The organism is Sphingomonas hankookensis (genome assembly GCF_001619955.1).
In the GTDB taxonomy this organism is placed as follows: domain Bacteria; phylum Pseudomonadota; class Alphaproteobacteria; order Sphingomonadales; family Sphingomonadaceae; genus Sphingomonas; species Sphingomonas hankookensis_A.
The window spans coordinates 1-55,971 of the sequence record NZ_LQQO01000016.1 but is presented as its reverse complement, the minus strand read 5'-3'; the positions used below and the strand labels follow the sequence as shown (position 1 = coordinate 55,971).

Genomic DNA, 55,971 nt, shown 5'->3' with positions numbered 1-55,971 from the left:
ACAGGAACCGGCGATCCGTGCCGACCGTTGGATTCCATCATCATCGGCGCCGAGGCCACCCCCGTCGCCTGCGGGAGCAATCGGATGTTGCAGCGGCTGCGCGCGATCGTGCTGACCTTGGCGGCGGGGGCGGGCGTTTCCGCCTGTGCCTATGGCGATTTCGGCTATGGCGGGGTGGGGGTCGGCTATGGCTCGCCCGGCTATTATGGCGGCGGCTATGGCGGATATTATGACGGCTATGCCGGCGGATTCGGCGATCCCTATTGGGGGTGGTTCGGCGACTATTATTATCCGGGCACCGGCTACTACGTCTATGACCGCTATCGCCGGCCGTTCCGATGGAACGATCGCCAGCGCTATTACTGGCAGCAGCGGCGCGGGGCATGGCGCGGCGGCTGGGGCGACGGGCGTCCGCGTTGGGACGGCTGGGATCGGCCGGGCTGGAACGGGCAGCGGCCCGGCTTCGACAATCGTCCCGGCTTCCAGCATGTCCCGCGTGGCAGCAGCCAGTCGCCGATTCCCGGACGTCCGGATGGGTGGCGCGGCAACCGTCGGCCGGGGTTCGACGGGCGTCCGGGCTTCCAGAACGTGCCGCGCGGCAGCAGCCAGTCGCCGCTACCCGACCGGCCGGGCGGCTGGCGCGACCGGCCCGATGCCGGGCAGGATCGCCGGCCCGGCTTTGACGGTCGCCCCGGCTTTCGCAACGTACCGCGTGGCAGCAGCCAGTCGGCCTTTCCGGGCCGCGCGGAGCGACCCGCGGCGGGTGCGGTGCGCGGCTTCGATCGGCCCGAGGGCGTCCGGCCCGGCGGCGGACGCTTTCGCGGGCCCGAAGGTCGCGGACCGGGACGGCGTTCGCCCCGTCCGCAATAATCGGTCAGCCGGCAGATTGGGCGGCGCGCGTCGCGATCAGGGCCTGTGAGATGAACGTCATCACGACCTGATCGTCCTGGTTGCGCACCGTCACCCGGCTGGCGACGCTGCCCATCTCCGGGCGGCTGGAGGAGGGGCGGGTGGTCAGCACCTCGGTTTCGCAGCTGAGCGTGTCGCCGGGATAGACCGGGCGCCGCCAGCGCAGTTCGTCGATCCCGGCGGCACCCAGGCTGGCGACCGGATCGACCTTCCACTGTTCGACCAGCATCGCCATGGTCATGGCGCAGCTGTGCCAGCCGCTGGCGGCCAGTCGTCCGAAATGGGTCTGTGCCGCCGCTTCGTCGGAAAGGTGAAAGGGCTGCGGATCATATTGGCGGGCGAAGTCGATCACCGCCCCCCGCGTGACGGGGTAGGAACCGAAGCGGGCGGTATCGCCGACGGCGATGTCTTCGAAATAGCGCATGGCACCAGTTTCAACGCGAAACCAGTCGCCGGCAAGCCCCTACCGCAATGCCGCCGATCCGATTCCCGCATCACCATCGAGCGTCGGGTCGGGGGCGATGCCCAGCACCTGGCGCAGCAAAGGATGGATCGCGGTGTTGCGGAAGGGGGGCAGCTTGACGCCGGAGCGAAAGGCCGGGCCGCCGGCCACGAACAGGGCCTGCATATCGGGCGCGGCATCGTCATAGCCATGCGCGCCGCCCTTTACGGGACGCGTCGGGGTCGTCGGGGCGATCGTCCAGCCGATGTCGGCGAGGCACAGGAACGACGCGACACGGGGGTTGGTGCCGTAGCGCAGTCGCGCCGGAATCGCCGCCTTGGGCCAGCATTGCATATGCGGGTGCGGGTGCGACAGCGCGGTCGCCAGCGCGCCTTCCTGTCCGGGCAGCGGTTCGATCGCGGCATAGGGGCCAGTTTCGATCAGGCGATAGCTGCCGGCCGGTGCGATCCGGTCGAAGGGGATCACCCGGCTGGTATCGATCGCCGCCATGCCGTGATCGGCGACGACGATCAGGTTCGCCGGCTGGCCCAGCGCAGCCAGTTCGCGCTGCAGCCGGCCGATCTGCGCGTCGACGGCATGCATCGCCGCATCGGTTTCGGGCGCACCGGGGCCATGGTCGTGCCCGGCGACGTCGACATCGTCGAAATAGAGGGTGACGAAGCGCGGACGGGTTGCCGCCGGGCGGCGGAGCCAGTCGACCACCGCATCGACGCGCTGCCCGGCGTTGATCGCCGGATTGAACGCCTGCCAGTCCGAGGCGAAGGCGCCGCCGGCATAGACGCCATGATCGGGCTTGCCGCTGCCGCCCCACGCGACCTCGCTGCCCGGCCAGAACATCGTCGCGCTGCGGATGCCGGCCTGTTCCGCCGCGATCCAGATCGGCCTGGCGGCGTTCCACCAGAAGGGGTCGGTGGACTCCATGGTGAACTGCTCGCCCGGACGGCGGGGGTCTTCCATCTTGTTGCCGACGATTCCGCTCTTGTCGGGGCGGACGCCGGTGGCGATCGTCCAGAAATTGGGGAAGGTCTTGGTCGGGAAGGACGGCTGCATCGACGCCGACACGCCGCCTGCCGCCAGTGCCGACAAATTGGGCGCGATGGTCGGGGTCAGATAGTCGGGCCGCGCACCGTCGACGCCGATCAGGATCGTGACCGGCGTGCGGGCCTCCGCGACGGGAGCAGCAGGTGCGGCAGCGACCGGCGCGCGCGGGGTGGCGCACCCGCCCGACAGGGCGAGTGCGGCGAACAGGGTCGGGATACGCATCGCGACGACTGCTAACGCGTTAAGATGACGGCGCTATGAACGGTCAGACGTTGAAGCGGAACAGCATCACGTCGCCGTCCTGCACGACATATTCCTTGCCCTCCGCCCGCAGCTTGCCTGCGTCGCGCGCGCCGCTTTCACCCTTGCAGGCGACATAATCGGCATAGGCGATGGTTTCGGCCCGGATGAAGCCGCGTTCGAAATCGCTGTGGATCTCGCCCGCCGCCTGCGGGGCCTTGGCACCGACCGACACGGTCCAGGCGCGCGCTTCCTTGGGGCCGACGGTGAAGAAGGTCAGCAGCTGGAGCAGCGAATAGCCGGCGCGGATCACGCGGGCGAGGCCGGTTTCCTTGAGCCCCAGGTCGGACAGGAATTCGGCGCGGTCGGCCGGTTCCATCGTGGCGATCTCCGCCTCGATTGCCGCCGACACGACGACCGCCTGAGCGCCCTCTGCCTTCGCCTTTTCGAAGACCTTGGCCGACAGGTCGTTGCCCTCGGCGGCGTCCTCTTCGTTGACGTTGCAGACATAGAGGACCGGCTTGGCGGTCAGCAGCTGCGCCTGGGCGAAGAGGCGTTCCTCCTCCTCGTCCTTGATCTCGGTCAGGCGCGCGGGCTTGCCATCGCGCAGCAGGTCGAGCGCACGGCCGAGCACGGCGGCGGCGACCTTCGCTTCCTTGTCGCCCTGCTGCCCCTTCTTGGTCAGGTTGGGCACGCGCTTTTCGAGGCTTTCGAGGTCGGAGAGCATCAGCTCGGTCTCGACCGTGTCGGCGTCGGCGATCGGATCGACCCGGTCGTCGACATGCTGGATGTCGTCATTCTCGAAGCAGCGCAGGACGTGGACGATCGCGTCCACCTCGCGGATATTGCCGAGGAACTGGTTGCCGAGCCCTTCGCCCTTCGACGCGCCGCGCACCAGGCCGGCGATGTCGACAAAGGCGAGCTGCGTCTCGATCTTCTTGGCCGAACCGGCGATCTCGGCCAGCTGGTCGAGCCGGGGATCGGGGACCGCGACGTTACCGACATTCGGTTCGATCGTGCAGAAGGGATAGTTGGCCGCCTGTGCCGCCTGAGTCTGCGTCAGCGCGTTGAACAGGGTGGACTTGCCGACATTCGGCAGCCCGACGATACCGCAGCGAAAACCCACGTGATGCTATCCCGGAGACGATGGAAAGCCTGCGCCTTAGCGGGTGGCGACCAGCTTTGCAAAAGCTACCACCGATAGTTGAAGCTGACGCTGATCCGTTCGCCCTTGCCGGCGTGCGGCATGACCTCGTGCCGCAGCCAGCTTTCCCACAATAGCAGCGTGCCGGGTTCGGGCGCGACGGTTTCGAACGTGCCGGGGCGGGTGGGGGCGGCCATCAGCATGGGAAGGCGGGGGTCCTCGAACCGAATGCCGCCCGCGCCTTCGGGAACGGCGACATAGACGGTGCCCGACACGACGCTGTGCGGGTGGAGGTGGCCCGAATGGCCGCCGCCGGGCTTCAGCAGGTTCACCCACAGGCTGTCGAGCTTCAGCTTGCGGCCCGCCAGTTCCATGCCGCAGGCGGCGGCGAATTTGGCGACATGGCGGTCGAGCACGCGCTTCAGGTCGGCGAAGACCGGATCGCGGAGCGGCAGGTCGTTCAGGGAGGCGTAGGAGGTATAGCCGCGATAGCCATGCTCCTTCGACCAGCGGCGCCCGGCCATGTCCTCCTCCGCCAGCGCGCGGACCGAGGCGTCGAGATCGTCGACCAGCGCGGCGTCGGCGAGGCTGGCTTCGTAGAGATGGGTCGGGAAGAGGGTGCGGACGGTCATGGCGGCGGCTTGGCGGATCGGTGGCGTTTTGGGAAGGGTCAGCGGCGATGCTGCGACAGGAACGCCCAGAGCGCGTCGTTGTCGACGACCCAGCTATGCCCGCCGCCGACGGTGATGCGGCCGGCGACATCGGCACCGTCGCGGCAGCCGGTATAGCGTTCCTCATAGACTTTCGGCGCGACCCAGCGGGTGGTGGGGGCGGCGGTGCAGCCGTTGAGCGTCGCCCAGCGCATCTCGGCGGCGTGCATGGTGTAGGACCAATATTTGGCGCCGCCGCCCTGGATCGGGTTGGTGGTGTCGGCATCGCCGGCGAAGGCGATGACCGGCAGCGGGCGCGACGGGCGACAGGTCGCGGGATCGGGGTGGGTGGGATCGCTGGCCAGCGGATTGCCCGCGCGCAGGCCGACGACCGGGGCGATGGCGGCAAAGCGGTCGGCGGCGACGCAGCCGAGCCACGAGGTCATTCGCCCGCCCCCCGACAGGCCGGTGGCATAGACGCGGGCGGGATCGGCGCAGCCCGCCTTGGCCAGCTGGTCGATCAGCGCGCCGATGAACTTCACGTCGTCGGGGGCGTCGGGGCCGGGGATGGTGCCGGCGACGGTGGGAACGCCAGGAATGTTCCAGACGAAGCCCTGGTCATGGGGGATGCCGGCATCGGGCGCGGCGACGATGAAGCCGTGCTTGTCCGCTGCCTCGGCTAGGTTCGAGTCGCGCAGCATCGCCGCGCCGGTGCCGCCGCTGCCGTGGAGCAGGATGACGAGCGGTGCCGGCCGCGCCGGATCGAAGCCCGGCGGCAGGTGGAGCAGCACCGAGCGCATGCCGTCGTTGATCGTGATCCGTTGCGACTGGTTCGCAGGACCGGCGGTGCAGCGCGGCGCGGCCAGTGCGGCGGTGCCGGTCAGCAGCAGGAACAGGAAGGCGAGCAGTTGCAAGGGTTTGGCCATGGAATGCTTCCTATCGGGCAGGGGCGGCGCGGCGCAAGGCGTGGCCAAAGTTCACTAAGTTCACACTAGTGGCGTGTTCGCGGGGTCGTCGGTTCGGTAGTACGGATGGGGCAAAGTTCACTAAGTTCACACTCGCACGATAGTTTGCGTTGCGTTCGATCCGGTGCGTGGCGGTACGCGGGACATGGCTTGGACCGGGCGAGCATGACGATGGCGGAGGGCGTAGGAAAGCCAGTTTTCTTGCCCGCGAACATCTGAAGCATTCCCCTGTTACGTACCCCCGCGCAGGCGGGGGTCCAGGGCGACACACGCAACCCGTCGTTTTGCTTGGCTCTGGACCCCCGCCCGCGCGGGGTACGGCAGGCTTCTGTCGTCGACCGCGACTTTCAAAGAGGCATCCGCAAGCGGGAGTAGCTGTTCCCGCCTTTTTGGACCGCCTAGCGCAGCGGCAGGAACAGGTCGGTGATCGCATCATGCTCGGCGACTTCCGGGGCGAAGCGGACCCGCTGGCAGAAAAGGGGGAAGTCGCGGAGTTCCTCGCCGCTGATGGGGAGCCAGTCGCGATAGAGGTGGAGCGCGGGGGCTTCGAGGTCGTCGGCGCGGCCGGCGATGCGGATCACGGCGCAGCGACCGCCGGGGATCAGGCCGGTGGTAATGCCGTCTGCCATCGGAAACGCGCGTTCAGTGGCGACGCACAGGTCGATACGGACCGGGCCGGCGTGGGGGTCGTGCGGGTCGCCGTGGAAGACGTTGAAGGTCGCGGCGTCGGACGGCGGCAGGCGGTTCGCGCGGCGCCACGCGATGAAGCGGCGGATGCTGTCGCCGATGCTCGCCATGTCGCCCTCGTGCGACAGACAGGCGATCGGCGTGTCGGGAAAGTCGCGAATGGTGACGTCATAGGTCGGCATGGATCGGTTCCTCGCATGATCCAGCGGCAGAAGCGCCGCGCGCCACGGTGCCCAGTCAGGCACGGAACGGAAAGAGGACGGCGACTGGCCGAAATGCCGCCGAAAGGCGCGGGCAAAGGCATCGGGCGCGTCGTACCCCGCATCCAGCGCGACATCGGTCACGCGGTCGGCGTGGAACGCCAGCCGGTGGGACGCGCGCTGCAACCGGGCAAGCTGGACATAGCGATGGACCGGCAGTCCGAAGGTCGCAACGAACTGGCGATGGAAGTGATATTTGGAAAAGGCCGCGACCGCGCTGATGCTGGCGAGGTCGAGTTCGTCGTCCAGATGCCGGTCGATATGGTCGAGCGCGCGCTGCATCCGGTCGTGATAGGGGGTGGTCGGCGTCATGTCCGTGTCCTGTGTGGCACGGGTGGTATGCGCGGGGGAAGGGTGGCGGCGCTCGACCGATCTTGCGGTATTGCCGACCTCCAGCGTCACCCCAGCGCAGGCTGGGGTATCCCGGTTGGTTGGCGTTGTGTGTCTTCACGGGGAGACCCAGCCTGCGCTGGGGTGACGCTTGGGCGGGGACAGGGGAATGGGGAGGCCGGAAGGGGAGCTCTACCCCATCCGCCGCGCCACCTCGTTCATGAAGCGCACGTCGTCGTTCGCCGCCAGCCACGGCGCCTCCGCCGCGACGGCGCCGAGCAGGTCGGTCAGGTCGTCCAGCTCGGCCTTGGCGAAATTGCCGAGCACATAGGGCGTTACCCGGTCCTTGTGCCCCGGATGGCCGATGCCGAGGCGGATGCGGCGGAAGTCGGGGCCGATATGCGCGTCGGTCGAGCGCAGGCCATTATGGCCGGCATGGCCGCCGCCGATCTTTACCTTGAGCTTGAACGGGGCGAGGTCGAGTTCGTCGTGGAAGACGGTCACGTCCTGCGGCGTGAGCTTGTAGAAGCGCATCGCTTCGCCGACCGAACGGCCGCTTTCGTTCATCCAGGTGCCGGGTTTGAGCAGCAGGATCTTTTCCGATCCGATCCGCCCTTCCTGTATCCAGCCCTGGAACGCGCGTTTGGGCGCGGCGAAGCCATGGACCTCCGCGATCGCGTCGACCGCCATGAAGCCGATATTGTGGCGATGCATCGCATATTGCGGGCCGGGATTACCCAGGCCGGTCCAGAGCTGCATTGAGGGCGTCCTTTGGTGGCGGGTGGGTGCGGAACGCCTGTAGCCATAACCGTCATTCCCGCGAAGGCGGGAATCCATTGCCGCTGGCGTTTGCGATGGAGCTACAGGCGTTGCGTTTATGGGTTCCCGCCTGCGCGGGAACGACGATGGGGGGCCTTTGCTTCGCCACTATCGTCATTCCGGCGGAGGCCGGAATCCATTGTGTCGGGTGTTCGCGATCGAAGCGCGACGTGGCCGTGTCCATGGATCCCGGCCTTCGCCGGGATGACGTGTGGGCAGGAGGTGGGGGGCGCCGCTGGGATGACGTGTGGGCGGAAAAAACGCACCCCAAACGCAAAGGGAGCGGGACGGCATTGCCATCCCACTCCCCATCAGCAGCACAAAGGCGGGGCGGATCAGCCCTCGGCCTTGTCCTCGCCCTCGGCGTCTTCGCCTTCCGCAGCGGCTTCGGCCGACTGCGCTTCGGCAACTTCGGCGTCGAGCGCCTCGTCCTCGGCGGTCAGCGTGGTCGGCGGGGTGATCGTCGCGACGGTCACGGCGTCTTCCGATGCGGTCGCTTCGGCACCGTTCGGCAGGTCGATGTCCGACAGGTGGATCGAGTCACCGACTTCGCGGCCGGTCAGGTCGACGACGATCTCGGTCGGGATGTTCGACGCTTCGACGGTCAGTTCGATTTCATGGGTCACGACGTTCAGCACGCCGCCGTCCCGCTTGATGCCGGGGGCGTCGTCTTCGTTGGTGAAGGTCACCGGCACGGCGACGGTCACGGTCGCGTTCTTGGCGATGCGCAGGAAGTCGACATGGATCGGCTGGTCGGTGACGACGTCGAACGCGACGTCCTTGGCCAGGGTGCGAACCTTCTTGCCGCCGACATCGACCATGATGACCGAGTTCATGAAGTGGCCGGTCATCAGCGCCTTCATGAGTTCGCGGGCGTTCAGGTGAATGCCCTCCGGGTCCTGCTTGTTGCCATAGATCACGGCGGGGACGCGGCCATCGCGACGCAGGGCGCGGGAGGCTCCCTTGCCTACCCGATCGCGCGTCTCGGCCGACAGATTCAGCGTGTCGCTCATCATGTCTTCCTTGAGTACGTATTGATGTGTCTTGCGCGGCCGGGCCTCCAGGGATGACCCCGGCACGAACAAGCGCGGGCGCATAGGGGAGTTTGGGGGGAAAGGCAAGGTTGGGTGCCCCGTTTCCTCCACCCCCGTTTGCTTCGAGCGGAGGTTCGAGCCTGTCGAGAACCGTAGTCGAGAAGGGGGTGCCCCAAGCGGGGCGTTCTCGACGGACGCTTCTCGACAGGCTCGAAGCTGCTCGAACCGAACGGGGTGGGGTGCTATTGCACCCGCATCACTTCCAAACCCATCTTCCGCAACCGATCCTGCACGCTGCCCGGCCCGGTCAGATGCCCCGCGCCGACCGCGACGAAGCGCGTACCCGGCTGGCGCATCCACCTGGCGATGGTGCGCGCCCAGGCGGCGTTGCGCCGGTCGAGCAGCGCGGCGCGCACCGCCGGACCGGCTTGCGTCATATCCTCGCCCAGCAGCCGGTCGAGCGTCGCGACGTCGCCACGGCCCCAGGTGGCGACGACCCGGTCCATCGCCGGCACCGGATCGCGCTCGGCGAGGGTGCGCTCCAGCATCGTGCGCTGGGCGGCCTGCGGCAGGGCGGCGAAGAGGCCAAGTTGCTGGCCGAGCGTTTCGAATGCGGTGACCGGCTTGCCGGTTCGATCGGCGAGTTTCGTCAGCAGCGTCTCGGGGGCGGGCTCGCTGCGGTAGCCGGCCTGCGCCAGCGGTTGCGCGGCGAGGACCGTCGCGGCGAACCACGGGTCGGTCCTGTCGAAGGCATTGCGGGGGAAGCCCAGCTCGGCCGCCCGCGCGCGCAGGCTGCGGTCGAGGGCCGGGGGCAGCGGGGCGGGGCGGGGCGGCGTGACCTGTACTACCGCCGCGCTCATGTCGTCGGGCGTGGGTTCGGGGATTTCGAGGACCAGCGTGTCGCTGTCGGCAAAGGCGTCCGCCACCGCGCCGGTCAGCCACGGCGTTCCCGGCCGCAATTGATGCACCGTGCCGAACAGCCAGATCACCGTATCGGCATCGCGCGCGACCCAGAGCGCCGGCATGAGTATCGGCGGGGCCGCGACCGGGCTGGCGAGCGACAGCCAGCCGAACAGTGCGGCGACGATCCGCGCGATCATCCGCGCAGGTGCTGGACGATGCGGGTCGCGACCAGCGCGGCGATGGCGACGGCCCAGCCGATCATCGCCGGATTGGGCAGCGCCAGCGGTTTCGCCGCGAGCGACAGGACCGGCAGCGCGACCAGCGCGGCGATTCCTGTGACGGCCGCCGCCTCCGTCATCTGCCGCCGCTCGACCTCATCGGCATTGCGCCAGATCCGCAGGTTGAAGACGAGCGCGCCGAGCAGCGCGATGCCGATGGCGATATAGCCGGCATGGTCGCGGGTGCGGATCGCGCGCGCAGGGTCGGCGACCTCGCTATACCCCTCGACGATGCCCAGCACGAAGGTCGTGACCAGCGGTGCCAGCGCGACGACGGCGATGGCTGCCGCGACCCAGATCCATCGCCGCCGGCGGCGCTGTCGTTCGCGGGCGGCGCCCCAATCCTCAACCATCGACGTCATCCTCGAAAATCTGTTCGATCGGCAGGCCGAACAACCGGCTCATGCGGAAGGCGAGCGGGAGCGACGGGTCGTGCTTGCCGGTTTCGATCGCATTCACCGCCTGACGCGATACGTCGAGCCGCCCGGCCAGTTCGGCCTGGCTCCAGTCGCGTTCGGCGCGCAGAATCTTGAGCCGGTTCTTCACGAACCGCTCACCGCCACGATAGCGATACCGCCGCATCGCCGAGTTGGGCGGCGAAGGAAATGCCGCTGGTCGGCGCGGGGGGCGGTGTGGGCCGTTCGTTGCGGTCGGCGGCCATTGCGGCGACGGCTGCGCACAGCGCGACGACGAACAGCGTGTAGCCTTGGGTGTCGGGGCGGGGCATCGCAGTGACCTTCCATGTCAACGATCAGCGACAATGTGTCGTGTTTACCTGACTATGTATCCGCCGATTCGTGCTTTGTGTCAATGCTACCTGACACGATGTCGGTTTAACCTGACATGCGGTTCGCTTGACCGGCGATCGGCGATGCGGCTAGGCGCGGGGCATTCCTGCATTCAAAGGCGAAACCATGGCCGCCCCGCTCAGCTTCCAGAAAATGATCCTGACGCTCCACGATTACTGGAGCGACAAGGGCTGCGTCATCCTGCAACCCTATGACATGCGGATGGGGGCGGGGACGTTCCACCCGGCGACGACGCTGCGCGCGCTGGGGCCGGAGCCGTGGAACGCGGCGTTCGTCCAGCCGTCGCGCCGGCCGACCGACGGGCGCTATGGCGAGAACCCCAACCGGCTGCAGCATTATTACCAGTATCAGGTGATTTTGAAGCCGTCGCCGCCGAACCTGCAGGAGCTGTATCTGGGGTCGCTGGCGGCGATCGGGATCGACTTCACGCAGCACGACATCCGCTTCGTCGAGGACGATTGGGAATCGCCGACGCTGGGCGCATGGGGGCTGGGCTGGGAAGTATGGTGCGACGGGATGGAAGTCACCCAGTTCACCTATTTCCAACAGATGGGCGGGTTCGACTGCAAGCCGGTCGCGGGCGAGCTGACCTACGGCCTTGAACGGCTGGCGATGTACATCCAGGATAAGGACAGCGTGTACGACCTGGCGTTCAATGACGCTGCTGAGGGGAGGGGGGGCGTCACCTATGGCGACGTGTTCCTCGAAAACGAGCGCCAGATGTCGAAGTGGAATTTCGAGGTCGCCGATACCGATGGCCTGTTCGACCTGTTCAAAAAGGCGGCGGCCGAGTGCGAGAATGCACTGGCCAACGACGTGCCGATCGCGGCCTATGAACAGGCGATCGAGGCGAGCCATGTGTTCAACCTGCTGAACGCGCGCGGCGTGATCTCCGTCGCCGAGCGGCAGGCCTATATCGGCCGCGTGCGTGATCTGGCGAAGGCCAGCTGCGCGAAGTTCATCGAGACGCAGACGCCGACATGGCAGGCAAAGTATCCGGGGTGGGTGGCATGACCGATTTTCTGCTCGAACTGCGCAGCGAGGAAATCCCGGCGCGGATGCAGGCCAAGGCCCGTGAGGATCTGGCCAAGCTGTTCGTCGGGGAACTGGCGAAGGCCGGGATCGCCGCGCCGCGGATCACGACCTATGCCACGCCGCGTCGCTTGACGCTGATCGCGTATGACTTGCCCGAGGCTACCGAGCCGGTGCGCGAGGAAGTGAAGGGGCCGCGCGCCTCCGCCCCGCCGCAGGCGCTGGAAGGGTTTCTGCGCAAGACCGGGCTGACGCGCGAGGCGCTGACCGAGCGCGACGGCGTGTTGTTCGCGGTGACCGAAGTGCCAGGGCGCGAGACGGCGCAGGTGCTGGCGGCGGCGATCCCGGCGATCGTGCGTGGGTTCCCCTGGCCCAAGTCGATGCGCTGGGGCGCGGCGTCGCTCAGCCCGGAGTCCCCGCGTTGGGTGCGGCCGTTGCAGGGGATCGTCGCGCTGTTCGGTGGCGCGGTGGTGCCGTGCGAGGTCGCCGGTGTCACGAGCGGTGCGGAGACGATGGGGCATCGCTTCCATCACGGGGGGCCGGTGACGATCGCGTCGGCGGAGAGCTATGTCGAGACGCTGCGCGATGCCCATGTCATCGTCGACCAGAATGAGCGCGCGGCGATCATCGCGGTCGGCGCCAAGATGGCGGCGCAGGGTGCCGGGCTGACCTTGGTCGAGGATGAAGGGCTGCTGGCGGAGAATGCCGGGCTGACCGAATGGCCGGTGCCGTTGCTGGGGCGGTTCGACGAGGCGTTTCTCAGCGTTCCGCCCGAGGTCATCCAGCTGACCGCGCGGGTGAACCAGAAGTACTTCGTTTGCCGCGACGCGGAGGGCAAGCTGGCGAACGCGTTCGTCTGCACCGCCAATATCGATGCGGCGGACGGCGGCGAGCGGATCGTCGCGGGCAATGCTAAGGTGCTGGCGGCGCGGCTGTCGGATGCGAAATTCTTCTACGAAACCGATCTGAAGACGCGGCTGGAGGACCAGCTGCCCAAGCTCGAGAAGATCGTGTTTCATGAGAAGCTGGGCACGGTCGCCGACAAGGTCGAGCGGGTGGCGAAGCTGGCGCGGTGGCTGGTTGAAAGCGGCGTAGTAAAGCCCTCTCCCCTTCAGAGGAGAGGGTTGGGAGAGGGGGCTTCCACCGAAGCCTCGGCTCCTGCGGACAGCCCCCTCTCCCCGGCCAGTTCCGAGTCAACAGCGCCCCGCGCTGTTGAGGTTGTGCCGGGGGCACAACCGACCCGGAACTCCCCTGAAGGGGAGAGGGAGACGTTGGCCGATATGGCCGAACGCGCCGCGCGGCTGGCCAAGGCCGATCTGGTCACCGGCATGGTCGGCGAGTTCCCCGAATTGCAGGGGCTGATGGGCGGCTATTATGCCGCCGCGCAGGGCGAGCCGGCGGAAGTCGCCGAGGCGGTGCGCGATCACTACAAGCCGGTCGGGCAGGGGGATGACGTTCCGACCGCGCCGGTGACGGTTGCGGTGGCGCTAGCGGATAAGCTGGATACGATTGCCGGATTTTTCAGTCGTGGGATGAGGCCGAGTGGATCGAAAGATCCATTCGCTCTGCGCCGCTCCGGTATCGCAATTATCGCTTTGCTGACCCAAAACAAGCTGCGGGTGAATTTGAATGAGATACTCAATACAGCTTTAACTCAGTATATCATTGCTGGCGCCGTAAAGTCGGTTCCAGCCAACAGCGTTCGACTCAATGATGACGGTAAGATGATTCCGCCGGGACCTCTTGTCGGAAGCGAAGACGGTACCGCTGCGCAACTGTATCATGTTGGAGGGCGGTATATCGAGGTGGCGTTGAGTGCGTCAGACGCCAAAAAATTTAACGAGGATGTTGAAGTAGCTGGTCGACTTTTCGACAGCATTGATGAAATTATCGACTTCTTCGCCGACCGCCTGAAAGTCCAACAGCGCGAGGCGGGCGTCCGCCACGACCTGATCGACGCCGTCTTCGCGCTGGGCGGCGAGGACGATCTCGTCCGCCTGCTCGCCCGCGTCCATGCGTTGCAGGCGTTCGTCACGACCGAGGACGGGGCGAACCTGCTCGCGGGGTATAAGCGCGCGGCGAATATCCTGAAGAAGGAAGCGCCCGGCGCCAGCAAGCATATCCCCGAAACCGGCGAGGAAGATCCGCTTGCCATGGTCGAGGACCCCGACTTCGCGCCGGTCGTCGCCGAACTGGCGCGGACCGAGCGCGAGGCGCGCGACTATGATCGCGAGCCGGCCGAAGCGGCGCTGATCGCGGCGCTCGATGCAGCCGAGCCGCAGGCGGAAAAGGCGGTCGAGGCGGAGGATTTCGCCGGGGCGATGGCGGCGCTTGCGACGCTGCGCGCGCCGATCGACGCCTTCTTCACCGACGTCACGGTCAACGATGCCGACCCGCACAAGCGCACCGCGCGGTTGGCGCTGCTGGCACGGGTGCGCGATGCGGTGCACCGGGTCGCCGATTTTTCGAAAATCGAGGGCTGACCTATCGGTTTAACCCGTTTAACGGGGTGGGGAGCGGAGGGTGATTCGTCACACTCCGATGCTAACCCCGTGGCCGTCGGCCCGGATGGAAGGGAACGAGCATGACGCAGTATGTCTATCGGTTCGGCGGCGGGGTTTCGGACGGAGGGTCGGGCGACAAGACGCTGCTGGGCGGCAAGGGCGCGAACCTGGCGGAGATGGCGTCGATCGGGCTGCCGGTGCCGCCGGGCTTCACCATCGCGACGACGATGTGCACCCGCTATTACGAGGATGGCGAGACCTTCCCTGATTCGCTGCGTGACGAAGTCGCCACCGGCATCGCGCATATCGAGGGGATCACCGGCAAGCGCTTCGGCGACGAAGCCGACCCGCTGCTGGTGTCGGTCCGCTCAGGCGCGCGGGTGTCGATGCCGGGGATGATGGACACGGTGCTGAACCTGGGTCTCAACGACCGGACGGTCGAGGGGCTGGCGGCGGTGTCGGACGATGCGCGCTTCGCCTGGGACAGCTATCGCCGCTTCATCCAGATGTATTCGGACGTGGTGCTCGAACTCGACCATGGCCGGTTCGAGGAAGCGCTGGAGATCGCGAAGGAAGATCGCGGCTATTATCTCGACACCGACCTGACCGCCGACGACTGGCGTGCGTTGGTCGCCCAGTACAAGGACATCGTCGTCGAGCTGTGGGGCAAGCCGTTCCCGCAGGACGTGCACGACCAGTTGTGGGGCGCGATCGGCGCGGTGTTCGGATCGTGGCAGGCGGACCGCGCCAAGGTCTATCGCCGGTTGAACGACATTCCCGGCGACTGGGGCACGGCGGTCAACGTGCAGGCGATGGTGTTCGGCAATATGGGCGACACGTCGGCGACCGGCGTGGCCTTCACCCGCGATCCCTCGACCGGCGCCAACGCCTATTACGGCGAATTCCTGATCAACGCGCAGGGCGAGGACGTGGTCGCGGGTATCCGCACGCCGCAATATCTGACCACCGCGGCGCGGGCGGCGGCGAATGCCAAGCCGCTGTCGATGGAAGAGGCGATGCCCGACGCCTATGCCGAGCTGGCGGCGGTGTTCGACCGGCTGGAGCGGCATTACCGCGACATGCAGGACATCGAATTCACGGTGCAGCAGGGCAAATTGTGGATGCTGCAGACCCGGTCGGGCAAGCGCACTGCGAAGGCGGCGCTGAAGATCGCGGTCGACATGGCCGAGGAAGGGCTGATCAGCCGCGAGGAGGCGATCGCGCGGGTCGATCCGCAGGCATTGGACCAGCTGCTCCACCCGACGCTCGACCCGAAGGCGGCGCGCGACGTGCTGACCAAGGGGCTGCCCGCCTCGCCGGGGGCGGCGAGCGGCATCGCGGTGTTCGACAGCGACACCGCCGAGCGGCGCTCGAACGCCGGTGACGCGGTGATCCTGATCCGTACCGAGACCAGCCCGGAAGACATTCACGGCATGCATGCGGCGCGCGGCATCCTGACCGCACGCGGCGGCATGACCAGCCACGCCGCCGTCGTGGCGCGCGGCATGGGCCGTCCCTGCGTGTCGGGCGCAGGGTCGATCTCGATCGATGCCAAGGCAGGCGTGATGAAGGTCGGTTCGCGCGAAATCCGCGAGGGCGATATCGTCACCATCGACGGCGCGACCGGCGAGGTGATGGCAGGCGCGGTCGCGACGGTGCAGCCCGAACTGGCTGGCGATTTCGGCACGCTGATGGAATGGGCCGATGGCGTTCGTCGCCTCAAGGTGCGGACCAATGCCGAAACGCCGCTCGATTGCCGCACCGCGCGCGATTTCGGGGCGGAGGGGATTGGCCTCTGCCGCACCGAGCACATGTTCTTCGAACAGTCGCGGATCACCGCCGTGCGGCAGATGATTCTGGCCGAGGACGAGGCCGGGCGTCGCGTGGCGCTCGACAAGCTGCTGCCCGAACAGCGCAGCGACTTCGTCGAGATTTTCGAGGTGATGGTCGGCCTGCCGTGCACCATCCGCCTGCTCGACCCGCCGCTGCACGAATTCCTGCCGCATGAGGAAGCCGAGTTCGCCGAAGTGGCGCAGGCGGCGGGGATCGAGGTCGAACAGCTCAAGCGCCGCGCGGCCGAGCTGCACGAATTCAACCCGATGCTGGGCCATCGCGGTTGCCGGCTGGGCGTGACCTATCCGGAAATCTACGAGATGCAGGCGCGGGCGATCTTCGAAGCGGCGGTGATCGTCGCGGAGAAGTCGGGCGAGGCGCCGATCCCCGAGGTGATGATCCCGCTGGTCGGCACCAAGCGCGAGCTGGAGCTGATGAAGACGGTGATCGACAAGGCGGCGGAAGCCGTGTTCGCCGACAAGGGCCGCCGAATCGAGTATCTGGTCGGCACGATGATCGAACTGCCGCGCGCCGCGCTCAAGGCCGGGGAGATCGCCGAGGCCGGGCAGTTCTTCTCGTTCGGGACCAACGACCTGACGCAGACGACGCTGGGCGTCAGCCGCGACGATGCCAGCCGGTTCCTGGGCGCCTATGTCGAAAAGGGCATCTATGCCCGCGATCCGTTCGTCTCGATCGATGTCGAGGGCGTGGGCGAGCTGATCGAGCTGGCCGCCGAGCGGGGGCGCAAGACCCGGAGCGACATCAAGCTCGGCATCTGCGGCGAACATGGCGGCGATCCGGCGTCGATCGCCTTCTGCGAAAAGGTCGGGTTGGACTATGTGTCGGCCAGCCCCTATCGCGTGCCGATCGCCCGGTTGGCGGCGGCACAGGCCGCATTGAAGAAGTGAGAAGCGTGATGACGAACGATGCGGCACGGGTGACGAAGGACGGGTTCGACCGTGTCGGTCCGTTCCACCCGGCGTTCGTCTGGGGCGCGGTGATCGTGTTCGACCTGCTCGTCGTGCTCGCGCTGCTGCTGGCGGTCACCAAGATCGGCGACAAGGTCGAGGATGTGGTGTTCCCCGGCGGCCCGGAATGGGTGACGTTCTGATCGCTGCCCGCCCCGGCGCAAACCGGGGCGGGGTGCAGCCTCAATAGGCGGCGGTGAAGCGGGCGCGCGGGTGGCGATGCGCCTCCAGCTCGTCGACCATCGCGATGGCATAATCGGCGAAGCTGATCCGGCTGACCCCGGCATCGTCGGTGACCAGCGTATCGGTGCCGAGCCGATAGCGGCCGGTGCGCTCGCCCGGCTCGATCAGCGCGGCGGGCGAGAAGAAGGTCCAGTCGATATCCTCGACCGAGCGCAGCGCGTCGAGAAAGGCGATGCCACCCATCGCGAACTCGCGCCATTCGGCCGGGAAGTCGGGCGAATCGATCAGCCGCACGCCGGGCGCGACCTCCAGGCTGGCCGCGCCGCCGGTGACCAGCAGCCGTCCGACGCCCGCCTGGCGGAGCGCTGCGAGCAACGTGTCGGCGGTGACGTCGAAATGCAGTGCGCTGATGACCGCGTCGGCGCCGGCGATCAGCGGGCCGAGTACCACGGGATCATGCGCGTCGCCCGCCAGCCGGGTCACGCCGGGCAGGTCCGGGATCGCATCGGGCTTGCGGGCGATCGCGCGGACGCTGTGGCCGCGACGGGCCAGCTCCCGCGTGATCTCCGAACCGGCATTGCCGCTTGCGCCCAGTACCGCAACATCCATCGTCAGTCTCCTGTGGTATCCAATGGTGACCACGTGCTATGGGGAAACCGATGACGCAAGACGGCACTTTTCCGATACGAGGTAACCCGGTGGAAACCGCGTGGCTGAAGGGCGACGTGTTCGCCGCCGATTGCCCGACACGGCTGTTGCTCGACCGGATCGGCGACAAATGGAGCGTGCTGGTGCTGCTGTTGCTGGGCGAGGAGCCGTATCGCTTCAACGAACTGAAACGGCGGATCGCCGGTGTGTCGCAGAAGATGCTGAGCCAGACGCTGCGCATGCTGGAGCGCGACGGGCTGGTGACGCGGCATGTCGTCGCGACCAAGCCGGTCAGCGTCAGCTATGCGATCACGCCGCTGGGCGGCGAATTGATCGATGCGCTGCGGGCGTTGATGACGTGGTCGGAAGCGCGGATCGGGACGGTGCTGTCGGCGCAGCGAGCCTTTGATGCGCGGGAAGGTGCAGCGGGCTAGGCCGGATCGTCAAGGAAACGTCACCCCGCGACAAGCCCGGAGTGACCATAGCCCGATCAGCCCCAGCGGCTGCGATGGTCGTCGTCGCGGCCTTCGCGCAGCATTGCCGCCTGTTCGCGCCAATGTTCGGCGTCGATCGTGCCCGGACGAAGGCGCAGATCCTCCTCGAGCGCGCGTTCGTCGGCTTCGGTCAGCTGCTCGATCGCACGATAGGTCTTGATCCCGCGCTGGCCGAGTGCCCGTTCGAGGTCGGCATCGATGCCGCGAATGCGCGACAGATTGTCGCCGCCCCAGCCGAAGAAACCGCCGCCGCTGCTGCTGGCCGCGGCCGCGCCGGTGGCGGCCGTCGCGGCGGTCGCGGTGGCGGTGCTGCGTTCCTTGGCCAGCCGGTCGCGTTCGGCCTCCACTTCGCGCAGGCGTTCGTCGCGGGCCTTCAGGTCGGCGGCGACTTCGGCGCGATAGGCCTTGTGCGCGGCTTCCTCGTCGCGATAGCGCTGCTTCCATTTCTTGCCGCCCGAAGACGATGCGAGGCCGAAGAACCAGCCGGCAAGCAGCAACAGTGCGAGGACCGCGAACTGGGTCGGCGTCTGGAACAGCATCGTGCAAGCCCCTTTGATTGGTTACGGGGCGATAACGGACGGGGCGGGGCGGCGTTCCCGCCGGCCCCCGATGCCTATTTGCCGAACGCGTCGCTGATGCTGCACGCCGCCGGCCCCAGGATGACGACGAACAGGGTGGGGAGGATGAAGAGGATCAGCGGCACGGTCATGATCGCGGGAAGGCGCGCGGCCTTTTCCTCGGCGCGCATCATGCGTTCGTTGCGGAATTCCGCCGACAGCACGCGCAGCGCGGAGGCGAGCGGGGTGCCGTATTTCTCGGTCTGGATCATGGTCGTGACCACGCCCTTCACTGCGTCGAGGTTGATGCGCATCGCGAGGTTTTCGAACGCCTGACGCCGTTCGGTCAGGAAGCCCAGCTCGATCGCGGTCAGCGAGAATTCCTCGCCCAGTTCGGGATAGGCGCGGCCCAGTTCGCGCGCGACGCGGGTGAAGGCGGCGTCGACCGTCAGGCCGGCTTCGGCGCAGATCACCAGCAGGTCCAGCGCGTCGGGAAGCCCCTTGCGGATCGCGTCCGACCGTTTGGTGATCTTGTTCTTCAGATAGATGTCGGGCGCCTTGTAGCTGAGGATGAAGGTGCCCGCGACCAGGCCATAGGCTTTCAGCGGCGACCAGTCGGCGAAGGTGTCGGTGCCATAGACGATGTAGAGCATCGGCAGGCCGAACACGATCGGCAGCACCAGCCGCCCGAAGATGACCGCGACCGCCCAGTCCTTCGACCGGATGCCCGCCTGCATCAGTTTCAGCTGCGCGACCTTCAGCTGCGAATCCTGCAGCACCTTCATCGACGACAACAGCCCGCGGATGCGGTCGGTCGCGTCGTTCTTCTGCACCAGCTTCGCACGACGCTTGCTGGTCGATGCGGTGATGCCGGCCTTCAGCTGTTCGCGGCGGTCGTTCAGCGCCTTGACCCGGCGGGTCATCGGGTCGCGCGAGGTCGTTGCGATATAGATCGCCAGCATCACCGACAGGACGGCGACCGCCGACAGGATCGTCGCGACATTGACGACGTCGAAGCCGAAGAAGGTGGGGTTGGGCGCGGCGGCTATCATCGCATCAGATCTCGAAATTGACCATCTTGGCCATGATGAAGGCGCCGATCCCCATCCACAGCAGCCCGCCCATGCCCGCGATCATCAGCCGCGGATCGACGAAAAAATTCTGCATATAGGTGTCGTTGATGACCCAGATCATGCCGAACACGATGAAGGGCAGCGACCCGACGATATAGGCGGACGCCTTGGATTCCGACGACATCGCCTTGATCTTCAGCTTCATCTGCATCCGCTTGCGCAGCACGTCGGCGAGGTTCGCGAGCGTTTCGGCAAGGTTGCCGCCGGTTTCGCGCTGGATGGCGATGGTGATGATGAAGAACTGGAACTCGGGCGTGCCGAGCCGGTCGCCGGTTTCCTGCAGCGCGGCGTCGAGCGAGCGGCCGATCTTCATCCGGTCGCTGACCAGGCGGAATTCCTCGCCGACCGGGCCGTCGACTTCCTGACCGACGACGGTCATCGTCTCGGTGATCGGCAGACCGGAGCGGAGACCCCGGACCAGCAATTCGATCGCGTCGGGGAATTTGGCGGTGAAGCGCGCGATGCGTTTCTTGATGACGAAGCCCACCGCGAAATGCGGCAGGCCCATGCCGGCAGCCAGCGCCAGCAGCAGCGCGAGGACCAGCGGAAAGCCGCGCAGCAGCAGCAGGGCGAAGACCGCGACGATGATGCCGAGCGACACCTTGCCATATTGGGCAAGGGTCCAGTTGCGGCCGGTCTTTTGCAAACGCAGCTTCAATTGTTCGACATTGGGCAGGAAACGCGCGGCGGTGCGATCGGCCTTGCTGGTGCTCCGGTTGCCGATGCGGCGCATCTGCGCTTCCATCGCGGTCGCGCTGGCGGCGGAGGCATGACGCTCGCGCACCGCCAGCAACCGCCGGTTGCGCGCCCGCTCGCCCGACGGTCCGGACAGGGCGAGCACCAGCAGCACCAGCGTCATCGCCGCGCCGGTGGCGAGCAGGAGGAGGGGGAGCAGGTCCATCGCCGTGGGTCCTGCGCCTATTTCTTGGCCCGGGCGGGCAGGCGAGCACGCAGCCCGGCGAGCTTGCCGATCAGCGAGGTGCCGCCCTTTGCCCCCTTGCCCTTCGCCGCGCCCTTGCCGTCGTCATCCTCGTCGGCGTCGTGCAGCTGGCACAGGTGCCGCGACAGGTCGATCAGCGGGGCCAGCGCGCGATTGCCCTTGCCCGCTTCGGCCAGCGGCTTGCCGAGCTTGGCCGCCTGCGCCGCAAGCTTGCCGTCCCAGGCGATGGCGAAGTCGAGCTTGCGTTCGATCGATCCTTCGAAGTCCTTGCGGCTGATTTCCTGGTTCGCGACCGGTTGCAGCTTGTTGCCGACCAGGATGACGGTGACGTGCGGCGCGTTGGAACGGAACCACGACAGCAACCGGATCGTGTCGCGCGCGGCGGCGAGCGTCAGTTCGGTGACGATCACGGCGGTCTGCACTTCCTCCACCAGATGCGGATAGGCAACCAGCATGCCGCGCGGCAGGTCGACGATCGTCGTTTCGAACGCGGCGCGCATCTCCTCCTGCAACTGGTAGAAGGCGGTGCCGTCGGTCTGGATCGGCGCGTTGATCGGCGCTTCAGCCGACAGCACGCACAGCCGTTCGCCGGCACGCACCATGGCGCGTTCGATGAACAACCCGTCGATGCGGCTCGGATTCTCGATCGCATCGGTCAGCCCGCGACCGGGTTCGAGGTCGAGGCCCAATGCCCCCGTGCCGAAATGGACGTCGAGGTCGAGCAGCGCCGTGCTGCGCTTTTCCTGTTCGCCGCTGAGCCATGCCAGCGAGGTGGCGATGGTCGAGGCGCCCGCGCCGCCGCGCGTGCCGATGATCGCGACCGCGCAGTGCGGGCGTTCGGCACTAGCCTCCGCCGCCTTGGGCGCATGGAGCAGGGCATGGGCCTGCGCGATCGATTCGCGCACCATGTCGGGGTTGAGCGGCTTGAGCAGATAGTCGTGGATGCCGCTGGACAGCAGGTCGCGGTACAGGCGGACGTCGTTCACCTGCCCCATGGCGATGACGATCGTGCCCGGTTCGCACACTTCGGCCAGGCCGTTGATGTCGTTCAGCGGATCGCCCGATTCGGACAGGTCGACGAACAGGATGTGCGGGCTGGCAGAGACGGACAGCGTCTGCACCGCATTGCGCAGCCCGCCCTTCATCACCTTTTCGACCGGCCAGCCATGGTCGCCGGCGACGCCGCGCAGCGTTTCGGCCGAGTTTTCGTCGCAGACGAACGCGACGAAGGCGTCGCGCTGCCCGGATTTGGCGAGGGAGAAGGGGGCGTTCATTACTGGCTGCTCCCGCCCGAACCGCCGGTGCTGCCCGCGGCGTTGCTGACCTGTCCGCCATTGCCGCTGGGCGCCGCGCGGCGCAGCGCGCCGACCGCCTTGGTGTTGACCATGGTGTCGGTCGTCTCGGCATTGCCGCGTCCGAGCACCATGTCGCCCGGACGCGCGACCATCGCCGCCAGGTTCGAATTGATCGAACAGCCGAAGTCGGACGAGGTCTGCGCCGAAAAATTGGGCTGGTAGGTGCGCGAGTTGTCGGGGCATCCCGGCACGCTGGCGGTCATGCGCGACACGACGACGCGGACGGTGCCGGGGGCGAGGGCGCCGGGCGTCGGCGGCACCGCATCGGCGAGCAGCAGCCCAACGCGGGCGGCTTCGGCGGCGATGTCGCTGCGCACCGCGTCGTCGCCGGCCCCGGCATCGTCGACGCCGATCTCGTCGCCATAGCGCAGGTGCATCGCCTCCAGCCAGCCGGCGAGGCGGGCGCGTTCGCCGGGCGCGAGGCCGGCAGGGCCGGTCGCCATGTCGAAGGCATAGGCGGAGCGGCTGACCACCGGCTGATGCACCGATTCGACGCCGCGATTAACGGTGCCGGAGCAGCCGGCGACCGCGATCGTCGTGCCGAGCGCGAGGATACGGAAAAGGGTCATCGGGGCGTGCCTCACTGGATGCTGAAGCCGGGGGCGACCGGCTGGGCGCTGCGGCCGCCTTTGCGCGGGGCGGGGGCAGCGGGAGAGGGATTGGCGGACTCCGGCACGACCGGGGCCGGTGCGGTGAGCCCGATGGCCGGACGGGCGGCCCCCTGCGGCGCCATGGTCGGTACCGGGCGCGGGGTCGGTTTGCGCTGACCGGTCAGCTGGCCCATCAGCACCCGTTCGACATCGTCGGGGGTCGAATAGGCGTCGGTCGGCAGCGCGATGCGTTGCTGGCTGTCGACCGGCTTCACCAGATAGGGGGTGATGACGATGACCAGCTCGGTTTCGTTACGGGTGAAGGCGTTCGAGCGGAACAGCGAGCCGAGGATCGGCAGGTCGCCGAGACCCGGCGCCTTGTCGATCGAATTGTCATGGCTGTTCGATAGCAGACCGCCGATCATCATGCTCTGACCCGAGCCCAGTTCGACGGTCGTTTCAGCCCGTCGCGTGGTGAGCGCGGGGATCGTGGTGCCGTCGATCTGCACCGCGCCGGCGGCCGACAGCTGCGATACTTCGGGGCGGACGCGCAACGAGATGCGGCCATCGGCCAGCACGGTCGGCGTATAGGCAAGGCTAACGCCGTACTGCTTGTACTGCACCGACACCGCGCCCAGCCCCTGGCTGACGGGGATCGGGATTTCGCCGCCCGCGAGGAACGATCCGGTTTCGCCGGACAGGGCGGTCAGGTTCGGATTGGCGAGCGTCGTCACCTGCCCGATGCGCTCACCCAGATCGAGCGCGCCGAGCAGTTCGAGGCCGAGCAGCTTGCCCGCAAGGTTCAGCGTGGTGCCGTTGGTGCCCTTGGTCGGGAAACCGTACAGCGTGCCGCCGGGACGCCCGCCATTGGCGAGGAAGTCGGTATTGGTTGGCGAACCCGGGATGGTCGTGATCGTCCCCTGCCGTCCCTGCGCGACACCGAACAGCATGCCGCCCGACACGTCGCGCGACGTCAGGTTGACTCCGATATTCTTGACGAAGTTGCGGCTGACCTCGGCAATGCGAACCTGCAGGTTGACCTGCAGCGGGGTGGCCAGCTTCAGCCGGTTCACCACGCCGATCTTCAGCGCGACATTGGGATCGCCCACCGCGACGCCCGGATTGAGCAGCGAGGCGACCAGCCGTTCGGCCTGCGCGCTGTCGGCGGGCGAGGCGATGGTACCGTTGAGGACGGCCAGCTGGCCGACCGTCGTCACGCGGATATCGGCCTCCGGCATCGCCGCCTTCAGCATCCGGTCGAGCGAGGTCAGGTTCTGCCCCACGCGCACATTGGCGGCATAGACGACCGCCCCGCTGGCGCTGGTGGCGAAGATCGTCGCTTCGCCATCGGCCTTGCCGAACAGGTGGATCTGGCGCGGATTGCCGACATAGACGTCGGCGACCGCGGGGTTGGACACCCAGACATCGGCGACATTGGCAGGCAGCGTGACCAGCTCGCCCTGCCCGATCGACAGCTGGACGTCGTTGGTCGGGCGCATCGTGCCGGCGGGCGGGGTGCCGACCCGCGCCGCACGGACCGCGCCAGCGGCGGTGCCGGGCGCGGCGAGCGCGGTGGCGGGCAGCGCCGATCCGGTGACGAGCGCGACCGACAGGGTCGCGGCCAGCGACCGGCGCATGAGGTTCAGGCGAGGCATTACTTGGCTCCTCCGACCGGCACGGCGGTCACATCATTGCCGCGGGTGATCCGCACGACCGGTCCGGCCGGGGCGGCGGGTGCCGTCGGCGTGGCGGTCATCGATCCGGCGGGCGGTCCGGCATTGCTGGGGCCTGCCATCATGCCGGCCTTGCCCGGCACCGAGCTGCGCTGGAAACGCGACACGTCGGCACCGGTCGAAAAGGTCGATCCGCCGTCGATCGGGCGGCTGGCGATACGCTCCAGCGCCGCTTTTTCCGCCTTCGGATCGCCATTGGCCGGCAACTGCACATCGCCGCTGGCGATGGCTTCCTCCAGTTCGGAACGGTTGTCGGCGATCGAACGCAGCGACAGCGACAGCGTGCCGACGGTCTGCGCGACGGCGATCTTCTCGGCAATGCGCGGCGTCGCCTCGACCGTCACGGTCGAATAGGTCGACACCAAAGTCTTGCCCTGATCGTCGGTATTCTTGTCGGTGCGCTGGTCGGTCGCCAGCACGCGCAGGTTGCGCAGGAAGGTTTCCGATGCCTTGAGCGGCGGGCCGTCGCCGCCGCCGGCCACGGTCTGCGTCAGCACCAGGTCGACCCGGTCGCCGGGAAAGACGAAGCCCGCGACCGCGCTCTGCGCCGACACCGGCACGGTGACCGCGCGCATGCCCGGCCCCAGGGCGGCGGCAAGGAAGCCGCGGTCGCCCGGCTTGACCAGCGCGCCCTGCGTGATCGGCTGTCCCGCCGGAATGGCGAAGCGGACGACGGTGCCGACCAGATTGCGCGATTCGGGCATGGCTTCGAGGAAATAGGCGTTTTCGACCAGTTCCTTGGGCCAGGGCGTGAACCGGAGCGCGGTCGCATCGATGATCGTGCCGACCGGCAGCGCCTTGGTCGCGACCAGCACGCGCGGGCCGTCGATCGGCGCCGCCATCGGCGCGGCGGTGGCGACGGGGGCCGAAGCGCCGGCCATCAGGTTGCGCGCCATGAACGCGGTCAGGCCCGCCACGAACAGCGCTCCGATCAGCAGGAACAGTTTCCGAGAATCCATGACCTAGCTGGCCCTTCCATTCGTCTGGCCGGTTGATTCGCCGTTAAACATCACCGAAATGGGTTAAGAACGGGTTCGCAATCGCGAGCATGCCGGCGACGGCGATGGCGATCCCGTAGGGAATTTCCGCCACCTGGGCCGCCCGCCGCCGCCATCGATCGGCAAGGAACAGCAGCGTCAGCCCTCCGCCCAGCAGCGACATGACCATCAGCATCGACAGCACGCCGCCCGGCGGCAGCCACAGCGCGAGTGCTGCGATCATCTTCACGTCGCCGCCGCCCATCTGTCCGGCGACGAACGCGGCGAAGAACAGCGCGAAGACGATCAGCGCGACGCCCAGCTGCCACGCCATATCGACGCCCGACAGATCGTTGGCCCACCACCAGGGCAGCGCCAGCAGCGCGATCGCCGCATTCTTCCAGTTCGCGATTTCGCGGGTTCGTGCATCCTCGATGCCGGCGAGCAGCAACAGCAGCAGCAGCGCAAGCGCCAGCCAAGGAACGACGATACCCCCCATGTCGTTAAGCCCTAGACGTAAGGGGTTTCGAAACCGTAACCGGACCCATGGCCGCCCACGCCCTCTACCGCCGCGCGATTCCCGCCGCTGCCGCCATCACCCGGTGGCAGGCGCCCGACGGCTGGTCGCACCGCCGGTTCGACTGGGCCGCACCCGCCAATGTCCGCCCGCGCGGCAGCCTGTTGTTCCAGACCGGGCGGGGCGACATGTTCGAGAAATATCTGGAGACCTTCGCCCATTGGCATGTGCGCGGATGGAGCATCACCGCGTTCGATTGGCGCGGGCAGGGCGGATCGGGGCGCTGCACCCCGGCGGGCGATTGCGGCCATATCGACCGGTTCGAAACCTATCTCGACGACCTCGCCGCCTTCTGGACGCAATGGGATGCGGAGGGGCCGCGGGTGCTGATCGGCCATTCGATGGGCGGGCATCTGGCGCTCCGCGCGGTGGTCGAGCAGCGTGTCGATCCGGCGGCGTGCGTGCTGGTCGCGCCGATGCTGGGGCTGCGCGCGCCGATCGGCCCGCGCTTCGGCGAGCGGATGGCGCGGCTGATGAGCGCGATGGGCAGCCCGCTGAGGCCCGCATGGAAAGGTAACGAGCGTCCGCATACGGTGCGTCCGCGCGAAACGATGCTGACCCATGATCCGGCACGCTATTCCGACGAACTGTGGTGGCAGGGGACCGATGCCGCGCTGCGGACCGGGCCGCCGAGCTGGCGTTGGGTAATCGATGCGTTCCGCTCGACCCGCGAGCTGCGCGCGAGCCCGGCGCTGGCGTCCGTCCGGGTGCCGATCCAGATGCTGGTCGCCGATGCCGATGCGCTGGTCGATGCGCGCGCGGCGGTGGAGGTTGCCGGGCGGTTGCCCGATGTCGAGTTGCTGCGCTTCGGGCCGGAATGCGCGCATGAAATCTTGCGCGAGGCCGATCCGGTCCGTTCGCGCGCCATTGCCGCGATCGACACCTTCCTCGACGCCCGCGCGCCCGCACCGCACCGGACCCACGCATGACGCGCAGGCGGGTGGCGATTATCGGCGCGGGGATGGCGGGGGCGAGCCTTGCCGCCGAACTGGCCGCGACCGACGATGTGTTGCTGCTGGAGGCGGAGGCGCATCCTGGCTTTCACGCGACCGGGCGGTCGGCGGCCTTCTGGTCGGAAACCTATGGCGGGCCGCTGGTGCAGCCGCTGACCAGCGCATCGGGACCGTTCCTGCACGCGCCGCCCGCCGATTTCGCGTCGCAGGGTTTTTTGCGCACGCGCGGCGAATTGCTGCTGGCGCGGGATCGCGCGGTGCTGGCGGCGATGGCGGCGGAGTTCGCGACGAGCGGCGTGCCGATCGAATGGCGCGACCCGCATGGCGTGGTCGAGGGCTTGCGGGGGCCGTGGCATGCTTTGTGGTCGCCGGGCTGTGCCGATATCGATGTGGGCGCGCTGCATGCCGCCTATCTGGCACAGGCGCGGCGTAGTGGCGTCGCGTTGCGCTGCGATGCGCGGCTTACCGGTGGTCGGCGCGCCGGCGGGCAATGGCGGCTGGAAACGGTGACGGGTGAGGACGTCGTGGCCGATATCGTCGTCAACGCCGCCGGGGCATGGGCGGACGAAGTGGCCGTGCTGCTCGGCGCCGCGCCGCAGGGCATCCGGCCCTATCGGCGGACGGTGGTACAGGTGCGGGTCGATCCGCCGGCCTCGCCCGACCTGCCGCTGGTGATGGATGCGGCGGGGGGGTTTTACTTCAAGCCCGAACCGGGCGGGCGGCTGTGGCTGACGCCGCATGACGAGACGCCCGACCGGCCGCACGACGTCGCCGCCGAGGAGATCGACGTGGCGCTGGCGATCGACCGGTTCGAAGCCGCCGTCGACTGGCGGGTCGAGGCGGTCGAGCGGCGCTGGGCGGGGCTGCGCAGCTTCGCGCCCGACCGGCTGCCGGTCTATGGGTTCGACGCATGGGTGCCCGGTTTCTTCTGGTGCGCAGGGCAGGGGGGCTTCGGGATCCAGACCGCGCCCGCCGCCGCGCGGTTGTGCGCGGCGTTGCTGGGTGTCGGCAATGTGCCGCAGGGGGTCGACGCGGCGGTCTATTCGCCGCATAGATTGTCGGAGTAATTCGCGACACCCATTTACGTTAGCGCTATCAGTTCCTATCTGGGCGCCAACACTTGGCGCAAAGAGGATGCACATGACGATCACCGGCGAACTGTTCCTGGGTTCGAAGCGCGTCGCCCGCGACGACCAGTTCCAGGCCTATGACCCCGCAACCGGCGCATTGTTCGGCGAAGGTTTCTCGAAGGGCACGAAGGAAGACGCGGAAGAAGCGTGCGCCCGCGCGGCCGAGGCGTTTCCGATCTATTCGGCGCTACCGCTCGAACAGCGCGCCGGCTTCCTCGACGCGATCGCCGACGAGATCGAGGCACTGGGCGACGAACTGCTCGAACGCGGCAGCCGCGAAACCGGCCTGCCGATCGCCCGCCTGACCGGCGAACGCGGCCGCACTTGCGGGCAGCTGCGCCTGTTCGCGAAGGAAGTGCGCGACGGCGCGTGGCAGCAGCTGCGCATCGATCATGCCGATCCGGCACGCGCGCCGGTGCCCAAGCCCGACCTGCGGCTGCGCACCGTGCCGGTCGGCCCGGTCGTGGTGTTCGGCGCGTCGAACTTTCCGCTCGCCTTCTCGACCGCCGGTGGCGACACTGCGTCGGCGCTGGCGGCGGGTTGCCCGGTGATCGTGAAGGCGCATCAGGCGCATCCGGGCACCGCCGAGCTGGTGGCGCTGGCGATCGTCCGCGCCGCGGAAAAGACCGGCATGCCCGATGGCGTGTTCTCGATGGTGTCGGGGTCGGGCCAGGTGATCGGCACGACGCTGGTCGCCGATCCGCGGGTGCAGGCGGTGGGCTTTACCGGCTCGCGCAGCGGCGGCACCGCGCTGATGAAGGTTGCACAACAACGCCCGCAGCCGATCCCCGTCTATGCCGAAATGTCGTCGATCAACCCGGTCGTGCTGATGTCCGAAGCGCTCAAGAACCGCGGCGAGGCGCTGGCCAAGGGCTATGTCGGCTCGCTGAGCATGGGCGCGGGGCAGTTCTGCACCAATCCGGGCCTGGTGCTCGGCATCGACGGACCGGAGCTCGACGCGTTCCTCGACATCGCCGGCGACGCGCTGCTCGGCACCCCGGCGCAGGTGATGCTCAGCGACGGCATCCACAAGGCGTATGAGGAAGGCCGCGCCAAGCTGGCGTCGAGCCCCGCGGTGACGCTGGTCGGCGAGGGGCAGGAACCGGACGGCCCGACCCGTGGCCGCGCCGCGATCTTCGCCGTGTCGGGCAAGGACTTCATCGCCGATCCGGCACACGCGCACGAAGTGTTCGGCATGTCGTCGGTCGTCGTGAAGTGCGCGAATGCCGACGAACTGGCCGAAGTGCTGTCGAAGCTGGAAGGCCAGCTGACCGCGACGCTCCAGATCGACGAGGGCGATTATGCCGATGCGCGCAAGCTGATCCCGGTGCTGGAACGCACCGTCGGCCGCATCCTGTGCAACGGCTGGCCGACCGGCGTCGAGGTCGGGCATGCGATGGTCCATGGCGGCCCGTTCCCGGCGACGTCGGACGGGCGCACGACGTCGGTCGGCACGCTCGCCATCCACCGCTTCCTGCGGCCGGTATCGTATCAGGACTTCCCGGAAGCGCTGTTGCCGGAAGCGCTGCGCGAAGGAAACCAGCAGGGCGCGCTGACGCGCATCGACGGGGCGTGGACGGTCGGTTGATCGATCGCGAGGATGCGATGCCGGCCTGAGGGAGCGGGCCGGCAGCGTATCTCCGTCGGCGATGTCGACGGAGACAAGGAGGCGGCGGGTCGTTGATCCGTCGCCTTTTTTGCGTTTGGATGGACCCATGGACGACGATACGATCATCGATACCCCCGAAGGCCCGAAGCGTTGGGGGGATTGGAAGAAGAAGAACCCGGTGCAGGTGCCGTCGCGGCGGACCAAGGGGAAGGATCTGCCGAACAAGGTGAAGATTCGGACAGATGAGTGAGGCTTGCGCCCCGCCGCCCGTTTGTCCTGAGTAGCCATGGAGCTTGTCGAAGGACCGTGTGGGGCGGGCGCTTCGATAATGATCGGGTGAACCATGCCCCGCATGGTTCAGGATCGTCAGGGGGACGATCCGACCCGATCATCCTCGACTTCGCTTAATCCTACTCAGCACGAACGGGTGGGTTGAGTTTGTTGACCTTTCCCCACCCACCCCGTTCGGTTCGAGCAGCTTCGAGCTTGTCGAGAAGCGTCCGTCGAGAACGGGTTGCTTGAGGCAGGCGGGTTTTCGACAGGCTCGAACCGAACGGTGGCGAAGGTGGTTTGCTGCCGATAGCTCCACTCTTGCGGAAACCCGTTCTCGACAAGCTCGAACCAAACGGGGGAAGGGGGAGGCCCGAACCAAATGGAGGGGGGAGGCTCGAACTAAACGCGGGCGGGGAAGGAGAGAAGGTAGCCCCTACCGCCGCCCGGCCAGCCAGATCACATGCCGCGCGCCCTTGGTCCCGCGCGCCCGCACGACCTGCTCATCCACCAGATACCCGCAATCCTTCAACCGCTTGGTGAACGCCGCATCAGCATAGGCCGACCAGATCGCCAGCACGCCCCCCGACCGCAGCGCCCGCTTCGTTACCTGAAGTCCGCGCGCGGAATAGAGCTTGTCGTTGCTGGCATGGGTCAGCCCGTCCGGCCCGTTGTCGACATCCAGCAGGATCGCGTCCCAGCCACCATCCTCGATCGCCCACGCCACGTCGCCGACCGCGATCCGCACGCGCGGGTCGTCGAGGCAGCCGTCGAAGATATGCGCCAGCGGCCCGCGCGCCCATTCGACGATCTTGGGCACCAGTTCGGCGACGACCACCTCGGCATCGGCGGGCAGAATCTTCAGAGCACGCCGCAGCGTGAACCCCATGCCGAGGCCGCCGATCAGCACGCGGGCGCCCTTGCGTCCGGTCAGATGCGCGCAACCCAGATCGGCCAGCGCCTCTTCCGACGCCGACATGCGGCTGCTCATCAACTCGTTGCGGTCGAGGACGATCATGAAGTCTTCGCCACGCTGGACCAGGCGCAGTTCGACGCTGTCGCCGGGGACCTGTGCGGTGTCGATCAGGACGCGCGGGATCATTGGGCCAAGGCCGCATCGCTGGCGAGCTTGTCGGCGCGCTCGTTATCGGGGTGGCCGGCATGGCCCTTCACCCACACCCATTCGATGCGGTGCGGCTTGGCGGCGGCGAGGAGTTCCTGCCACAGCTCGGCATTCTTGACCGGCTGTTTCGCAGCGGTCTTCCAGCCATTCTTCTGCCAGCCTTTGATCCATTTGGTCAGGCCGTCCATGACATAGCGGCTGTCGGTCGACAGGATCACCCGGCACGGGCGCTTCAACGCCTTCAGCCCCTCGATCGCGGCCATCAATTCCATGCGGTTGTTGGTGGTGACCTTTTCCCCGCCCGACAATTCGCGCTCGCGACCGTCCGCGGCGCGCAGCACCGCGCCCCAGCCGCCGCGGCCCGGATTGCCCTTGCACGCGCCATCGGTCGCGATTTCCACGCGAGGGAGTTCGGCAGTCTCGGTCATGCGAAGGCGGTCGGGTTCGCGTCGTACCAGTCGAGCCGGCGCAGATAGGCGAGCGGGTCCTTGCGCGTCACCAGCGCGTCGGCCGGTGTGTTGATCCAGTCCCAGGCGCGGGTCAGCAGGAAGCGGATACAGGCACCCTTCGCGAGCAGCGGCAGCGCGGCGACCTCCGCATCGGAGAGCGAGGCCTGCGTGCGATAGCCGGCCAGCAGCGCCTGTCCGATCGCCGGGTCGAGGGCCACACCCTTGGCGTCGAAGCTCCACGCCGAATGGGTGATCGCGACGTCGTAGGCGATGATGTCGGTGCAGGCGAAATAGAAATCGATCAGCCCCGTCACCCGGTCGCCGAGCATCAGGACGTTGTCGGGAAACAGGTCGGCATGAATCGCGCCGATCGGCAGGTCCGTGGGCCACGTCGCGACGATGGCATCCAGCGCCGAACCCACCCGCGCGCGAAGGCCTGGCTGAATCGAATCGAGCTGATCGGAGCAGTCGGCGAACAGCTTCGGCCAGACCGCGACGCCCATCGAATTGGCGCGGGTCGGCGCGAAGCCGGCAAGGCTGCGGTGTAGCGCGCCGAGCGCCGCGCCCGCCGCATGCGCCTGTTCGGCGGTCGGATGGCTGACCGATACGCCCGACAGGAATTCGATCAGGCAGGCGGGACGCCCCTCCAGCGTCTGGATCACCTGACCCGCGCGGTCGGGCAGTGCGCGCGGTACGGGGTTGCCCGCATCCGCCAGCGCATCGGTCATCGCGAAGAAGAAGGGCAGGTCGGCCAGATCGACCCGCTTTTCATACAGCGTCAGGATGAAACGGCCGGTGGTGGTGTCGACCAAATAGTTGCTGTTCTCGACCCCCTCGGCGATCCCCTTGGCCGAAATCAGTTCGCCATGGTCGTAACCGGCCAGGAAGCGCGCGAGCGCTTCCGCCGACACTTGCGTATAGACGGCCATTACGCGGCTTCGAGACCGCGCGGCAGTTTGAACGCGATCGTCTCGCGCGTCATCTCGACCTCGCGCTCGGTCACGTCGAAGCGGGTGGCGATGCGGTCGACCAGTTCGCGCACCAGCACTTCGGGCGCCGACGCACCGGCGGTGATGCCGAGCGTGCCGACACCGTCCAGCCACGCAAAGTCGAGATCGGCGGCGCGCTGGATCAGCTTGGCCGAGGTGCCTTCGCGTTCGGCCACCTCGACCAGCCGCACCGAATTGGACGAATTGGGCGCGCCGATGACGAGGACGAGGTCGCAGCTCTGCGCGATCGCCTTCACCGCATTCTGCCGGTTCGACGTGGCATAGCAGATGTCGTCGGCCTTGGGCGCGACGATGGTCGGGAAGCGCGCGATCGTCGCCTCGACGATGGCGCGGGTGTCGTCGACCGACAGCGTCGTTTGGGTGAGGAAGGCGAGGTTGTCCGGATCGGCCGGGGTCAGCTTCGCGACATCCTCGACCGTTTCGATCAGCGTCATCTGGCCTTCGGGCACCTGGCCGAAGGTGCCGATGACCTCCGGATGGCCGGCATGGCCGACGAACAGGATATGGCGGCCCGATGCGACCAGCCGTTCGGCCTGGCGATGGACCTTCGACACCAGCGGGCAGGTGGCGTCGAGATAGTCGAGGCCGCGCTCGCTCGCCGCCGCCGGCACCGATTTGGGCACGCCGTGTGCGGAGAACACGACTGGCACGCCGTCGGGCACCTGATCCAGTTCCTCGACGAAGATCGCGCCCTTGGCCCTCAGCGAATCGACCACGAACTTGTTGTGGACGATTTCGTGGCGGACATAGACCGGCGCGCCGTGTTTCTGGATCGCCAGCTCGACGATCTGGATCGCGCGGTCGACCCCGGCGCAAAAGCCGCGCGGGGCGGCGATCAGCAATTCGATGGCGGGGCGCGGGGTCTCGGTCATGGAGCCAGCGCTTACAGCTTGTTCGGGCGCGCGCCAAGTGAAGCCGGGCGGCGGGCCTGCAAACACGCCATTGCTTGCGTGCGCGTAAGGCGGTTCCTATGAAGCATCGCTACTCAGGAGGCGCGGCATCGCCGCACCGTTGCATAAGGTACAGATTTCCGTGACCCTCCGCAAAACCGCCGCCGTCGCCACCATCGCCCCCGTGCTCGCTCTGGTCGCGCTGTCGGGGTGCAAGCGCACCGGCGAGCTGGACGTGACTTCGGGCGTCGGCATTTCGGCGGTGCGGTCGGCCTGTCCGGTCGCGGGCGTGCCGGCCGGGACCGGCGACATCACGCTGTTCGATCCGCCTGCCAGCACCGATGCGAAGGCGATCGACGTCGTCGCGACGCTGACCAACGTCCGCGCCTCCTGCGTCGAGGGGACGGACACGATCAACAGCACGGTCAGCTTCGACGTGCAGGCGCGGCGCAACCGCACCGATGCGGCGCGGGTCGTGACGTTACCCTATTTCGTGACGGTCGTGCGCGGCGGCACGCAGGTCGTGTCGAAGCGCATCGGGCAGATCACGCTCAACTTCGCGGCCGGTGAGGCGCGGGCATCGGCGCAGGGGCAGGGGACGGCGATCGTCGACCGCGCCGCCGCGACGCTGCCGCAGGAAACCCGCGACCAGATCAACCGCCGCCGCAAGCCCGGGGACCAGGACGCGGCGATCGACCCGCTGTCCGATCCGGCGGTGCGCCAAGCGGTGCTGGCCGCGACGTTCGAGGCGCTGGTGGGATTCCAGCTGACCGACGCGCAGCTGCGGTATAATGTGACGCGGTGAGGCCGGGCGGAGCGGGTAATCTGCTTCGTCTTCGTCATTCCCGCGAAGGCGGGAATCCATAGACGCTATGGTAGCGCCTCTTGCCTTGACGTCAGCGCGTATGGATTCCCGCCTTCGCGGGAATGACGACGTGGTTGAGTTGGCATGCCTACGTCATCCGGTCTGCGCGGGGACTGCCAATCGCGTCGGGAAACGGACCGCTTGCAACGCCCCTTCCGTCCGCTAGCCGCCCGCTTTCCCGATTGACTAATCCCCACGCCCAAGCCAGAGGTTCGGGCATCAAGGCTTGCAGCCGACGCCACGCGCGGGAGAGTGCGGAGTGATCCGCCGCCGAAGGAGCAACCGCCCCGGAATCTCTCAGGCAACAGGGACCGCGCGGGGCCACGATACTCTGGAAAGCGTTGCGGCCATAACGGTCGGACCACCGAAGGGGTAAGCAGGGCATGTGCCCCGCGAAAGCTCTCAGGTTCCGTGACAGAGGGGGCGATGGTTGCAGGGCGCGCTGTGCCCCTGCGTCCGTCGATCGTCCCTATCACGAAGGATGTGGCCCATGAGCGACATTGCGCCCGAACCCGCCCACGAACTGCGCGCCGACGGCACCGATCCGGTCGAGGAACTGCCGCCGCAGGTGCTGCCGCTCGACGCCTGGCACCGGGCGAAGGGTGGCCGCATGGTCCCGTTCGCGGGCTATACGATGCCGGTCCAGTATGAAGGCATCATGGCCGAGCATCTGTGGACGCGCGAAAGCGCCGGGCTGTTCGACGTAAGTCACATGGGCCAGCTGGTGATCCACGGACCGCATGCGACTGCCGCGCTCGAAGCGCTGCTGCCGGGCGATCTGCGCATCCTGAAGCCTGCCAAGATGCGCTATTCGCTGCTGCTCGACGAACAGGGTGGCATTCTCGACGACCTGATGGTCACGCGGCTGGATGCGGCGGACCCCGGCGTTCCGTTCCCGATGGATGCGGCGGCCGGCGAGGACGCCTTCTATATGGTCGCCAACGGTGCGACCAAATATGACGATATCGGCCATCTGCGCGAGCATCTGGCCGACGAGATCACGCTCAACCATCTCGACGACCGCGCGCTGCTGGCGTTGCAGGGGCCGAAGGCGGTCGATGCGCTGGATCGCATCCTGCCGGGCGTCGCCGCGCTGACCTTCATGACCGCCGGTGCGTTCGAATGGAACGGGCACAAGCTGTGGATCAGCCGTTCGGGCTATACCGGCGAGGACGGCTATGAGATTTCGCTGCCCGAGGACGCCGCCACCGCCTTTGCCGACGCGATCTGTGCCGAACCGGAAGTGAAGCCGATCGGTCTGGGCGCGCGCGATTCGCTGCGCCTCGAAGCAGGGTTGCCGCTCTATGGCCACGACCTCAGCCCCGATACGACTCCGGTCGCCGCCGACCTGGGTTTCGCGCTGTCGAAGCGTCGTCGCGAGGAAGGCGGCTTCCCCGGCGCCGAGCGTATCCTCGCCGAACGCGCCGCCGGCCCGCAATTGAAGCGGATCGGCGTGATCGTCGAAGGCCGCCAGCCGGTGCGCGAAGGCGCCGAGGTCGTGGACGCCGACGGCAATGTCGTCGGTCACGTCACCTCGGGCGGGTTCGCGCCGAGCGTGCAGGCGCCGATCGCCATGGCCTATTGCCCGCCGGCGCTGGCGGAAAGCGGGGCGATCACCCTGCGCCAGCGCGGCAAGCTGCATCCGGCGCGGGTCGTGCCGATGCCGTTCGTCCCCCATCGTTACGTCCGTTAAGAGGGAGTTGCCCCGATGAGCCGTTTTTTCACGCAGGAACATGAGTGGATTGAAGTCGACGGTGAAGTCGCGACGGTCGGCATCACCGAATATGCCGCCGGGCAGCTGGGCGACATCGTGTTCGTCGACGTTCCCGCCGATGGTCGCGAACTCACCAAGGGCGACGATGCCGCCGTCGTTGAGTCGGTCAAGGCCGCTTCCGACGTCTATACCCCGGCATCGGGCACGGTGATCGAGGGCAATGCGGCGCTGACCGACAACCCGGCGCTGGTCAACGAAGACCCCGAAGGCGATGGCTGGTTCTTCAAGCTGACGCTCCGCGATGAGAGCGAGCTGGGCGAGCTGATGGATGAAGAGAAGTACGCCGCGTATATCGCGCGGCTGTAAGGATCGCGCCCGACACCATCGTGGTCCCGGCGCAGGCCGGGACCCATGGATACGGGCCGTTCCGATATTTCGATGCCGCCCGTGTCCATGGATTCCGGCCTTCGCCGGAATGACGGATGCGATGGCGGTTCTGCAGTAGGACCATCATGCGCTATCTTCCCCTGACCCCGACCGACCGCGCGGACATGCTGTCCGTGATCGGTGCCGACAGCATCGACGACCTGTTCGTCGACGTTCCCGAATCCGCCCGGCTCGACGGGCCGGTGCCCGGTCTGCCCAACCATGCCAGCGAGCTGGCAGTCGAGCGGCATCTGTCGGCACTGGCGGCGAAGAATGTCGCGGCGGGGTCGGTGCCGTTCTTCCTCGGCTGTGGTGCGTATCGCCATCATGTGCCGGCCAGCGTCGACCACCTGATCCAGCGTGGCGAGTATCTGACCGCCTATACGCCCTACCAGCCGGAAATCGCCCAGGGCACGCTGCAGATGCTGTTCGAATTCCAGAGCCAGGTCGCCCGGCTGCTGGGCTGCGACGTGGCGAACGCGTCGATGTACGACGGCTCGACCGCGGCATGGGAAGCGGTGACCATGGCCCGCCGCGTGACGCGCAAGGCGAAGGCGGTGTTCTCGGGCGGGGTGCATCCGCATTACGTCTCGGTCGCCAGGACCATGGCGAAGTACACCGGCGACGTGCTGGACGTGACCGACCCGTGGCTGGTCGCCGAAACCGACGACGATCGGGTGATTGAAAAGATCGACGCCGATACGTCGTGCGTCGTCGTGCAGTATCCGGACATTCTGGGCCGTATCCCCGACCTGAAGCGCATCGCCGATGCGGCGCATGCGGTAAAGGCGCTGCTGATCGCGGTCGTGACCGAACCGGTCGCACTGGGCGCGATCGAGGCGCCGGGCCATCTGGGCGCCGACATCGTCGTGGGCGAAGGCCAGTCGCTCGGCGTAGGCCTCCAGTTCGGCGGTCCCTATGTCGGCCTGTTCGCCTGTTCGGAAAAGCTGGTGCGGCAGATGCCGGGGCGCCTCTGCGGCGAGACCGTCGATGCCGAGGGCAAGCGCGGCTTCGTGCTCACCCTGTCGACCCGCGAACAGCATATCCGCCGGGAAAAGGCGACGTCGAACATCTGCACCAATTCGGGGCTGTGTGCGCTCGCCTTCTCGATCCACCTGACGCTGCTCGGCGAAAAGGGGCTGCGGCAGCTGGCCGAGGTCAATTATGCCAAGGCCTGCGCGGCGGCCGATCGTCTGGCGCAGGTGCCGGGCGTCGAACTGGTCAACGACAGCTTCTTCAACGAATTCACGCTAAAGCTGCCGACCGAAGCGCGGCCGGTGGTGCGCGAACTGGCCGATCGCGGCGTGCTGGCCGGCGTGTCGCTCGGCCGGCTCTATCCGGGCGACGAGGGGCTGGCCAACGGTCTGGTCGTGGCGGTCACCGAAACCGTGACCGAGGAAGATATCGAGGCGCTTGCCGTAGCGCTGACGGAGGTACTGGCATGAGCGTGAACCAGAGCGGCTGGCGTCCCGAAATGGGCGATGCTTCGCAGGCAGCACAGGCGACCTTTACCGGCAACCGCGCGCTGATGCTGGAAGAGGCGCTGATCTTCGAGATCGGATCGACCGAAACCACCGGCGTCGACATCGATGCAGCGCCCAAGGTTGCCTCGCGTCTCGGCAACCATGCCCGCAAGGGCGCGATCGGTCTGCCCGGCCTGTCGGAACCGGAGGCGGTGCGCCACTATACCCGCCTGTCGCGGCAGAATTACGCCATCGACCTCGGCCTGTTCCCGCTGGGGTCGTGCACGATGAAGCACAATCCGCGCCTGAACGAACGCATGGCGCGGCTGCCGGGCTTCGCCGATCTGCACCCGCTGGGGCCGATCGACACGGTGCAGGGCGCGCTGGAGCTGATCCATCAGCTGGCACACTGGCTGGTCACGCTGACCAACATGGATTCGGTCGCCATGTCGCCCAAGGCGGGCGCGCATGGCGAACTGTGCGGTATCCTCGCGATCAAGGCGGCGCTGGAAAAGCGCGGCGAGGGTCATCGCAAGGTCATCCTCGTCCCTGAATCGGCGCACGGCACCAATCCGGCGACGGCGGCGTTTGCCGGCTTCACCGTGAAGGCGATCCCCGCCACCGCCGAAGGGCGCATCGATACGCAGGCGCTGAAGGACCGGCTGGGTCCGGACGTTGCCGGCGTTATGATCACCAACCCCAACACCTGCGGTCTGTTCGAGCGCGACCTGAAGGAAATTTCCGACGCGGTGCATGCGGCGGGCGGCTATGTCTATTGCGACGGTGCGAACTTCAACGCGATCGTCGGCCGGGTGCGGCCGGGCGATCTCGGCGTCGATGCGATGCATATCAACCTGCACAAGACCTTCTCCACCCCGCATGGTGGCGGCGGTCCGGGTTCGGGTCCGGTGGTGTTCTCGAAGGCGCTGACCCCCTTCGCGCCGCTGCCGTTCGTCGAGAAGCAGGGCGACCGCTTCGTGCTGGTCGAAGAGGAAACCGCCGGCGAGCATCACGCCGACAGCTTCGGCCGAATGGTCGCATTCCATGGCCAGATGGGCATGTTCACCCGCGCGCTGAGCTACATCCTCAGCCACGGCGCCGACGGCCTGAAACAAGTTGCCGAAGACGCGGTACTCAACGCCAATTACGTCCTCCGCAGCCTCGACGACACGCTCGACGCGCCGTTCGGCGACAGCGGCCCGTGCATGCATGAAGCGCTGTTCAGCGATGCGAACCTTGCCGAGGGCTTCTCGACGCTGGACGTCGCCAAGGGGCTGATCGACGAGGGCTATCACCCGATGACGGTCTATTTCCCGCTGGTCGTCCACGGCGCGATGCTGGTCGAACCGACCGAAACCGAGAGCAAGGCGGCCCTCGACCAGTTCATCGGTGCGCTGAAGTCGGTCGGCGAACGCGCCAAGGCGGGCGATGCCGCGCTCAAGTCCGCGCCGCACTTCGCCCCGCGTCGTCGCCTCGACGAAACGCTGGCGGCACGCAAGCCGGTGCTGGCGTGGAAGGACAGCGTCGCGCCGGTGGCGGAAGCGGCCGAATGATCGCCGCCGTCCCGCCCGGTCACCGGGCGGGACGATAGCGCCAGCGTCAGAGGATCGCTTCGCGCAGGCGCGGGGCCGGTTTCGCCCGGGCCCGCGCCGCATCGCACACCCGCCCGACCACGACCGCCAGCGCCATCATCGCGGCGAGCGCGACCAGTTGCGCGATATCGGCGCCGATGCCTGCCGCCTGCAGCCGGGCGATGATCGCATAGCCGATCACGGCATGGACGAGATAGAGCGGGTAGGAGATCGCGCCGAGCCACAATAATAGCGGATGGTCGAGGCCGCGGAGCCGTCCGGTTGCAATCCCGAGGAACAGCGCCATCATCGCGATCAACAGCAGCGTGGCGTGCAGACCACCGGTCAATGCCTGTACGCCCAGCATCGCCGCCGCCAGCAACCGCTGATCCTGCCAGCGAACCGTACCGCGCCAGACGGGATAGGCGATCAGCCCGACCGAGAACCAGATGCAATGTTCGGTCAGCAGGACGAACTGCAGCCAGCCCGGCGTCGGCAGCAGCCAGCACACCAACCGGACCGCGAGCCATCCGAGGACGAGCCGCTCGATCGACCGCAGCGCGCCGATCCGCCACATGATTGCGATCAGGGCGTAGAAGATGACCTCCACATTGAGCGTCCAATAGACGCCGTCGACCATCGGCACCCCGGTCAGCTTCTGCATCAGCGGCAGGTTCGCCAGCCATTCGAGCGGAGTGACTGCCAGCCGCGCCGGTCGGAACGTCCATGCGACGATGCCGGTCAGTATCATCGCCAGCCAATATTCGGGCAGCAAGCGCCGGGCACGGGCCTGCGCGAACGCCCCCAGGGTCGGCGTCCGTTCGAGCGTGGCCAGCATCGCGAAGGCTGAAATGGCGAAGAACAGCTTCACGCCGTCATCGCCCCAACGCAGTTGCAGGTGCGGCAGCGCTGTCCCCGGCACCATGAACTGGATGAAATAGCTGTAGTGGTACAGCACGACCGCCAGCGCCGCGAGGCCACGCAAGGCGTCCAGCTCCCGCAGCCGGTCGGCGGGGCGGCGGGGGGCGGTTCCTACCATTCGCCCGATGTGCGGCCACCGGAGTCAAAACCGCGTTAATCGTCGCGCCGTGGCTCCGCACGGCACCTTCCGCGGCGGCGTGGCGACGCATTGCCTGACGGAACCTTGTCCGATGCGACCGGTTGCCATCGGTACATGACCGAAACATCCACCCCCGCCGACGCGGCGACCGAGGAAGAGCGCAAGGTCGCGCTGGATCCCGAACAGGAAGAGGTGGTCGACGATCGCCGTGCCGCCTCCGCGCTGATCGTGCACGAAGTGGTCCGGCGACAGGGGATCGAGGAACTCGAACGGCCCGCCGCGTCGCTGATGTGGTCGGGCATCACCGCCGGTATCGCCATCGGCCTGTCGCTGCTGGGCAAGGCGGTGATGGAAACCGCTGTCCCCGCCGGCCCATGGACGCCGCTGCTCCAGGCGCTCGGCTATGCGATCGGCTTCGTCGTGGTGATCTTGGGGCGGATGCAGCTGTTCACGGAGAGCACGTTGTCGGCGGTCCTGCCGCTCGCGACCGATCCGTCGGTGCGCAACCTGGCGCGAACGCTGCGCCTGTGGGGCATCGTGCTGTTCGCCAATCTGATCGGCACCTTCGCCTTTGCCGGTTTCGCCATGCTCGGCGGGCTGGGGTCGGAACAGGCAGCCGAATTGCTCGAGGTAAGCGGGGTCGTGCTGAAGCATGTCGGGATGGAAGGGTTCCTGGCCGGCATCCCTTCCGGCATCCTGCTGGCCAGCGTGGTGTGGACCTTGCCAAGCGTCGAAGGGCAAAAAGTGACGCTGATCGTGCTGCTGACCGGGTTGATCGATCTGGGCGGCTTTGCCCATGTCGTCGCCGGGTCGGCGGAGATGTGGGTGCTGGTGCTGCACGGCGACATGGGCGCGGGACAGGCGCTGGCGTTCTTCGTTCCGGTACTGCTCGGCAATATCGTCGGCGGCAGCGTGCTGTTCGCGCTATTGGCCCACGCACAGGTACGGGGCGAAATCGAGGAAGATTGAACTCAGTCCTCCTCGACCATCGCGCGGACCTTTTGCCGCCCCAGCCGGTGCTCGCGCCATACGATGAACAGGCCGCTGGCGATGATGATCGGCGCACCGACCCAGGTCATCGGCGTCGGCAGCACGCCGAACAACAGCCAGCCATAGACCGTCGCCCATAGCAGGCCGGAATAGTCCATCGGCACGACGACCGCGACCGGCGCGGCGCGCGATGCGGCGGTCAGCGCGATCTGCCCCATGCCACCGACCATGCCGATCGCGACCAGGTTGGCCCAGGTCAGCCAGTCGTGCGAGCGGATGTCGAAGGCATAGGCGGTGGCGATGAACGGCAGGGTCAGCGTGGAAAACCAGAAGACGGTCGTCCCCGCCGGCTCGTCGCGCAGCTGGCGCAGCGCGATCGCGACGAGGGCGACGAACAGCGCCGCCATGAGCCCGACGAACGCCCCGAACAGCGGCACGTGCGAACTGCCCGGTTGCGACACGACCAGCACGCCGACGAAGCCGACCAGCACTGCGCTCCACCGCTGCCAGCCCGTCCGCTCTCGCAGCACCAGCGCGCCGAGCAAGGTCGCAAAGATCGGCACGGTGAACTGGAACGTGGTCGCCTCCGCCAGCGGCAGCAGCAGCACCGCGCCGAAGGTAAAGACCATGCCGACCAGTCCGATCATCGATCGGGTCAGATGCCCCTTGAACCGCGTGGTGCGAAGCGACCGCAGCCCCGGACCTGCCGCGACGAAGCCCAGCACGATCGGCAACGCGCAGAGCTGGCGATAGAACATGGTTTCGGGCAGCGACGCGCCGCGCGTCTCGGCCAGCTTCACCAGTGCCGACATGGTGGACAGGAAGAAGATCGCGAGCAGGCGGAGCGCCAACCCCGTCAGGATACGGTCGCCGGGCATGGGGGGGCACCTACAGGCTGTAGCGCGCCGACGCCACCCCGCGCGCGTGCCCGCGAAAGTTGCGAAGGTTGCGCAAAGTCGACCGCGAAGGAATCGCTAACCATGACGCCGTGGTGGAGGGCGGCAGCCCGCCACGGCCATCGCCATGACACGTCGACTGCGGAAGTTGACGCCGCCGTGTCGTGCGGCGCCGCGCAAGGAATGCGGTGCTACCGCATGGCGACCGTGGATCGCCGGAGCGAAGCGTATGAAATACAATGATATTAGTCGAACTGCGGGGGCAAAGTCCTTTCCCGCCCAGCGGATCGTTCGTCCCGCGGTGCCGGTGCGCCCGCGCGCGACGTTGCTGTTCTGGCTCGCCATCGCCGTCCTGCCATGGCTGGTGATCGCCGCGATCCTGTTGGCGGGCGATTGAGCGCGTATCCCCGCTTGGCGAACGGCCCCGTTTGCCGCTATCGCGCGGTCCCATGAAGCACGCTCTCAACGTCACGCGCGAACAGGATTTCGCCGCCTGGTATCAAGCCGTCATCACCGAGGCCGATCTGGCCGAGGAATCCGGGGTGCGCGGGTGCATGGTCATCCGGCCCTGGGGCTATGGCATCTGGGAGCGGATCCAGCGGCTGCTCGACGACCGGATCAAGGCGACGGGGCATGAGAATTGCTATTTCCCGCTGTTCATCCCGCTGTCCTATTTCGAAAAGGAGGCCGAGCATGTCGACGGCTTCGCCAAGGAAATGGCGGTGGTCACCCATCACCGGCTGGTCGCGGACGGCAAGGGCGGGCTGACCCCCGATCCCGAAGCGAAGCTGGAGGAGCCACTGGTCGTGCGCCCGACCAGCGAGACGGTGATCGGCACCGCCTTTTCACGCTGGGTGCAGTCGTGGCGCGACCTGCCGGTGCTGATCAACCAGTGGGCGAACGTCGTGCGCTGGGAAATGCGCACCCGCATGTTCCTGCGCACCGCCGAGTTCCTGTGGCAGGAAGGGCATACCGCGCACGCCACGGCGGAAGAGGCGCAGGGCGAGACGCTGAAAATGCTCGAAGTCTATCGCGAGTTCGCCGAAACGTGTCTCGGCCTGCACGTGATCGCGGGCGAGAAGCCGGAGAATGAACGCTTCCCCGGCGCGGTCGCGACCTACAGCATCGAGGCGATGATGCAGGACGGGAAGGCGTTGCAGGCGGGCACGTCGCACTTCCTCGGCACCAACTTCGCGCATGCGCAGAACATCCGGTTCCAGAATGCCGAGGGCCAGTTCGAACACGCCAACACGACGAGCTGGGGCGTGTCGACGCGGATGATCGGCGGCGTCATCATGGTCCATGGCGACGATGACGGCCTGCGCGTGCCGCCCGCGATCGCGCCGTGGCAGGTGGTGATCGTGCCGATGCTGCGCGATGCGCCCGAGGACGAACCGCTGATCGCCTATTGCCGCGAGTTGCAGGCGTCGCTGGCCAGGCAGACCGCGCTCGGCGAACCGGTCCGCGCGCTGCTCGACCTGAAACCGGCCAAGGCCGCCAACAAGCGCTGGGGCTGGGTGAAGAAGGGCGCGCCGGTGATCATCGAGGTCGGCGGGCGCGACATGGCCGGCGGCAATGTGTCGGTCGTGCGGCGTGACCGGCTGTATCGTGGCGATGGCAAGCTCGACAGCGCGGTCGTCGCGAAGGACGATTTCGTGGGCGAGGTCGGCGCGACGCTGGCCGATATCCAGGCGGCGCTGCTGGCGCAGTCGACCGAGAAGTTGCGTGCCGCCATCGTGCCGGTCGAGGACTGGGCGGGGGTCGAGGCGCATTTCGCGTCGGGCGTGAAGAACCCCGGCTGGGTCGATGTCCGCTGGTCGAAGCCGACCGGCGATGCGCTGGAGGCGGTGGTGCAGCGGTTGAAGGGGCTGAAGCTGACGATCCGTAATGCGCCGTTGGGGCAGACCGGGTGTGACGATGGCCCGTGCGTGTTCACCGGTGCGCCGGCGGTGGAGCGGGTGCTGATCGGGCGGGCGTACTGACGCCGGCCCCAACGTCACCCCGGACTTGATCCGGGGTCCCGCTTCTTCTCAACCGCTGGCAAGAAAGCGGGACCCCGGGTCAAGCCCGGGGTGACGATTGGGTAAGGGGCACGTTGTGGCAACCAGCCGGTAGAAACCATGCGTATCCCCGCGCAGGCGGGGATCCAGAGTCACGAACGGTAGCGCTTGTAACCCTGGACCCCCGCCTGCGCGGGGGTACGGCTCGGCCGGCAAGTCACAGAAGCTGCACCTCGCCTGGACCCCCGCCTGCGCGGGGGTACGGCCCTCGATTGGGTGGGTGGATCCGCGCACTGACGTGGACCCCCGCCTGCGCGGGGGTACGGCTTATCGTCTGGTAACAGCCTCCGTTCAACCGTACCCCGGCGAAGGCCGGGGTCCAGTTACGGAATGGTTGCCATAAACTCGCTGACGTCCCCCAACTGGACCCCGGCCTCCGCCGGGGTACGGTTCGAGTAGGTCAGGACGCGACCCTCAATCCTTCAGCTTCCCCGGCACCTGCCCACCGGCCTTGCCGAGTTCCTGCAACACCGCGCGGTGCAGCCAGATATTCATCTCGGCGCTGCCGTCCTTCGCGCCGGTATAGCCCAATTCGGTCGCCAGCTCCTTGCGGTTGTCGAGGCTGGAATCGAGGTCGAGCAGCTTCATCAGGTCGACAATCGACGTCCGCCAGTTGAGCGGCGGATTGCCCTTCTGCGCCGCGATGCGTTCGATCGCGGTCATCGGGTCGACCGGCTGGGGCGCGGCGGGGGTCGCCGGTGCGGCAGGGGCCGCGGGTGCAGGGGCAGCGGGCGCAGGCGCGTGCTGCGCGGGGGCGGGTGCTGGCGTCGGCTGCGGCGCGGGGGCGTCCTTCTTCTGCCCGAAATAATTGTCGCCGAACGGGCCGCCGTCCTTGCCGAAGATCTGCGTCTTGATGCGTTCGAAAATGCCCATGGTCGTCTCCATTCCGGGTGGATCGAACCCCAACGGGCAGGCGGCGGATCGGCTCCCTGACGATACGCCATTGGTCTGACGGGCAGGGCACTCTATGTCATGGCCGATGGTACGCACCAAAACGCCGCCCGGCCTGCCCACGCGTGAGCAGATTATCGATTTCATCCAGACGTCGGATACCCCGGCGGGCAAGCGCGAGATCGCGCGCGCCTTCGGCCTGTCGGCGCAGCAGAAGATTTCGTTGAAGGCGCTGTTGAAGGACATGGCCGACGAGGGGCTGATCGACAGCGCGCCCGGCCGTGCCTTTCACAAGATGGGCGGCCTGCCCAAGGTGACGGTGCTGCGCGTCGCCGATGTCGATGACGGCGGCAATGTCTGGGCGGTGCCCGAACGCTGGGAGGCGGAGACGCCGCCGCCGCGCGTCCGCGTGCGTGAGCGCGGCCGGCGCAGCGCGCTGGGCATCGGCGACCGCATCCTCGCGCGGACGGAGGAGGCGGGGAACGGCTGGGCCGCGTACCCGATGAAGAAGCTCGACCGCGCGGCCGAAGCGGTGCTGGGCGTGCTGCGCGCCGAGGGCGACAAGCTATGGCTGCAGGGCGTCGACAAGAAGGAACGCCGTGAGGTGCCGGTGTCCGACGCCGGCGGTGCGGCGCCCGGCGACCTTGTTCTGGCGGCGATGGCCGGCCGCCCGCCACGTATCACCGCGCGGGTGGTCGAACGGCTGGGCGATCCGTTCGAGGCGCGCAGCTTCTCACTGATTGCGATCCACAAGCACGGCATTCCCGACGTGTTTTCGGAGGAGGTGCTGGCGGAGGCGCGGAAGGTGGCGGGATATCCGATCAGATCCTCTCCTCCCCGCGAAGCGGGGAGGATTTCGGGCCGTGAAGACCTGCGTCACCTTCCCATCGTCGCGATCGATCCGATCGACGCGCGCGACCATGACGATGCGGTGTGGGCGAAGGCCGACGACAGCGAAGACAACGCAGGCGGCTGGCAGGCGATCGTCGCCATTGCCGACGTGTCCTTCTATGTCCGCCCCGGCTCCGAACTCGACAAGTCGGCGCGCTCGCGTGGCAACAGCGTGTATTTCCCCGACCGGGTCGTGCCGATGCTGCCCGAAATCCTGTCGGCCGACGTCTGTTCGCTGAAGGCCGGACAGGACCGTGCGGCGCTGGTCTGCCACCTGACCATCGCGAAGGACGGGACGCTCAGGAAATGGCGCTTCACCCGCGCGGTGATCCGGGTTGCCGCCAACATCGCCTATGAACATGCGCAGGCCGCGATCGACGGCGCGGCGGACGCCCCGGTGCCGGCCGAACTGGTCGAGAACGCGCTGAAACCGCTCTGGGCGTGCTGGGCGGCGCTGGCGAAGGCACGGGCGAAGCGCGAGCCGCTCGACCTCGACCTGCCCGAACGGCGCATCGTGCTGGACGAGAAGGGCCGCATCCTCTCGGTCGCCCCGCGCGAACGGCTCGATTCGATGCGGCTGATCGAGGATTACATGATCGCCGCCAATGTCGCGGCGGCCAAGGCGCTGGAGGCGAAGAAGGCGCCGGTCATGTACCGCGTCCACGAACCGCCGACGCGCGAGAAGCTGGTGGCGCTGAAGGACTATCTCGAAACCTTCGACGTGCCGTTCGCGCTGGGGCAGGTGATCCGCCCCGCGACGTTCAACCATGTCCTCGACCGGATCGGCGAGGCCGATTTCCGACCGCAGGTGATGGAGCAGATTCTCCGCACCCAGACGCAGGCGTTCTACGGTCCGCAGAATCATGGCCATTTCGGGCTTGGTCTCGGCAGCTATGCCCACTTCACGTCGCCGATCCGCCGCTATGCCGATCTGATCGTCCATCGCTCGCTGGTCGGCAGCTATGGCCTGGGCGAAGGGGCGCTGCCCGCCGACGACGCCGCGAACATGGAACGGGTGGGCGAGGCGATCAGCGGCCTCGAGCGCCGCGCGATGGAGGCGGAGCGCGAGACCGTCGACCGTTATGTCGCCGCGTACCTCGCCGAACATGTCGGCACGGTGATGGAGGCGCGGATCACCGGCGTCGCCAGCTTCGGCTTCTTCGCCACGGTCGAGGGGGTGGGCGGCGACGGCCTGGTCCCCGCGCGCGACCTGGGCACCGAATATTTCCGGTTCGACGAAAGCTCGCAATCGCTGATCGGCGACCAGAGCGGCGAGACCTTCGCCGCCGGACAGCGGCTGCAACTGCGGCTGGCTGAGGCCAATCCGGTATCGGGTGCGCTGCGCTTCGAACTGCCCGATGGCAAGGGGTCGGCGGGGAGCGACCGGCGCAAGGGACCGCCGCAGCGCATGTTGAAACGCCGCGGGCGTCCGGCCAATATCCGCCATCAGGGCCGCAAGCGATGAACGTCGCGGTGCAGGACGTCCCGGCGCGCAACCGTCGCGGCCGGTTCCGCCGCTGGTGGCGGATCAACGTCATCGGATCGGTCGATCACGATGCGGTGCTGCGCCAGGTGGCCGAGGAGGCGGGCTGGTCGCCGCGCTATGGGTTGATGATCGTGCTGTCGATGGCGCTGTCGCTGCTGGGGCTGTTGATGCCGTCGGTCGCGGTGCTGATCGGCGCGATGCTGATCTCGCCGCTGATGATGCCGATCATTGGCCTCGGCTTCGGTATCGCGGTGCTCGACGTGCCCGACATCCGCAAGTCGCTGATCGCGCTGGCGATCGGGGCGGGGCTGGCGGTCGGGCTGTCGGCGCTGCTGGTCGCGCTGTCGCCGATCCAGACGATCACGACCGAGATTGCCGGGCGGACGCGGCCGACGCTGTTCGACCTGCTCGTCGCGTTCCTGTCGGCCATCGCCGGTGCCTATGCATTGATCCGCGGGCGTGGGGCGACGGTGGTCGGGGTCGCGATCGCCATCGCGCTGATGCCGCCTTTGTGCGTCGTCGGCTTCGGCATCGCGACCGATAATGCGACGGTGGCGGGCGGGGCGCTGCTGCTGTTCTTCACCAACCTCATCACCATCGCGCTGACCGCCGCCGCGATGGCGCGGATCTACGGCTTTGGCCGGCACCTGACGCCGCGCAACACCACGTTCCAGATCGTGCTGTTCGTCGGCGCGATGCTGGCGCTGTCGGTGCCGCTGGTCGCGGCGTTGCGCCAGATCGCGTTCGAGTCGGTCGCGCAGCGACAGGTGCGCAGCGCGATCCTGTCGCGCTTTCCGGGCGAAGCGCGGCTCAGCCAGCTCGAAATCACCTATGACCGGAGCGCTGTGCGGGTGCGTGCGGTGGTGCTGACGCCGAAGCTCGACCCGCAGGCCGATGGCGCGCTCGCCGCGCAACTGGGGCAGCGGCTGGACCGGCGGCTCGACCTGCATGTCGACCAGATCCGCAGCTCGATGGACCAGCAGGCGACCGAGGCGGCGCAGATCGCCAAGGTCAACGAACGTGCCGGCGCGACCTTCGGCCCGGTGCGCGACCGGATCATGGCGCAGGTGGCGCTGGTCACCGGTGCGGCGGTCGATGCGATGCAGGTCGATGACGCCGGCCGCAGCGTCCGCGCGGTCGCCGCAGAGCTGCCGGGTTTGCCGCCGCGCGGCTATCGCGCGATCGAGGCGCGCGCCCGCGCCGCCGCGCCGGGTTGGCAGGTCGAGGTCGTGCCACCGATCGCCGGCGATGCGCCGCCGCCGATCGCCTATCAGGCCGGCGTGGCCGATGCCCGCGCGCTGGACGACGCGGCATGGCTGTCGGCGCGGTTGAACCGGGGGATCGTCGTCAGCGGCGGCACGACCGCGCAGCGCGACGCGCTGGTCGCCGGGATCGGCGCGCGCGGTGGCCGGGCGGTGGCGGGCGCGCCGGCCGGAGCATTGTCGCTGGCATGGGAACCGGTCGCGAGCGAATGACCGGCGGTGGTTTCTTCCAGGAAAACGATCATTGTCATCTCGCTGTCACGCCCGGTTAGCGCCTGATTCACCGGGCGCACCTATCGCTTGCCAGGCAATGGTTCAGCATACCCGCCTCGACCCGGCTTTGATGGCCGATCATCTGACGATCGGTCATGACGCGACCCTGACGCAGGTCGTCGACCGGTTCCGGCGCCATCATGACCTGCGCCTGCTGGCGGTGCTCGACGAACGGCGGCAGCCGGTGGGGGTGCTGCGCGAGCTGGATGTGCGCGAACTGCTGTTCAACCCGTTCGGCCATGCCCTGCTGCGCAACCCCAGTTTCGGCGATGCCATCGCGCAGCTGATCCGCCCGGCGACCGTCACCGATCACGACACGCCGCTGCCCGATCTGCTGGCGATGCACAGCGACCGGGGCGTCGTGCTGGTGCAGCACGGGACGTTCCTCGCGCTGCTCGATCCCGAACAGCTGTTGCGCATGGCCAGCCGCTGGCATGGCGACGCATCGGCGCTGGCGCAGGCGCGGTCGCAGCGGGTCCATGCCGCCGCCAATGCGTTCGAGGCGGGGATCAAGGCGCTGGCGAACGATATCGGCACCGCCTGCAGCGCGATCGGCCGGGTCGCCGCCGAGCTGGACCAGCGTGCCACCACGACCCATGGCAGCGCCGCATCGGTCGCCGCCGCCGCGCACCAGACGGCGGTCGGCATGGTCGATATCGAACAGCGCGGCCGGGCGCTGGCCCAGTCGATCGAACGCATTACCCGCGACGCGGGCGAGGCGCTGCGCCTGCGCGAACAGGCGAGCGCGGCGGTCGAGCGCACCGGCACGCAGGTCCGATCGCTGTCCGACGTGGCGACCACGATCGAGGAAATGCTGGCGCTGATCCGCGGCCTTGCCAAGCAGACCAACCTGCTGGCGCTGAATGCCGGGATCGAGGCGGCGCGCGCCGGGGCGGCCGGCACGGGCTTCGCGGTCGTCGCGGGCGAGGTGAAGTCGCTGGCGCGTCAGACCGAAGCGGCGGCGGGCGATATCGCACGCCGGGTGGATGCGGTCCACCTGCTGCTGGGTGACGTGGGGCAGGGGCAGGCGGCGGTGCAGAGCGCCATCGCGGCGATCGGCCAGATCACCACGACCATCGGCACGGCCGTCGCCGCCGAGCGCAGGACCACCCAGGCGATCGCCGAACGGGTCGAGGAAGCGCGCGGGGCGGGCGCCGACATCGACGCCAGGGCCGGGGCGATCGCCGCGGCGGCGGACGGCATCGGCGACCGGGCGGGCATGCTCACGCGGCTGGTGGAGGGACTGTCGGGGCTCAGCCGGCAGTTGCAGGGGCGGGCGAGCGAATTGGTGTCGGCGGTGGCGTGAGGGGGCTACCCTCCTCTCCCGTTTGCTTCGAGCGCAGGTTCGAGCCTGTCGAGAACCGAAGTCGAGAAGGGGTTGCCCCAAACTCAGGGTTCTCGACGGACGCTTCTCGACAAGCTCGAAGCTGCTCGAACCGAACGGTTGAGGTGGGAATGCAGCGCTCCAACCCGGCCGTCAGCCCGGACTCGATCCGGGGTTCCGCCTTATTTCCGGCGGTCGGGAAGAAGCGGGACCCCGGATCAAGTCCGGGGTGATGAAGAGGAGCGTAGCGCCGCTACCTTACCCTCACCCTGCCTCTTGAAACTGCAGATTCGCCAACCGCGCATACAGCCCGCCTTGCGCGATCAACTCGCCATGTCGGCCGCTCTCGACGATCCGACCCTGATCCATCACGATGATCCGCGACGCCGCGCGTACCGTCGCCAGCCGGTGCGCGATGACGAGGGTCGTCCGGTTCGCCATCAGCCGGTCGAGCGCATCCTGCACCAGCCGCTCGCTCTCGGCATCGAGCGCCGAGGTCGCTTCGTCCAGCAACAGGATCGGCGCGTCGCGCAGCAGCGCGCGGGCGATCGCCACCCGCTGCCGCTGGCCCCCCGACAGCCGTGCCCCGCCTTCGCCCAGATAGGTGTCGAGACCGTCGGGCAAGTCGCGCAGAAACGCACTGGCATTGGCGGCATCGGCGGCGGCCCAGAGCTGTTCGTCGCTCGCATCCCAGCGGCCGTAGCGCAGATTGTCGCGGGCGGAGGCGGCGAAGATCACGGTTTCCTGCGGGACCATCGCGATCCGCGCGCGCACCGCCGCCGGATCTGCATCGCGAACATCGACGCCATCGACCGCGACGCGGCCGGCTTCTGGATCGTAGAAGCGTTGGATCAGCTGGAACAGCGTCGACTTGCCGGCACCCGACGGGCCCACCACCGCCACCGTCTCCCCCGGCGTCACGTCGAGCGTGAAATCGGTCAGCGCGGCGACTTCCGGGCGGGTCGGATAATGGAAGGTGACGCCTGCGAACGCCACCGCGCCGCGCGCCGGTTCGGGCAGCGCGACCGGATTGGCCGGCGCGGCGATGACCGGGCGTTGCGCCAACAGGTCGGCCAGCCGCCCGGCGGCACCCGATGCACGCAGCAAATCGCCATAGACTTCGGTCAGCGCGCCGAACGACCCGGTCACCAGCGCAGCGGTCAGCACGAAGGCGGTGATCGCGCCGCCGGTCGTCCGCCCCGCCGCGACGTCGCTGACCGCATCCCACATGATGAGGGTGATCGCGGCGAACAACATGCCGATGACGAAGGCGGTCATGATCGCCCGCGTCGCGAACCGTTTCTTGGCGGTGGCGAAGCCGCGATCAACCGCATCGGCGAAGCGTTCGCTCTCGCGGCGTTCCTGCCCGAACGCCTGCACGATCTTCATCGCGCCCAGCGTCTCCGACGCGACCGTCCCGATGTCGGCGATCCGGTCCTGGCTGCTGCGCGACAATTTGCGCACCCGCCCGCCCAGCCACATGATCGGCAGCACGATCACCGGGATGCCGACGATCAGGTAGAGCGTCAGCTTGGGTTGCAGGCTGAAGAGATAGATGACCCCGCCGACGCCGACCAGCAGGTTGCGCAGCGCGACCGATACGGTGGTGCTGACGATCCCCTCGACGATCGCGGTGTCGGCGGTCAGGCGCGACGCGATCTCGGACGGGCGGTTTTCCTCGAACCAGCCGGGCGACAGTGTCAGCAGGTTGCGATGCACCGCCAGCCGCAGATCGGCGACGGTCCGTTCGCCCAGCCACGACACGAAATAGAACCGCCCGGCGGTCGCGATCGCCAGCACGACGACGACGCCCAGCAGCCCTTCGAAATAGACGCCGATCTCGCTGACGCTCGCCCCTTCGGCAAAGCCGTTGTCGACCACCTTCTGAAAGGTGCGCGGGATCCACAATGTCGCGACCGCGGCGGTGACCAGCGACACCAGCGCGCCGACCAGTTGCAGCTTGTAGCGGATGGTGAAGCGCCAGATCAGCCGGAGCGCCGGCAGCATCTTCGCACGATCGGGGGCAGGGGGCGTGTCGGCCATGGCGCTGCCTAGCGCCTGGGGCGGGCGACCGCAAAGGGAACCTCCGACCCCGTCATTGCTTCAACGTATCGAAGGGACGCGATGATGTGTCCACGCATGCGCTTTCAGCGCAGGGACAGATTTGGCGTGCGACGTTCGAAGCGTTGCCGATGGCAACGAATCGCTATATTTTCACTGGTACGGGTAGTCCCCGTCAGAGAAGGTCCGGGGATGCCCATGTTGTACGACGCTTATGAATGGCAACGCTCGCTGCTGGCCGGGGCCAGCGCGATGGCGAATTTCAGCGCGGGGCTGTTGCAGAACCCCAGCAATCCGTTCGCCTATTTCGGTGGTGGCCCGGTGCTGGGATCGGCGTTGCAGGTGTTCGCCCATGCCGCCGCGCCGCGCGGCAAGCCGGCCTTCGGCCTCACCACCACGACGATCGACAGCAAGCCGGTGGCGGTGCGCGAGGAGATCGTGCTGCGCCGCCCGTTCGGGCAGCTCAAGCGCTTCGTCCGCGAAGGGGTGGAGGGCAGCCCCAAGCTGCTGATCGTCGCGCCGATGAGCGGCCATTATGCGACGCTGCTGCGCGGCACGGTCGAACGCATGCTCCCCTTCGCCGATGTCTACATCACCGACTGGCGCGATGCGAAGCTGGTGCCGGTCGGCGACGGCAGCTTCGACCTCGACGACTATATCGACTATGTCATCGCCTTCCTCGAAAAGATCGGCGAGACGGGCGATGCCCGCGCGCATGTGCTGGCGGTGTGCCAGCCCTCGGTCCCGGTCTATGCCGCGACCGCGCTGATGGGGGCGGACGAGCATCCCAACCGGCCGCGCACGCTGACCATGATGGGCGGGCCGATCGACACGCGGCAGGCGCCGACCGCGGTCAACATTCTGGCGACCGAACGGCCGCACGCGTGGTTCGAACAGAATGTCATCGCGACCGTGCCGATGACTTATCCCGGTGCCGGTCGCCGCGTCTATCCGGGCTTCCTGCAGCTGGCCGGCTTCATGAGCATGAACCTGGGCAGCCACATGATCTCGCACTGGGAGATGTTCAAGCATCTGGTGCAGGGTGATGGCGAAGGCGCGGGCGCGACCCAGCGTTTCTATGACGAATATCGCGCGGTGTGCGACATGACCGCCGAATTCTATCTCCAGACGATCGACCTGGTGTTCCAGACCCATGCCCTGCCCGAAGGAACGATGAAGCATCGCGGGCGGCCGGTCGATCCGGGCGCGATCACCGACACCGCGATCCTCGCGATCGAGGGCGAGCGCGACGATATTTCGGGATTGGGCCAGACCCGCGCCGCGCTGACGCTGGCGACCGCGCTGCCCGACGACATGAAGCAGTACCATATGGCGCCCGAGGTCGGCCATTACGGTATCTTCAACGGATCGAAATGGCGCAACCGCATCGCGCCGGTGCTGGAGGAATGGATCGCCCGCCACGACGGCTGATCCGTTAGTTCGGGTACAAGGAACGGGAAGGGCGGGGGCTGCAAGACCCCCGCCCTTCGTCCATTCAGACGTCGACGACGGCGTGGCTGCCGGCTTCGTCCCCGCCCTTGATCGTCTGGCCGGTGAACATCTTCAGCTTGCCGAGCAGCGACTGGTCGGTTTCCCACACCTCGGCATCGTCGAGGTCGAAGCGCAGCATCAGCAGCGACGGGTCCTGCCGGCCCTGTTCGTACCAAGCCTCGACCTGCTTCGACCAATATTTGTCGATGATGGCCGGATCGCTTTCCTCGGTCAGCGTGCCTGCGATGCAGGCGAACAGGTCGTGCCCCTTGGCGACGAACTGCACCATCGCCGGACCGCCCTCGGCTGCACGGTTGTCGCGCTTGGTATAGAACCAGAATTCGCTGTGCGCGTCCTCGTCCAGCACGGCGTACATCGGTTCGGCATGCTGGTGCTTGCCGGTCAGGCCCAGCATGACATAGGGGCTGGCCGCCATCGCCTTCCACATGGCGTCGCGGATTTCGGCGGGGCTCTTGTTCGACATGGATTTTCCTTCCTGGGTAGGTGACCCGACAACGACCCAGAACGCACAGGTTTCCCGCGAAGACGGCGCATGCAAATCCCATTGCGCAACGCGCCGGACTTCCCTAGTGCCTCCCCACCGCGCAACGCGCGGTCGCTGGGGCGTCGCCAAGCGGTAAGGCACCGGTTTTTGGTACCGGCATTCGTAGGTTCGAATCCTGCCGCCCCAGCCAATTTGCCATCTAAGTTATTGTTTTAGCGGCAGAAAATTGGTCTCAGCCACTGGATTGGGCCGGTGGGTGTGACGGCTCCATGTGGAGATGCCGTGCCTGCAATTCAAAATGTCGAGCGCAGAGGCGCCGTCTATTACTGGCGCCGTACCGTCCGTTTTCAGGTTGGTAAGCCTTTCACCCTACGCCTCAGCCTCCGAACTACCGCCCAGGCGGTGGCGCGCAGCATGGGGTGCGCGATGACCGCGAAGAGCGAGACTTTGAAAATGACCTTGGGCCAGGACGGCGGAGCCGCAAGCCTGACAACGACCCAAAAGGCCGGGATCTTCCGTAGGGCGATGGAGGAGATGCGCGACCATCTCGAGTTGGTCCACGTCGGATTCCAGCGTACTGATCCGAACGCCACCTTTTTGATCGAGGGCCTCGTCGGCATCTACGAAGCAATGCTCCGGGATTTCGTCGTGAATGGCGTCCCAACGAACGTCGGTAGTCGCGAGCATGTCGAGGCGCGATTTCCAAGCCTGACGGACGACCAGAAGGAGACACTGATCGACTTCTTTGCCGATCGACCAGACTGGCGTGACCGGTCCCTCGACAAGGCCGCGTGTGACCTTCGCGCGTCAGGCGTATGCGAAACCGCCGACAATCTCGACATTGCCCGGAAGGTCAATCTCGAAGGACGGCTCGCCGCCGCTCTTGAATATCGGCGGCGACTGGTCGATCCCGCAACGATGTGGACTGGCATGATCGACGATCGCGCCGCGTCTGGGCCGATGCCCTTCGCTGCGGTTGCCGCTGTACCCGCGGCCGTTGCTACCACGGCGCCGCCGCCGGAGTCCCAGGTCGCCGAGCCATGGGCATCGATGACGCCGACCCAAGCGGCGGAACGCTTCATCGCCGACAATCCCAAGATCGTTGGTGACGCGAGGCGGAAGGCGCGCTGGACCGCGAAGACCCGGACGCAATTCCTGTCAGCGGCGCGCCTGCTTGAAAAGAGCTATGGTGCCCGCCCGATACGGCTCGTCGTGCGGAAGTGTGGATCGGCGTGGAAAAGGGACCCCGGTA

General features: G+C 67.6%; 52 protein-coding genes, 1 tRNA gene and 1 riboswitch. Of the genes, 23 read left to right on the top strand and 30 right to left on the bottom strand.

The features are described 5' to 3' along the window. Positions 1–84 precede the first annotated feature (84 nt). On the top strand, positions 85–870 hold the full coding sequence (locus tag AVT10_RS18180; protein WP_157092730.1) for a peptidase: 786 nt from the start codon (positions 85–87) through the stop codon (positions 868–870). Positions 871–874: 4 nt separating this feature from the next. Here AVT10_RS18180 and AVT10_RS09695 read toward each other — a convergent pair whose 3' ends face one another. From AVT10_RS09695 to AVT10_RS18175, 12 genes are all read right to left on the bottom strand, one after another. Further along, complete coding sequence (locus tag AVT10_RS09695; protein WP_066690260.1) at positions 875–1,333, bottom strand: MaoC family dehydratase; 459 nt, start codon at positions 1,331–1,333, stop codon at positions 875–877. A 39-nt stretch (positions 1,334–1,372) separates the two neighbouring features. Next, entirely contained in the window at positions 1,373–2,635 is a 1,263-nt protein-coding gene (locus AVT10_RS09690) for an alkaline phosphatase family protein (protein WP_066690257.1), read from the bottom strand. 43 nt (positions 2,636–2,678) lie between these two features. Continuing rightward, the gene (gene ychF / locus AVT10_RS09685) at positions 2,679–3,779 is read right to left on the bottom strand and encodes a redox-regulated ATPase YchF (RefSeq protein ID WP_066690254.1); all 1,101 of its coding nucleotides are present in this window, start codon (positions 3,777–3,779) and stop codon (positions 2,679–2,681) included. Between the two features lie 65 nt (positions 3,780–3,844). Next, complete coding sequence (locus AVT10_RS09680) at positions 3,845–4,429, bottom strand: TIGR02466 family protein (RefSeq protein ID WP_066690252.1); 585 nt, start codon at positions 4,427–4,429, stop codon at positions 3,845–3,847. Between the two features lie 38 nt (positions 4,430–4,467). After that, positions 4,468–5,373 carry an alpha/beta hydrolase family esterase gene (locus AVT10_RS09675; RefSeq protein ID WP_084401547.1) on the bottom strand — a complete coding sequence of 302 codons (906 nt, stop codon included), beginning with the start codon at positions 5,371–5,373 and terminating at the stop codon, positions 4,468–4,470. Between the two features lie 437 nt (positions 5,374–5,810). Further along, entirely contained in the window at positions 5,811–6,671 is an 861-nt protein-coding gene (locus AVT10_RS09670; RefSeq protein WP_066690249.1) for an AraC family transcriptional regulator, read from the bottom strand. A 210-nt stretch (positions 6,672–6,881) separates the two neighbouring features. Then, positions 6,882–7,448, bottom strand: a complete 567-nt coding sequence (gene pth, locus AVT10_RS09665) for an aminoacyl-tRNA hydrolase (protein WP_066690243.1) — start codon at positions 7,446–7,448, stop codon at positions 6,882–6,884. A gap of 395 nt (positions 7,449–7,843) precedes the next feature. Continuing rightward, a complete protein-coding gene (locus AVT10_RS09660) occupies positions 7,844–8,521 on the bottom strand; it encodes a 50S ribosomal protein L25/general stress protein Ctc (protein ID WP_066690349.1) in 678 nt (225 codons plus the stop codon). 263 nt (positions 8,522–8,784) lie between these two features. Continuing rightward, entirely contained in the window at positions 8,785–9,642 is an 858-nt protein-coding gene (locus AVT10_RS09655) for a TraB/GumN family protein (RefSeq protein ID WP_066690242.1), read from the bottom strand. Next, complete coding sequence (locus AVT10_RS09650; protein WP_066690241.1) at positions 9,639–10,085, bottom strand: hypothetical protein; 447 nt, start codon at positions 10,083–10,085, stop codon at positions 9,639–9,641. The genes AVT10_RS09655 and AVT10_RS09650 overlap by 4 nt, the downstream gene beginning before the upstream one ends. Next, positions 10,069–10,269 carry a helix-turn-helix transcriptional regulator gene (locus AVT10_RS09645; RefSeq protein WP_066690346.1) on the bottom strand — a complete coding sequence of 67 codons (201 nt, stop codon included), beginning with the start codon at positions 10,267–10,269 and terminating at the stop codon, positions 10,069–10,071. The genes AVT10_RS09650 and AVT10_RS09645 overlap by 17 nt, the downstream gene beginning before the upstream one ends. 7 nt (positions 10,270–10,276) lie before the next feature. Beyond that, positions 10,277–10,450, bottom strand: coding sequence for a hypothetical protein (locus tag AVT10_RS18175; RefSeq protein ID WP_157092729.1), 174 nt, complete (start codon positions 10,448–10,450; stop codon positions 10,277–10,279). Positions 10,451–10,664: 214 nt separating this feature from the next. Between AVT10_RS18175 and AVT10_RS09640 the strand changes: the two genes are divergently transcribed. The 4 genes from AVT10_RS09640 to AVT10_RS09625 all read left to right on the top strand — a co-directional run bounded on the left by AVT10_RS09640 (position 10,665) and on the right by AVT10_RS09625 (position 17,012). Further along, positions 10,665–11,546, top strand: coding sequence for a glycine--tRNA ligase subunit alpha (locus AVT10_RS09640; RefSeq protein WP_066690343.1), 882 nt, complete (start codon positions 10,665–10,667; stop codon positions 11,544–11,546). Next, the gene (gene glyS, locus AVT10_RS09635) at positions 11,543–14,047 is read left to right on the top strand and encodes a glycine--tRNA ligase subunit beta (RefSeq protein ID WP_066690238.1); all 2,505 of its coding nucleotides are present in this window, start codon (positions 11,543–11,545) and stop codon (positions 14,045–14,047) included. Before AVT10_RS09640 ends, glyS begins: the two co-directional genes overlap by 4 nt. Positions 14,048–14,148: 101 nt before the next feature. Next, positions 14,149–16,809: a pyruvate, phosphate dikinase gene (ppdK, locus tag AVT10_RS09630; protein WP_066690236.1), complete on the top strand. Its 2,661-nt coding sequence runs from the start codon at positions 14,149–14,151 to the stop codon at positions 16,807–16,809. A gap of 8 nt (positions 16,810–16,817) precedes the next feature. Beyond that, complete coding sequence (locus AVT10_RS09625) at positions 16,818–17,012, top strand: hypothetical protein (RefSeq protein WP_066690234.1); 195 nt, start codon at positions 16,818–16,820, stop codon at positions 17,010–17,012. Positions 17,013–17,052: 40 nt separating this feature from the next. On the opposite strand, the gene AVT10_RS09620 is transcribed toward AVT10_RS09625, so the two are convergent. Then, entirely contained in the window at positions 17,053–17,661 is a 609-nt protein-coding gene (locus tag AVT10_RS09620; protein WP_066690230.1) for an NAD(P)-dependent oxidoreductase, read from the bottom strand. Positions 17,662–17,711: 50 nt separating this feature from the next. Between AVT10_RS09620 and AVT10_RS09615 the strand changes: the two genes are divergently transcribed. Continuing rightward, positions 17,712–18,134, top strand: coding sequence for a winged helix-turn-helix transcriptional regulator (locus AVT10_RS09615; RefSeq protein WP_066690228.1), 423 nt, complete (start codon positions 17,712–17,714; stop codon positions 18,132–18,134). 56 nt (positions 18,135–18,190) lie between these two features. Here the strand turns inward: AVT10_RS09615 and AVT10_RS18170 are convergent, their stop codons facing one another. The 8 genes from AVT10_RS18170 to AVT10_RS09575 all read right to left on the bottom strand — a co-directional run bounded on the left by AVT10_RS18170 (position 18,191) and on the right by AVT10_RS09575 (position 25,978). Continuing rightward, a complete protein-coding gene (locus AVT10_RS18170) occupies positions 18,191–18,733 on the bottom strand; it encodes a hypothetical protein (protein ID WP_066690226.1) in 543 nt (180 codons plus the stop codon). 74 nt (positions 18,734–18,807) lie between these two features. Next, positions 18,808–19,803, bottom strand: coding sequence for a type II secretion system F family protein (locus tag AVT10_RS09605; RefSeq protein WP_066690224.1), 996 nt, complete (start codon positions 19,801–19,803; stop codon positions 18,808–18,810). A gap of 4 nt (positions 19,804–19,807) precedes the next feature. After that, positions 19,808–20,785, bottom strand: a complete 978-nt coding sequence (locus tag AVT10_RS09600; RefSeq protein WP_066690222.1) for a type II secretion system F family protein — start codon at positions 20,783–20,785, stop codon at positions 19,808–19,810. A gap of 17 nt (positions 20,786–20,802) precedes the next feature. Beyond that, the gene (locus tag AVT10_RS09595) at positions 20,803–22,098 is read right to left on the bottom strand and encodes an AAA family ATPase (protein ID WP_066690220.1); all 1,296 of its coding nucleotides are present in this window, start codon (positions 22,096–22,098) and stop codon (positions 20,803–20,805) included. Further along, positions 22,098–22,748 (bottom strand): CpaD family pilus assembly lipoprotein, encoded by a 651-nt coding sequence (locus AVT10_RS09590; RefSeq protein WP_066690218.1) that lies wholly within the window; start codon positions 22,746–22,748, stop codon positions 22,098–22,100. Before AVT10_RS09590 ends, AVT10_RS09595 begins: the two co-directional genes overlap by 1 nt. Before the next feature lie 11 nt (positions 22,749–22,759). Beyond that, positions 22,760–24,424 (bottom strand): type II and III secretion system protein family protein, encoded by a 1,665-nt coding sequence (locus AVT10_RS09585; RefSeq protein WP_084401546.1) that lies wholly within the window; start codon positions 24,422–24,424, stop codon positions 22,760–22,762. After that, positions 24,424–25,461: a Flp pilus assembly protein CpaB gene (gene cpaB / locus AVT10_RS09580; RefSeq protein WP_066690216.1), complete on the bottom strand. Its 1,038-nt coding sequence runs from the start codon at positions 25,459–25,461 to the stop codon at positions 24,424–24,426. The genes AVT10_RS09585 and cpaB overlap by 1 nt, the downstream gene beginning before the upstream one ends. A gap of 43 nt (positions 25,462–25,504) precedes the next feature. After that, entirely contained in the window at positions 25,505–25,978 is a 474-nt protein-coding gene (locus AVT10_RS09575; protein WP_066690215.1) for an A24 family peptidase, read from the bottom strand. 47 nt (positions 25,979–26,025) lie between these two features. Between AVT10_RS09575 and AVT10_RS09570 the strand changes: the two genes are divergently transcribed. The 4 genes from AVT10_RS09570 (at position 26,026) to AVT10_RS18530 (ending at position 29,998) form a co-directional block, all read left to right on the top strand. Beyond that, positions 26,026–26,985, top strand: coding sequence for an alpha/beta fold hydrolase (locus AVT10_RS09570; protein ID WP_066690213.1), 960 nt, complete (start codon positions 26,026–26,028; stop codon positions 26,983–26,985). Then, a complete protein-coding gene (locus AVT10_RS09565) occupies positions 26,982–28,076 on the top strand; it encodes an NAD(P)/FAD-dependent oxidoreductase (protein ID WP_066690210.1) in 1,095 nt (364 codons plus the stop codon). The genes AVT10_RS09570 and AVT10_RS09565 overlap by 4 nt, the downstream gene beginning before the upstream one ends. A gap of 73 nt (positions 28,077–28,149) precedes the next feature. Then, positions 28,150–29,727, top strand: coding sequence for an aldehyde dehydrogenase (NADP(+)) (locus AVT10_RS09560; protein ID WP_066690208.1), 1,578 nt, complete (start codon positions 28,150–28,152; stop codon positions 29,725–29,727). 127 nt (positions 29,728–29,854) lie between these two features. After that, on the top strand, positions 29,855–29,998 hold the full coding sequence (locus AVT10_RS18530) for a hypothetical protein (RefSeq protein ID WP_162235335.1): 144 nt from the start codon (positions 29,855–29,857) through the stop codon (positions 29,996–29,998). A gap of 456 nt (positions 29,999–30,454) precedes the next feature. Here the strand turns inward: AVT10_RS18530 and AVT10_RS09555 are convergent, their stop codons facing one another. Genes AVT10_RS09555 through ispH form a run of 4 tightly spaced genes read right to left on the bottom strand, consistent with a single transcriptional unit; the run spans position 30,455 to position 33,472 of the window. Continuing rightward, entirely contained in the window at positions 30,455–31,120 is a 666-nt protein-coding gene (locus tag AVT10_RS09555) for a hypothetical protein (RefSeq protein WP_066690206.1), read from the bottom strand. Then, positions 31,117–31,569, bottom strand: coding sequence for a ribonuclease HI (gene rnhA / locus AVT10_RS09550; protein WP_066690205.1), 453 nt, complete (start codon positions 31,567–31,569; stop codon positions 31,117–31,119). The genes AVT10_RS09555 and rnhA overlap by 4 nt, the downstream gene beginning before the upstream one ends. After that, entirely contained in the window at positions 31,566–32,519 is a 954-nt protein-coding gene (gene thrB, locus AVT10_RS09545) for a homoserine kinase (RefSeq protein WP_066690202.1), read from the bottom strand. The genes rnhA and thrB overlap by 4 nt, the downstream gene beginning before the upstream one ends. Then, on the bottom strand, positions 32,519–33,472 hold the full coding sequence (gene ispH, locus AVT10_RS09540; protein WP_066690200.1) for a 4-hydroxy-3-methylbut-2-enyl diphosphate reductase: 954 nt from the start codon (positions 33,470–33,472) through the stop codon (positions 32,519–32,521). Before ispH ends, thrB begins: the two co-directional genes overlap by 1 nt. Before the next feature lie 160 nt (positions 33,473–33,632). Here ispH and AVT10_RS09535 point away from each other — a divergent pair, with 160 nt between their 5' ends. From AVT10_RS09535 to gcvPB, 5 genes are all read left to right on the top strand, one after another. Next, positions 33,633–34,295: a hypothetical protein gene (locus AVT10_RS09535; RefSeq protein WP_198158543.1), complete on the top strand. Its 663-nt coding sequence runs from the start codon at positions 33,633–33,635 to the stop codon at positions 34,293–34,295. A gap of 295 nt (positions 34,296–34,590) precedes the next feature. Further along, a riboswitch (glycine riboswitch) is annotated at positions 34,591–34,679 on the top strand. A 166-nt stretch (positions 34,680–34,845) separates the two neighbouring features. Then, positions 34,846–36,048 (top strand): glycine cleavage system aminomethyltransferase GcvT, encoded by a 1,203-nt coding sequence (gene gcvT, locus AVT10_RS09530; protein WP_084401544.1) that lies wholly within the window; start codon positions 34,846–34,848, stop codon positions 36,046–36,048. A gap of 15 nt (positions 36,049–36,063) precedes the next feature. After that, positions 36,064–36,435: a glycine cleavage system protein GcvH gene (gcvH, locus tag AVT10_RS09525; protein ID WP_066690195.1), complete on the top strand. Its 372-nt coding sequence runs from the start codon at positions 36,064–36,066 to the stop codon at positions 36,433–36,435. 146 nt (positions 36,436–36,581) lie between these two features. Continuing rightward, complete coding sequence (gcvPA, locus tag AVT10_RS09520; RefSeq protein ID WP_066690193.1) at positions 36,582–37,940, top strand: aminomethyl-transferring glycine dehydrogenase subunit GcvPA; 1,359 nt, start codon at positions 36,582–36,584, stop codon at positions 37,938–37,940. Next, on the top strand, positions 37,937–39,511 hold the full coding sequence (gene gcvPB, locus AVT10_RS09515) for an aminomethyl-transferring glycine dehydrogenase subunit GcvPB (protein ID WP_066690191.1): 1,575 nt from the start codon (positions 37,937–37,939) through the stop codon (positions 39,509–39,511). Before gcvPA ends, gcvPB begins: the two co-directional genes overlap by 4 nt. A 46-nt stretch (positions 39,512–39,557) precedes the next feature. On the opposite strand, the gene AVT10_RS09510 is transcribed toward gcvPB, so the two are convergent. Beyond that, the gene (locus tag AVT10_RS09510) at positions 39,558–40,568 is read right to left on the bottom strand and encodes an acyltransferase family protein (protein WP_066690189.1); all 1,011 of its coding nucleotides are present in this window, start codon (positions 40,566–40,568) and stop codon (positions 39,558–39,560) included. Positions 40,569–40,703: 135 nt separating this feature from the next. Between AVT10_RS09510 and AVT10_RS09505 the strand changes: the two genes are divergently transcribed. After that, positions 40,704–41,558, top strand: coding sequence for a formate/nitrite transporter family protein (locus AVT10_RS09505; protein ID WP_084401542.1), 855 nt, complete (start codon positions 40,704–40,706; stop codon positions 41,556–41,558). 2 nt (positions 41,559–41,560) lie between these two features. On the opposite strand, the gene AVT10_RS09500 is transcribed toward AVT10_RS09505, so the two are convergent. Further along, positions 41,561–42,457, bottom strand: coding sequence for a DMT family transporter (locus AVT10_RS09500; RefSeq protein ID WP_066690187.1), 897 nt, complete (start codon positions 42,455–42,457; stop codon positions 41,561–41,563). A 467-nt stretch (positions 42,458–42,924) separates the two neighbouring features. Between AVT10_RS09500 and AVT10_RS09495 the strand changes: the two genes are divergently transcribed. Then, entirely contained in the window at positions 42,925–44,457 is a 1,533-nt protein-coding gene (locus tag AVT10_RS09495; RefSeq protein WP_066690185.1) for an aminoacyl--tRNA ligase-related protein, read from the top strand. A gap of 492 nt (positions 44,458–44,949) precedes the next feature. Here the strand turns inward: AVT10_RS09495 and AVT10_RS09490 are convergent, their stop codons facing one another. Beyond that, the gene (locus AVT10_RS09490) at positions 44,950–45,420 is read right to left on the bottom strand and encodes a DUF3597 domain-containing protein (protein ID WP_232307952.1); all 471 of its coding nucleotides are present in this window, start codon (positions 45,418–45,420) and stop codon (positions 44,950–44,952) included. Positions 45,421–45,514: 94 nt separating this feature from the next. On the opposite strand from AVT10_RS09490, the gene AVT10_RS09485 reads away from it, so the two are divergent. The 3 genes from AVT10_RS09485 to AVT10_RS09475 all read left to right on the top strand — a co-directional run bounded on the left by AVT10_RS09485 (position 45,515) and on the right by AVT10_RS09475 (position 50,644). Then, the gene (locus AVT10_RS09485; RefSeq protein ID WP_066690183.1) at positions 45,515–47,782 is read left to right on the top strand and encodes a ribonuclease R family protein; all 2,268 of its coding nucleotides are present in this window, start codon (positions 45,515–45,517) and stop codon (positions 47,780–47,782) included. Next, entirely contained in the window at positions 47,779–49,278 is a 1,500-nt protein-coding gene (locus AVT10_RS09480) for a DUF389 domain-containing protein (RefSeq protein ID WP_066690181.1), read from the top strand. Before AVT10_RS09485 ends, AVT10_RS09480 begins: the two co-directional genes overlap by 4 nt. 97 nt (positions 49,279–49,375) lie before the next feature. After that, positions 49,376–50,644: a methyl-accepting chemotaxis protein gene (locus tag AVT10_RS09475; RefSeq protein ID WP_066690179.1), complete on the top strand. Its 1,269-nt coding sequence runs from the start codon at positions 49,376–49,378 to the stop codon at positions 50,642–50,644. Between the two features lie 282 nt (positions 50,645–50,926). On the opposite strand, the gene AVT10_RS09470 is transcribed toward AVT10_RS09475, so the two are convergent. Then, positions 50,927–52,705 (bottom strand): ABC transporter transmembrane domain-containing protein, encoded by a 1,779-nt coding sequence (locus tag AVT10_RS09470; protein ID WP_066690177.1) that lies wholly within the window; start codon positions 52,703–52,705, stop codon positions 50,927–50,929. A 216-nt stretch (positions 52,706–52,921) separates the two neighbouring features. Here AVT10_RS09470 and AVT10_RS09465 point away from each other — a divergent pair, with 216 nt between their 5' ends. Further along, entirely contained in the window at positions 52,922–54,154 is a 1,233-nt protein-coding gene (locus AVT10_RS09465) for a polyhydroxyalkanoate depolymerase (RefSeq protein WP_066690175.1), read from the top strand. A gap of 64 nt (positions 54,155–54,218) precedes the next feature. On the opposite strand, the gene AVT10_RS09460 is transcribed toward AVT10_RS09465, so the two are convergent. Continuing rightward, positions 54,219–54,698, bottom strand: a complete 480-nt coding sequence (locus tag AVT10_RS09460; RefSeq protein WP_066690172.1) for a pyridoxamine 5'-phosphate oxidase family protein — start codon at positions 54,696–54,698, stop codon at positions 54,219–54,221. A gap of 136 nt (positions 54,699–54,834) precedes the next feature. Between AVT10_RS09460 and AVT10_RS09455 the strand changes: the two genes are divergently transcribed. After that, positions 54,835–54,909 (top strand) — tRNA-Gln (locus AVT10_RS09455). A gap of 236 nt (positions 54,910–55,145) precedes the next feature. Then, a partial coding sequence (locus AVT10_RS09450; protein ID WP_157092728.1) for a hypothetical protein occupies positions 55,146–55,971 on the top strand: 826 nt, incomplete at its 3' end.

What these genes read in the sequence shown, in the direction of transcription:
- AVT10_RS09465 (WP_066690175.1), top strand. Translation starts at nt 52,922, where the DNA reads ATGTTGTACGACGCTTATGAATGGCAACGCTCGCTGCTGGCCGGGGCC.
- AVT10_RS09585 (WP_084401546.1), bottom strand. Translation starts at nt 24,424, where the DNA reads ATGCCTCGCCTGAACCTCATGCGCCGGTCGCTGGCCGCGACCCTGTCG.
- AVT10_RS18180 (WP_157092730.1), top strand. Translation starts at nt 85, where the DNA reads ATGTTGCAGCGGCTGCGCGCGATCGTGCTGACCTTGGCGGCGGGGGCG.
- AVT10_RS09555 (WP_066690206.1), bottom strand. Translation starts at nt 31,120, where the DNA reads ATGATCCCGCGCGTCCTGATCGACACCGCACAGGTCCCCGGCGACAGC.
- gcvPA (WP_066690193.1), top strand. Translation starts at nt 36,582, where the DNA reads ATGCGCTATCTTCCCCTGACCCCGACCGACCGCGCGGACATGCTGTCC.
- AVT10_RS09480 (WP_066690181.1), top strand. Translation starts at nt 47,779, where the DNA reads ATGAACGTCGCGGTGCAGGACGTCCCGGCGCGCAACCGTCGCGGCCGG.
- AVT10_RS09600 (WP_066690222.1), bottom strand. Translation starts at nt 20,785, where the DNA reads ATGGACCTGCTCCCCCTCCTCCTGCTCGCCACCGGCGCGGCGATGACG.
- AVT10_RS09485 (WP_066690183.1), top strand. Translation starts at nt 45,515, where the DNA reads ATGGTACGCACCAAAACGCCGCCCGGCCTGCCCACGCGTGAGCAGATT.
- AVT10_RS09660 (WP_066690349.1), bottom strand. Translation starts at nt 8,521, where the DNA reads ATGAGCGACACGCTGAATCTGTCGGCCGAGACGCGCGATCGGGTAGGC.
- gcvPB (WP_066690191.1), top strand. Translation starts at nt 37,937, where the DNA reads ATGAGCGTGAACCAGAGCGGCTGGCGTCCCGAAATGGGCGATGCTTCG.
- AVT10_RS09675 (WP_084401547.1), bottom strand. Translation starts at nt 5,373, where the DNA reads ATGGCCAAACCCTTGCAACTGCTCGCCTTCCTGTTCCTGCTGCTGACC.
- AVT10_RS09590 (WP_066690218.1), bottom strand. Translation starts at nt 22,748, where the DNA reads ATGACCCTTTTCCGTATCCTCGCGCTCGGCACGACGATCGCGGTCGCC.
- cpaB (WP_066690216.1), bottom strand. Translation starts at nt 25,461, where the DNA reads ATGGATTCTCGGAAACTGTTCCTGCTGATCGGAGCGCTGTTCGTGGCG.
- AVT10_RS09625 (WP_066690234.1), top strand. Translation starts at nt 16,818, where the DNA reads ATGACGAACGATGCGGCACGGGTGACGAAGGACGGGTTCGACCGTGTC.
- pth (WP_066690243.1), bottom strand. Translation starts at nt 7,448, where the DNA reads ATGCAGCTCTGGACCGGCCTGGGTAATCCCGGCCCGCAATATGCGATG.
- AVT10_RS09650 (WP_066690241.1), bottom strand. Translation starts at nt 10,085, where the DNA reads ATGACGTCGATGGTTGAGGATTGGGGCGCCGCCCGCGAACGACAGCGC.
- rnhA (WP_066690205.1), bottom strand. Translation starts at nt 31,569, where the DNA reads ATGACCGAGACTGCCGAACTCCCTCGCGTGGAAATCGCGACCGATGGC.
- glyS (WP_066690238.1), top strand. Translation starts at nt 11,543, where the DNA reads ATGACCGATTTTCTGCTCGAACTGCGCAGCGAGGAAATCCCGGCGCGG.
- ispH (WP_066690200.1), bottom strand. Translation starts at nt 33,472, where the DNA reads ATGACCGAGACCCCGCGCCCCGCCATCGAATTGCTGATCGCCGCCCCG.
- AVT10_RS18175 (WP_157092729.1), bottom strand. Translation starts at nt 10,450, where the DNA reads ATGCCCCGCCCCGACACCCAAGGCTACACGCTGTTCGTCGTCGCGCTG.
- AVT10_RS09475 (WP_066690179.1), top strand. Translation starts at nt 49,376, where the DNA reads ATGGTTCAGCATACCCGCCTCGACCCGGCTTTGATGGCCGATCATCTG.
- AVT10_RS09615 (WP_066690228.1), top strand. Translation starts at nt 17,712, where the DNA reads ATGACGCAAGACGGCACTTTTCCGATACGAGGTAACCCGGTGGAAACC.
- AVT10_RS09505 (WP_084401542.1), top strand. Translation starts at nt 40,704, where the DNA reads ATGACCGAAACATCCACCCCCGCCGACGCGGCGACCGAGGAAGAGCGC.
- AVT10_RS09490 (WP_232307952.1), bottom strand. Translation starts at nt 45,420, where the DNA reads ATGGAGACGACCATGGGCATTTTCGAACGCATCAAGACGCAGATCTTC.
- AVT10_RS09565 (WP_066690210.1), top strand. Translation starts at nt 26,982, where the DNA reads ATGACGCGCAGGCGGGTGGCGATTATCGGCGCGGGGATGGCGGGGGCG.
- AVT10_RS09690 (WP_066690257.1), bottom strand. Translation starts at nt 2,635, where the DNA reads ATGCGTATCCCGACCCTGTTCGCCGCACTCGCCCTGTCGGGCGGGTGC.
- AVT10_RS09605 (WP_066690224.1), bottom strand. Translation starts at nt 19,803, where the DNA reads ATGATAGCCGCCGCGCCCAACCCCACCTTCTTCGGCTTCGACGTCGTC.
- thrB (WP_066690202.1), bottom strand. Translation starts at nt 32,519, where the DNA reads ATGGCCGTCTATACGCAAGTGTCGGCGGAAGCGCTCGCGCGCTTCCTG.
- gcvT (WP_084401544.1), top strand. Translation starts at nt 34,846, where the DNA reads ATGAGCGACATTGCGCCCGAACCCGCCCACGAACTGCGCGCCGACGGC.
- ppdK (WP_066690236.1), top strand. Translation starts at nt 14,149, where the DNA reads ATGACGCAGTATGTCTATCGGTTCGGCGGCGGGGTTTCGGACGGAGGG.
- AVT10_RS09680 (WP_066690252.1), bottom strand. Translation starts at nt 4,429, where the DNA reads ATGACCGTCCGCACCCTCTTCCCGACCCATCTCTACGAAGCCAGCCTC.
- AVT10_RS09460 (WP_066690172.1), bottom strand. Translation starts at nt 54,698, where the DNA reads ATGTCGAACAAGAGCCCCGCCGAAATCCGCGACGCCATGTGGAAGGCG.
- AVT10_RS09640 (WP_066690343.1), top strand. Translation starts at nt 10,665, where the DNA reads ATGATCCTGACGCTCCACGATTACTGGAGCGACAAGGGCTGCGTCATC.
- gcvH (WP_066690195.1), top strand. Translation starts at nt 36,064, where the DNA reads ATGAGCCGTTTTTTCACGCAGGAACATGAGTGGATTGAAGTCGACGGT.
- AVT10_RS09470 (WP_066690177.1), bottom strand. Translation starts at nt 52,705, where the DNA reads ATGGCCGACACGCCCCCTGCCCCCGATCGTGCGAAGATGCTGCCGGCG.
- AVT10_RS09595 (WP_066690220.1), bottom strand. Translation starts at nt 22,098, where the DNA reads ATGAACGCCCCCTTCTCCCTCGCCAAATCCGGGCAGCGCGACGCCTTC.
- AVT10_RS09570 (WP_066690213.1), top strand. Translation starts at nt 26,026, where the DNA reads ATGGCCGCCCACGCCCTCTACCGCCGCGCGATTCCCGCCGCTGCCGCC.
- AVT10_RS18530 (WP_162235335.1), top strand. Translation starts at nt 29,855, where the DNA reads ATGGACGACGATACGATCATCGATACCCCCGAAGGCCCGAAGCGTTGG.
- AVT10_RS09670 (WP_066690249.1), bottom strand. Translation starts at nt 6,671, where the DNA reads ATGACGCCGACCACCCCCTATCACGACCGGATGCAGCGCGCGCTCGAC.
- AVT10_RS09495 (WP_066690185.1), top strand. Translation starts at nt 42,925, where the DNA reads ATGAAGCACGCTCTCAACGTCACGCGCGAACAGGATTTCGCCGCCTGG.
- AVT10_RS09655 (WP_066690242.1), bottom strand. Translation starts at nt 9,642, where the DNA reads ATGATCGCGCGGATCGTCGCCGCACTGTTCGGCTGGCTGTCGCTCGCC.
- AVT10_RS09500 (WP_066690187.1), bottom strand. Translation starts at nt 42,457, where the DNA reads ATGCCCGGCGACCGTATCCTGACGGGGTTGGCGCTCCGCCTGCTCGCG.
- AVT10_RS09575 (WP_066690215.1), bottom strand. Translation starts at nt 25,978, where the DNA reads ATGGGGGGTATCGTCGTTCCTTGGCTGGCGCTTGCGCTGCTGCTGCTG.
- AVT10_RS18170 (WP_066690226.1), bottom strand. Translation starts at nt 18,733, where the DNA reads ATGCTGTTCCAGACGCCGACCCAGTTCGCGGTCCTCGCACTGTTGCTG.
- AVT10_RS09560 (WP_066690208.1), top strand. Translation starts at nt 28,150, where the DNA reads ATGACGATCACCGGCGAACTGTTCCTGGGTTCGAAGCGCGTCGCCCGC.
- AVT10_RS09510 (WP_066690189.1), bottom strand. Translation starts at nt 40,568, where the DNA reads ATGGTAGGAACCGCCCCCCGCCGCCCCGCCGACCGGCTGCGGGAGCTG.
- AVT10_RS09620 (WP_066690230.1), bottom strand. Translation starts at nt 17,661, where the DNA reads ATGGATGTTGCGGTACTGGGCGCAAGCGGCAATGCCGGTTCGGAGATC.
- AVT10_RS09695 (WP_066690260.1), bottom strand. Translation starts at nt 1,333, where the DNA reads ATGCGCTATTTCGAAGACATCGCCGTCGGCGATACCGCCCGCTTCGGT.